Source organism: Bradyrhizobium neotropicale (assembly GCF_001641695.1).
In the GTDB taxonomy this organism is placed as follows: domain Bacteria; phylum Pseudomonadota; class Alphaproteobacteria; order Rhizobiales; family Xanthobacteraceae; genus Bradyrhizobium; species Bradyrhizobium neotropicale.
In genome coordinates, this window is the sequence record NZ_LSEF01000061.1 from 1 (window position 1) to 53,403 (window position 53,403).

The 53,403-nt window shown below is 64.2% G+C and carries 60 protein-coding genes and 1 riboswitch; of the genes, 29 read left to right on the plus strand and 31 right to left on the minus strand.

Annotation, left to right across the window (positions count from 1 at the left end; translation table 11 throughout):
• Window positions 1-8: 8 nt before the first annotated feature.
• The 3 genes from AXW67_RS20160 to AXW67_RS20170 form a co-directional block, all read right to left on the minus strand.
• The gene (locus AXW67_RS20160) at window positions 9-1,376 is read right to left on the minus strand and encodes an IS30 family transposase (protein WP_201723621.1); all 1,368 of its coding nucleotides are present in this window, start codon (window positions 1,374-1,376) and stop codon (window positions 9-11) included.
• A 224-nt stretch (window positions 1,377-1,600) separates the two neighbouring features.
• A complete protein-coding gene (locus AXW67_RS20165; RefSeq protein ID WP_063679259.1) occupies window positions 1,601-1,999 on the minus strand; it encodes a hypothetical protein in 399 nt (132 codons plus the stop codon).
• A gap of 31 nt (window positions 2,000-2,030) precedes the next feature.
• Complete coding sequence (locus tag AXW67_RS20170; protein WP_201723696.1) at window positions 2,031-2,261, minus strand: hypothetical protein; 231 nt, start codon at window positions 2,259-2,261, stop codon at window positions 2,031-2,033.
• Window positions 2,262-2,362: 101 nt separating this feature from the next.
• Between AXW67_RS20170 and AXW67_RS20175 the strand changes: the two genes are divergently transcribed.
• A complete protein-coding gene (locus AXW67_RS20175; protein WP_063679261.1) occupies window positions 2,363-3,184 on the plus strand; it encodes a helix-turn-helix domain-containing protein in 822 nt (273 codons plus the stop codon).
• 82 nt (window positions 3,185-3,266) lie between these two features.
• The gene (locus AXW67_RS20180) at window positions 3,267-3,932 is read left to right on the plus strand and encodes a DsbA family oxidoreductase (RefSeq protein WP_063679262.1); all 666 of its coding nucleotides are present in this window, start codon (window positions 3,267-3,269) and stop codon (window positions 3,930-3,932) included.
• 91 nt (window positions 3,933-4,023) lie between these two features.
• Here the strand turns inward: AXW67_RS20180 and AXW67_RS20185 are convergent, their stop codons facing one another.
• The 3 genes from AXW67_RS20185 to AXW67_RS20195 all read right to left on the minus strand — a co-directional run bounded on the left by AXW67_RS20185 (window position 4,024) and on the right by AXW67_RS20195 (window position 6,683).
• Window positions 4,024-4,407: a universal stress protein gene (locus AXW67_RS20185; protein WP_063679263.1), complete on the minus strand. Its 384-nt coding sequence runs from the start codon at window positions 4,405-4,407 to the stop codon at window positions 4,024-4,026.
• A gap of 428 nt (window positions 4,408-4,835) precedes the next feature.
• Entirely contained in the window at window positions 4,836-5,288 is a 453-nt protein-coding gene (locus AXW67_RS20190; protein ID WP_063679390.1) for a universal stress protein, read from the minus strand.
• Between the two features lie 207 nt (window positions 5,289-5,495).
• The gene (locus AXW67_RS20195) at window positions 5,496-6,683 is read right to left on the minus strand and encodes a GNAT family N-acetyltransferase (RefSeq protein ID WP_063679264.1); all 1,188 of its coding nucleotides are present in this window, start codon (window positions 6,681-6,683) and stop codon (window positions 5,496-5,498) included.
• Window positions 6,684-6,874: 191 nt separating this feature from the next.
• Here AXW67_RS20195 and AXW67_RS20200 point away from each other — a divergent pair, with 191 nt between their 5' ends.
• Entirely contained in the window at window positions 6,875-7,303 is a 429-nt protein-coding gene (locus AXW67_RS20200) for a YeeE/YedE family protein (RefSeq protein WP_063679391.1), read from the plus strand.
• Between the two features lie 5 nt (window positions 7,304-7,308).
• Entirely contained in the window at window positions 7,309-7,776 is a 468-nt protein-coding gene (locus tag AXW67_RS20205) for a DUF6691 family protein (protein ID WP_063679265.1), read from the plus strand.
• A 52-nt stretch (window positions 7,777-7,828) separates the two neighbouring features.
• Here AXW67_RS20205 and AXW67_RS20210 read toward each other — a convergent pair whose 3' ends face one another.
• The 4 genes from AXW67_RS20210 to AXW67_RS20225 all read right to left on the minus strand — a co-directional run bounded on the left by AXW67_RS20210 (window position 7,829) and on the right by AXW67_RS20225 (window position 9,834).
• Window positions 7,829-8,155, minus strand: coding sequence for a hypothetical protein (locus AXW67_RS20210; RefSeq protein WP_063679392.1), 327 nt, complete (start codon window positions 8,153-8,155; stop codon window positions 7,829-7,831).
• A 113-nt stretch (window positions 8,156-8,268) separates the two neighbouring features.
• Window positions 8,269-8,739: a PaaI family thioesterase gene (locus tag AXW67_RS20215; RefSeq protein ID WP_063679266.1), complete on the minus strand. Its 471-nt coding sequence runs from the start codon at window positions 8,737-8,739 to the stop codon at window positions 8,269-8,271.
• A gap of 10 nt (window positions 8,740-8,749) precedes the next feature.
• Window positions 8,750-9,331, minus strand: a complete 582-nt coding sequence (locus tag AXW67_RS20220; RefSeq protein WP_027552607.1) for a bifunctional transcriptional activator/DNA repair enzyme AdaA — start codon at window positions 9,329-9,331, stop codon at window positions 8,750-8,752.
• A 98-nt stretch (window positions 9,332-9,429) separates the two neighbouring features.
• The gene (locus AXW67_RS20225) at window positions 9,430-9,834 is read right to left on the minus strand and encodes a hypothetical protein (RefSeq protein WP_063679267.1); all 405 of its coding nucleotides are present in this window, start codon (window positions 9,832-9,834) and stop codon (window positions 9,430-9,432) included.
• A 151-nt stretch (window positions 9,835-9,985) separates the two neighbouring features.
• Between AXW67_RS20225 and AXW67_RS20230 the strand changes: the two genes are divergently transcribed.
• Window positions 9,986-10,219, plus strand: coding sequence for a hypothetical protein (locus AXW67_RS20230; protein ID WP_063679268.1), 234 nt, complete (start codon window positions 9,986-9,988; stop codon window positions 10,217-10,219).
• A gap of 383 nt (window positions 10,220-10,602) precedes the next feature.
• Here the strand turns inward: AXW67_RS20230 and AXW67_RS20235 are convergent, their stop codons facing one another.
• Window positions 10,603-10,845 (minus strand): PilZ domain-containing protein, encoded by a 243-nt coding sequence (locus tag AXW67_RS20235; protein WP_063679269.1) that lies wholly within the window; start codon window positions 10,843-10,845, stop codon window positions 10,603-10,605.
• A gap of 184 nt (window positions 10,846-11,029) precedes the next feature.
• Between AXW67_RS20235 and AXW67_RS20240 the strand changes: the two genes are divergently transcribed.
• The gene (locus AXW67_RS20240; protein ID WP_027552603.1) at window positions 11,030-11,323 is read left to right on the plus strand and encodes an HdeA/HdeB family chaperone; all 294 of its coding nucleotides are present in this window, start codon (window positions 11,030-11,032) and stop codon (window positions 11,321-11,323) included.
• Window positions 11,324-11,455: 132 nt separating this feature from the next.
• Here the strand turns inward: AXW67_RS20240 and AXW67_RS20245 are convergent, their stop codons facing one another.
• A complete protein-coding gene (locus tag AXW67_RS20245; protein ID WP_063679270.1) occupies window positions 11,456-11,920 on the minus strand; it encodes a PaaI family thioesterase in 465 nt (154 codons plus the stop codon).
• Window positions 11,921-12,307: 387 nt separating this feature from the next.
• Here AXW67_RS20245 and AXW67_RS20250 point away from each other — a divergent pair, with 387 nt between their 5' ends.
• Both AXW67_RS20250 and AXW67_RS20255 read left to right on the plus strand, forming a co-directional pair.
• Window positions 12,308-12,601, plus strand: a complete 294-nt coding sequence (locus tag AXW67_RS20250; RefSeq protein ID WP_027552601.1) for a hypothetical protein — start codon at window positions 12,308-12,310, stop codon at window positions 12,599-12,601.
• Between the two features lie 106 nt (window positions 12,602-12,707).
• Window positions 12,708-12,962, plus strand: a complete 255-nt coding sequence (locus tag AXW67_RS20255; RefSeq protein WP_063679271.1) for a hypothetical protein — start codon at window positions 12,708-12,710, stop codon at window positions 12,960-12,962.
• A 30-nt stretch (window positions 12,963-12,992) separates the two neighbouring features.
• On the opposite strand, the gene AXW67_RS20260 is transcribed toward AXW67_RS20255, so the two are convergent.
• Window positions 12,993-13,226, minus strand: a complete 234-nt coding sequence (locus AXW67_RS20260; RefSeq protein WP_063679272.1) for a DUF6894 family protein — start codon at window positions 13,224-13,226, stop codon at window positions 12,993-12,995.
• Between the two features lie 175 nt (window positions 13,227-13,401).
• On the minus strand, window positions 13,402-13,590 hold the full coding sequence (locus AXW67_RS20265) for a hypothetical protein (protein ID WP_063679273.1): 189 nt from the start codon (window positions 13,588-13,590) through the stop codon (window positions 13,402-13,404).
• Window positions 13,591-13,976: 386 nt separating this feature from the next.
• On the opposite strand from AXW67_RS20265, the gene AXW67_RS20270 reads away from it, so the two are divergent.
• The 3 genes from AXW67_RS20270 (at window position 13,977) to recA (ending at window position 17,103) form a co-directional block, all read left to right on the plus strand.
• Entirely contained in the window at window positions 13,977-14,204 is a 228-nt protein-coding gene (locus tag AXW67_RS20270; RefSeq protein WP_063679274.1) for a DUF2798 domain-containing protein, read from the plus strand.
• 1,016 nt (window positions 14,205-15,220) lie between these two features.
• Complete coding sequence (locus AXW67_RS20275; protein ID WP_063679275.1) at window positions 15,221-15,460, plus strand: hypothetical protein; 240 nt, start codon at window positions 15,221-15,223, stop codon at window positions 15,458-15,460.
• A gap of 554 nt (window positions 15,461-16,014) precedes the next feature.
• Entirely contained in the window at window positions 16,015-17,103 is a 1,089-nt protein-coding gene (gene recA, locus AXW67_RS20280; protein ID WP_027552595.1) for a recombinase RecA, read from the plus strand.
• Window positions 17,104-17,300: 197 nt separating this feature from the next.
• Here recA and gcvP read toward each other — a convergent pair whose 3' ends face one another.
• Genes gcvP through gcvT form a run of 3 tightly spaced genes read right to left on the minus strand, consistent with a single transcriptional unit; the run spans window position 17,301 to window position 21,698 of the window.
• On the minus strand, window positions 17,301-20,168 hold the full coding sequence (gene gcvP / locus AXW67_RS20285) for an aminomethyl-transferring glycine dehydrogenase (protein ID WP_063679393.1): 2,868 nt from the start codon (window positions 20,166-20,168) through the stop codon (window positions 17,301-17,303).
• Between the two features lie 18 nt (window positions 20,169-20,186).
• Window positions 20,187-20,555, minus strand: coding sequence for a glycine cleavage system protein GcvH (gene gcvH / locus AXW67_RS20290; RefSeq protein ID WP_027552593.1), 369 nt, complete (start codon window positions 20,553-20,555; stop codon window positions 20,187-20,189).
• 9 nt (window positions 20,556-20,564) lie between these two features.
• Complete coding sequence (gene gcvT, locus AXW67_RS20295) at window positions 20,565-21,698, minus strand: glycine cleavage system aminomethyltransferase GcvT (RefSeq protein WP_063679276.1); 1,134 nt, start codon at window positions 21,696-21,698, stop codon at window positions 20,565-20,567.
• A 143-nt stretch (window positions 21,699-21,841) separates the two neighbouring features.
• Window positions 21,842-21,932: riboswitch (glycine riboswitch) on the minus strand.
• A 223-nt stretch (window positions 21,933-22,155) separates the two neighbouring features.
• On the opposite strand from gcvT, the gene alaS reads away from it, so the two are divergent.
• On the plus strand, window positions 22,156-24,834 hold the full coding sequence (gene alaS, locus AXW67_RS20300; RefSeq protein WP_063679394.1) for an alanine--tRNA ligase: 2,679 nt from the start codon (window positions 22,156-22,158) through the stop codon (window positions 24,832-24,834).
• A gap of 5 nt (window positions 24,835-24,839) precedes the next feature.
• Complete coding sequence (locus tag AXW67_RS20305) at window positions 24,840-26,066, plus strand: cyclic nucleotide-gated ion channel (RefSeq protein WP_063679277.1); 1,227 nt, start codon at window positions 24,840-24,842, stop codon at window positions 26,064-26,066.
• Between the two features lie 4 nt (window positions 26,067-26,070).
• On the opposite strand, the gene AXW67_RS20310 is transcribed toward AXW67_RS20305, so the two are convergent.
• The gene (locus AXW67_RS20310) at window positions 26,071-26,571 is read right to left on the minus strand and encodes a DUF3455 domain-containing protein (protein ID WP_063679278.1); all 501 of its coding nucleotides are present in this window, start codon (window positions 26,569-26,571) and stop codon (window positions 26,071-26,073) included.
• 159 nt (window positions 26,572-26,730) lie between these two features.
• A complete protein-coding gene (locus AXW67_RS20315) occupies window positions 26,731-27,945 on the minus strand; it encodes an NADP-dependent isocitrate dehydrogenase (RefSeq protein ID WP_063679279.1) in 1,215 nt (404 codons plus the stop codon).
• Between the two features lie 336 nt (window positions 27,946-28,281).
• Here AXW67_RS20315 and AXW67_RS20320 point away from each other — a divergent pair, with 336 nt between their 5' ends.
• Window positions 28,282-29,490, plus strand: a complete 1,209-nt coding sequence (locus tag AXW67_RS20320; protein WP_063679280.1) for a TrmJ/YjtD family RNA methyltransferase — start codon at window positions 28,282-28,284, stop codon at window positions 29,488-29,490.
• A 200-nt stretch (window positions 29,491-29,690) separates the two neighbouring features.
• Here the strand turns inward: AXW67_RS20320 and AXW67_RS20325 are convergent, their stop codons facing one another.
• Window positions 29,691-30,902, minus strand: a complete 1,212-nt coding sequence (locus tag AXW67_RS20325; protein ID WP_063679281.1) for a GGDEF domain-containing protein — start codon at window positions 30,900-30,902, stop codon at window positions 29,691-29,693.
• A 283-nt stretch (window positions 30,903-31,185) separates the two neighbouring features.
• Between AXW67_RS20325 and cynS the strand changes: the two genes are divergently transcribed.
• Window positions 31,186-31,674 (plus strand): cyanase, encoded by a 489-nt coding sequence (gene cynS, locus AXW67_RS20330; RefSeq protein ID WP_063679282.1) that lies wholly within the window; start codon window positions 31,186-31,188, stop codon window positions 31,672-31,674.
• Window positions 31,675-31,735: 61 nt separating this feature from the next.
• Window positions 31,736-32,158: a hypothetical protein gene (locus AXW67_RS44190; RefSeq protein WP_245315647.1), complete on the plus strand. Its 423-nt coding sequence runs from the start codon at window positions 31,736-31,738 to the stop codon at window positions 32,156-32,158.
• Between the two features lie 17 nt (window positions 32,159-32,175).
• Here the strand turns inward: AXW67_RS44190 and AXW67_RS20340 are convergent, their stop codons facing one another.
• On the minus strand, window positions 32,176-32,499 hold the full coding sequence (locus tag AXW67_RS20340) for a DUF1476 domain-containing protein (RefSeq protein WP_027552584.1): 324 nt from the start codon (window positions 32,497-32,499) through the stop codon (window positions 32,176-32,178).
• Between the two features lie 311 nt (window positions 32,500-32,810).
• Between AXW67_RS20340 and purC the strand changes: the two genes are divergently transcribed.
• On the plus strand, window positions 32,811-33,578 hold the full coding sequence (purC, locus tag AXW67_RS20345; protein WP_008974302.1) for a phosphoribosylaminoimidazolesuccinocarboxamide synthase: 768 nt from the start codon (window positions 32,811-32,813) through the stop codon (window positions 33,576-33,578).
• A 14-nt stretch (window positions 33,579-33,592) separates the two neighbouring features.
• Window positions 33,593-33,832 (plus strand): phosphoribosylformylglycinamidine synthase subunit PurS, encoded by a 240-nt coding sequence (gene purS / locus AXW67_RS20350; protein ID WP_063679284.1) that lies wholly within the window; start codon window positions 33,593-33,595, stop codon window positions 33,830-33,832.
• A gap of 162 nt (window positions 33,833-33,994) precedes the next feature.
• Here the strand turns inward: purS and corA are convergent, their stop codons facing one another.
• Window positions 33,995-35,011, minus strand: a complete 1,017-nt coding sequence (gene corA / locus AXW67_RS20355; protein WP_063679395.1) for a magnesium/cobalt transporter CorA — start codon at window positions 35,009-35,011, stop codon at window positions 33,995-33,997.
• Window positions 35,012-35,175: 164 nt separating this feature from the next.
• Between corA and purQ the strand changes: the two genes are divergently transcribed.
• From purQ to AXW67_RS20370, 3 genes are all read left to right on the plus strand, one after another.
• Window positions 35,176-35,877: a phosphoribosylformylglycinamidine synthase subunit PurQ gene (purQ, locus tag AXW67_RS20360; RefSeq protein ID WP_063679285.1), complete on the plus strand. Its 702-nt coding sequence runs from the start codon at window positions 35,176-35,178 to the stop codon at window positions 35,875-35,877.
• Window positions 35,874-36,848: a tripartite tricarboxylate transporter substrate binding protein BugD gene (locus AXW67_RS20365; RefSeq protein WP_063679286.1), complete on the plus strand. Its 975-nt coding sequence runs from the start codon at window positions 35,874-35,876 to the stop codon at window positions 36,846-36,848. Before purQ ends, AXW67_RS20365 begins: the two co-directional genes overlap by 4 nt.
• A gap of 175 nt (window positions 36,849-37,023) precedes the next feature.
• Entirely contained in the window at window positions 37,024-37,761 is a 738-nt protein-coding gene (locus AXW67_RS20370) for a tetratricopeptide repeat protein (protein ID WP_027552580.1), read from the plus strand.
• Between the two features lie 223 nt (window positions 37,762-37,984).
• On the opposite strand, the gene AXW67_RS20375 is transcribed toward AXW67_RS20370, so the two are convergent.
• Together AXW67_RS20375 and AXW67_RS20380 are read right to left on the minus strand one after the other, a co-directional pair.
• Window positions 37,985-38,950 carry a DMT family transporter gene (locus AXW67_RS20375; RefSeq protein ID WP_063679287.1) on the minus strand — a complete coding sequence of 322 codons (966 nt, stop codon included), beginning with the start codon at window positions 38,948-38,950 and terminating at the stop codon, window positions 37,985-37,987.
• 73 nt (window positions 38,951-39,023) lie between these two features.
• Complete coding sequence (locus AXW67_RS20380; RefSeq protein WP_027552579.1) at window positions 39,024-39,503, minus strand: PaaI family thioesterase; 480 nt, start codon at window positions 39,501-39,503, stop codon at window positions 39,024-39,026.
• 182 nt (window positions 39,504-39,685) lie between these two features.
• Between AXW67_RS20380 and purL the strand changes: the two genes are divergently transcribed.
• The gene (gene purL / locus AXW67_RS20385) at window positions 39,686-41,899 is read left to right on the plus strand and encodes a phosphoribosylformylglycinamidine synthase subunit PurL (RefSeq protein ID WP_063679396.1); all 2,214 of its coding nucleotides are present in this window, start codon (window positions 39,686-39,688) and stop codon (window positions 41,897-41,899) included.
• 112 nt (window positions 41,900-42,011) lie between these two features.
• Here purL and AXW67_RS20390 read toward each other — a convergent pair whose 3' ends face one another.
• Window positions 42,012-43,202: an acyltransferase family protein gene (locus AXW67_RS20390; RefSeq protein WP_063679288.1), complete on the minus strand. Its 1,191-nt coding sequence runs from the start codon at window positions 43,200-43,202 to the stop codon at window positions 42,012-42,014.
• Between the two features lie 182 nt (window positions 43,203-43,384).
• On the opposite strand from AXW67_RS20390, the gene AXW67_RS20395 reads away from it, so the two are divergent.
• Window positions 43,385-43,558 (plus strand): DUF1328 domain-containing protein, encoded by a 174-nt coding sequence (locus AXW67_RS20395; RefSeq protein WP_027552576.1) that lies wholly within the window; start codon window positions 43,385-43,387, stop codon window positions 43,556-43,558.
• A 70-nt stretch (window positions 43,559-43,628) separates the two neighbouring features.
• Here AXW67_RS20395 and AXW67_RS20400 read toward each other — a convergent pair whose 3' ends face one another.
• Entirely contained in the window at window positions 43,629-43,988 is a 360-nt protein-coding gene (locus tag AXW67_RS20400) for a DUF427 domain-containing protein (protein WP_063679290.1), read from the minus strand.
• Between the two features lie 186 nt (window positions 43,989-44,174).
• Between AXW67_RS20400 and AXW67_RS20405 the strand changes: the two genes are divergently transcribed.
• Window positions 44,175-44,411, plus strand: a complete 237-nt coding sequence (locus AXW67_RS20405) for a BolA family protein (protein WP_027552574.1) — start codon at window positions 44,175-44,177, stop codon at window positions 44,409-44,411.
• 22 nt (window positions 44,412-44,433) lie between these two features.
• A complete protein-coding gene (locus tag AXW67_RS20410; protein WP_063679291.1) occupies window positions 44,434-45,627 on the plus strand; it encodes a low temperature requirement protein A in 1,194 nt (397 codons plus the stop codon).
• A gap of 69 nt (window positions 45,628-45,696) precedes the next feature.
• Here the strand turns inward: AXW67_RS20410 and egtD are convergent, their stop codons facing one another.
• Both egtD and egtB read right to left on the minus strand, forming a co-directional pair.
• Window positions 45,697-46,668, minus strand: coding sequence for an L-histidine N(alpha)-methyltransferase (gene egtD, locus AXW67_RS20415; RefSeq protein ID WP_063679292.1), 972 nt, complete (start codon window positions 46,666-46,668; stop codon window positions 45,697-45,699).
• A 51-nt stretch (window positions 46,669-46,719) separates the two neighbouring features.
• The gene (gene egtB, locus AXW67_RS20420; RefSeq protein WP_063679293.1) at window positions 46,720-48,018 is read right to left on the minus strand and encodes an ergothioneine biosynthesis protein EgtB; all 1,299 of its coding nucleotides are present in this window, start codon (window positions 48,016-48,018) and stop codon (window positions 46,720-46,722) included.
• A gap of 240 nt (window positions 48,019-48,258) precedes the next feature.
• Here egtB and grxD point away from each other — a divergent pair, with 240 nt between their 5' ends.
• The 4 genes from grxD to AXW67_RS20440 are packed head-to-tail and all read left to right on the plus strand — an operon-like array spanning window position 48,259 to window position 51,743.
• A complete protein-coding gene (gene grxD, locus AXW67_RS20425; RefSeq protein WP_063679294.1) occupies window positions 48,259-48,585 on the plus strand; it encodes a Grx4 family monothiol glutaredoxin in 327 nt (108 codons plus the stop codon).
• Window positions 48,586-48,588: 3 nt separating this feature from the next.
• Window positions 48,589-49,143: an O-acetyl-ADP-ribose deacetylase gene (locus tag AXW67_RS20430; RefSeq protein ID WP_063679295.1), complete on the plus strand. Its 555-nt coding sequence runs from the start codon at window positions 48,589-48,591 to the stop codon at window positions 49,141-49,143.
• A gap of 43 nt (window positions 49,144-49,186) precedes the next feature.
• Complete coding sequence (locus AXW67_RS20435; RefSeq protein WP_063679296.1) at window positions 49,187-50,479, plus strand: serine hydrolase domain-containing protein; 1,293 nt, start codon at window positions 49,187-49,189, stop codon at window positions 50,477-50,479.
• 1 nt (window position 50,480) lies between these two features.
• The gene (locus tag AXW67_RS20440) at window positions 50,481-51,743 is read left to right on the plus strand and encodes a serine hydrolase domain-containing protein (protein WP_063679297.1); all 1,263 of its coding nucleotides are present in this window, start codon (window positions 50,481-50,483) and stop codon (window positions 51,741-51,743) included.
• Here the strand turns inward: AXW67_RS20440 and AXW67_RS20445 are convergent, their stop codons facing one another.
• From AXW67_RS20445 to AXW67_RS20450, 3 genes are read right to left on the minus strand one after another with little or no spacing between them, the layout of a single operon-like run.
• Complete coding sequence (locus AXW67_RS20445; RefSeq protein ID WP_063679298.1) at window positions 51,744-52,811, minus strand: threonine aldolase family protein; 1,068 nt, start codon at window positions 52,809-52,811, stop codon at window positions 51,744-51,746. It abuts the gene before it with no gap.
• Window positions 52,812-52,847: 36 nt separating this feature from the next.
• A complete protein-coding gene (locus AXW67_RS40660) occupies window positions 52,848-53,162 on the minus strand; it encodes a type II toxin-antitoxin system RelE/ParE family toxin (RefSeq protein WP_347336755.1) in 315 nt (104 codons plus the stop codon).
• Window positions 53,080-53,355, minus strand: coding sequence for a hypothetical protein (locus tag AXW67_RS20450; RefSeq protein WP_063679299.1), 276 nt, complete (start codon window positions 53,353-53,355; stop codon window positions 53,080-53,082). Before AXW67_RS20450 ends, AXW67_RS40660 begins: the two co-directional genes overlap by 83 nt.
• Window positions 53,356-53,403 lie beyond the last annotated feature (48 nt).

Sequence of the window (53,403 nt, forward strand, 5' to 3'; positions counted from 1 at the left end):
GGGCGGATTCAACCGCTCGTCGCAACACTCCGTGTATCGCTCACTCGGAGCAATTCGTCGAGGGTTTCTGCCGGTGTTTTCCAGCCGAGGGTTTTGCGGGGCCTTGTGTTGAGTGCAAGAGCCACGGCCTCCAGATCATCGGCATCGTGCATGCTGAGATCCGTCCCCTTTGGAAAGTACTGGCGCAGCAACCCATTCGTGTTCTCGTTGGTGCCGCGCTGCCACGGGCTGTGAGGGTCGCAAAAGTAGACCTGCACGCCTGCATCGATCTTCAGACGCGCGTGCTGAGCCAGCTCAGCTCCTTGATCCCAGGTTAGAGACCGCCGCAGTCGCTCGGGCATGGTGAAGATTGCGCGGGTGATGGCGTCTCGCACCGCCTCAGCGCCATGTCCGGCGAGTGCAGGTCCATTCTTCACGCGAGCATCCTGTTCCTGACCGGTCATGCGCGGCAAATGCAGCAGAATGGTAAAACGGCTCGTGCGCTCCACCAAAGTGCCGATCGCGGAACTACCGAGGCCCATGATGAGGTCACCTTCCCAGTGACCCGGCACAGCTCGATCGGCAGCTTCCGCCGGACGTTGACTGATCATGATCTCGGAAGGAATGAAGCTTCTGCCTTTGCGGGCGCGCGCCCTCGGCATCCGCAAGGCCCGCCCAGTGCGCAAGCAGGCCGTCAGTTCACGGCGCAAAGCTCCTCGACCCTGCACATAAAGGGCCTGATAAATTGCCTCGTGACTGATGCGCATCGTCTCATCCTCGGGAAAGTCGAGCCGAAGTCGCCGAGAAATCTGTTCCGGGCTCCATGCCGTCGCCCAGCGTCGGTTTTGCCGATGCACCGCCCGGCGGCCCTTCCACACGACCTTCGGGCCAACGAGGAGCGCCCCGTCTGGCTTAGCGATCATACCGGCAAGCCTGTCCTGCACATAATCCCGCAGGGTCGGGTTGATTGCCAACTTCGCAAACTTGGGCCGTCGGGCGGACTGATCAGCATGCCATTGTGCCGTGGTCGCCCGGTACTCTGGAGCGCCATGGCGGCGCGCCACATTGCGACGGAGCTCACGGGAGATCGTGCATGGAGGCCGGCCGAGCTGACGAGCGATGGCTCGCACCCCATGCCCCTGCGCGCGCAAGATGGCAATCTCCTCACGTTCGGCGAACGACAGGTAGCGCTCCGACCGAGGTTTGGACGATCGCGACAAATGTGTTGGCGGCATACCGCCCGCCCTCCGGAACCAGCGTACTCCGACCGACGGCGACACCCCGGCCTCAACCGCAGCATCCCCGCTCGATCGCCCCAAGGCAATCGCAGTCCAGAACGGTCTATAATCTTCTCGTAGGACCTCTCGGGGACGATCTGTCCGCACACGCTTCTCCATCGCAACCTCTTTTGCTCGAGTGTTGCGACGAGCGGTTGAATCCGCCCAGTACGCCGCAGCTTCTCCGTATCCCTTCACTGTCTCTGGAATACTGGGTCGCCCGGGCCCCGGCTCCGCCGGGCCACGGGGGTGCTCGGCCGCCGAAGCTTTAGCGAAGGCGGCAAGCCGGGCGACGACTGGCAGTGGTGAGCGGCCGGGCCACGACTGCGACTTGTCGCGTGGGCTCATGCCGTCACCGCACTCCCGCTCTTGCGCAATCCCAGATATTGCAGCTCGGCGAACACGCCGGTTGCGATCGCCTGCGCAACGACCATGAACTCGCCGGCAAGGTTCGGCGACACTGCGCCGGAAAACAGCAGCGCGATGCTGGCGACCGTCCAGGCCGCATTGCCGATCACGACGAGGAGGACGAGCGCCTTCGGCAACGAGGCGCGCGAGGCGAGCCAGCCGACCAGCGCGGTGTAGACGATCAGGAACAGGCCGGTTTCGCGCAGCAGCACTTCGGGCAGGTTGAACAGCGCTGCGAACGCGCCGGCGCCGAAGGTGAAGCCGAGGGCGGCGATGCCGCTGAAGACAGCATCGGCCAGGAGCGCGCGGCGCAGGAATGTGGATGCGAAGATCATCGTGGTTCTCCTTTGTTGCTTCGGGAGTGGATCAGTGCAATCCGCGCCACCAGGCACGGAGCAGGCGGGCGAGACGGAACGGGCAGAGGCTCCTGCCGACGCTGTGCTCGAAGGCGACGACTTGCGCGACGACATAGTGGCCGGTCGAATGCACCAGCGGCTCCGGCATGTTGAGGCCGCGCGCCAGCATCCGGGTCGCGAACGTCACAGCCCAGGGGAGAAGGTGGTCTGCGAGGGTGCGGTAGAGCAGCAGCGCGATCATGGTCATCTCCTGTTGCGACGGAAGATGCGCCGGCCCGAGATCCAATTCGATTACCTGGCGGGTAATGGAAGGGGTGAAACCGGCGTGCTAGGTTTTCGACCATGAACGCACATGCATCCTCGGCACGCGCCGAACGAAGCCAGCCGATCCATATCGGCGATCACTTGCGCGACTGGCGGCAGCGTCGCCGCATGAGCCAGCTCGATCTCGCGGGTGAGGCCGAGATCTCGGCGCGGCATTTGAGCTTCGTCGAGACCGGCCGTGCCGCGCCCTCGCGCGAGATGGTGCTCAAGCTCGCCGAGCGTCTCGACGTGCCCTTGCGCGAACGCAACGTACTGCTGGTCTCGGCTGGCTACGCGCCGGCCTTTCCGCAGCGCCCGCTGGAGGATCCCGCCTTGAAATCAGCCCGCCAGGCGATCGACCTCGTGCTCAAAGCGCATGAACCCAATCCCGCACTCGCGGTGGACCGGCACTGGAACCTGGTCTCCGCCAACCGCATGGTGGCGCCGCTGCTCGACGGCATTCCGCAGCGGCTGCTCGGCCAGCCTTTCAACGTGCTGCGGCTCGCCTTTCACCCGGAGGCGCTGGCGCCGCGCACAGTCAATCTCGCCGAATGGTGCGGGCATCTTCTGGAGCGGCTGCACCGGCAATGCGAGGCCACCGCCGATCCCGAATTGATCAAGCTGTACAACGACCTCAAGAGCTATCCGATCCCGGCGCGCGCGGGGCCACTGTCGAGCGACAATGTCGCGATCCCCTTCAAGCTGCGGCACGAGGGCGAGATACTAAGTTTCTTCTCCACCACCATGGTGTTCGGCACGCCGGTCGACATCACCCTGTCGGAGCTGGCGCTGGAGACTTTCTTTCCGGCCGATGAGCGCACCGCCGAGAAGCTGAAGCAGATGGCGGCAGCCATGTCGTAGCGCCCTTGCCTCGGGGCAGGTTCGGCCTATCTTTGGGCGAACTCTTAAATGCCCGAAGGAGGCGCCCATGAGCACGTCTGATATGAGCACGCTGAAACCGCTCCAGATCGACGTCGTCTCCGACGTGGTGTGCCCCTGGTGCTATATCGGCAAGCACCGGATCGAGAGCGCGCTCGCGCTCGTTCCGGACGTGCCGGTCAAGCTCACCTTCCGTCCGTTCTTCCTCAATCCCTGGGTGCCGCGCGAGGGCATCAGCCGCGAGGACTATCTCACCACCAAGTTCGGCTCGGTCGAGGCCTACAAGGGCATTGCCGGCCGCGTCGTCGCGGCCGCGAGCGAAGAGGGGCTCGTTTACCGGCCCGAGATGGTGGCGCGCCAGCCCAACACGATCGACTGCCATCGCCTGATCCTGTGGGCGGAGGCGATAGGCAGGGCGCCTGAGATGAAGCAGCGCCTGATGGAACTGTATTTCCGCGACGGCGGCGATCTCACCGACGTGAACGTCTTGGTGCAGGCAGCGGCCGATGTCGGGCTCGACGCCGAAGACGTGCGGCGGCGCCTTGCCACCGACGAGGACGTGGCGCGCGTTTCTGCGGACGCGCAGGAAGCCGCCGACAAGGGCATCTCCGGCGTGCCGACCTACGTGTTCGCGCAGAAATACGCCGTCTCCGGCGCGCAGGATCCGAACCTGCTCGCACGCGCCATCCGCCAGGTGTCGGCGGAGATCAACGCGCAGGCGGTGGAGTAGTCGTCTGGAGATTGAGATTGTTGCACGAGGCGGAAGAGGGCGATCTCCATCTGCCGGCGCGTCGATTGGAGCCATCAGGCGGTCTGCGCATTTACCGACAAACCAGCACGGGCGTTTTCGCGTAGGTCATCACCTTGTTTGTCACGCTGCCGATGAGAAGCGTGGAAAGCCCGCTACGCCCGTGCCATGACATGACGATGAGATCGCAGGCCTTGTCCTCGGCCGCTGCGACGATGGCTTGATCGGGTGGCACGTTCTCCACTTGAATTGTCTCGCAGGAAACACCGGCCTTCCTGGCCGCAATTGCCGCGTGATCCAGCACGCTCGCATAGTCGCCTGTCACGGCAAGAAGCGGTTCCACGACGTAGATTAGAGATACCTTGGCTCCAACGGATTTCGCCAACGCCAACCCATGCGTCACCCCGCGTTCCGCCAGCTCCGACCCATCTGTCGGAATGAGGATATGCTGGTACATGCTTCACCTCCCGATTGTCTGGACGTAGCGCTGCCTTCCAAATGCAAGCTGGGCTGCGTTTCGGATACAGTCTTGAGACAGATCAATCTCTCGGTCAGTCGTGCCACAACCTGGATGCCGTTGGCACACGCGATGGAGAAAACGACCCGGAAGGTCGGGGAGACTTCCGGGCCGAGTGTTTCCTCCACTAAAGACCCCTCGTGCGGCGAGGAGGCCACGCTTCCGTGGAAACACCACGGTTCAGCAACCGCAGAATGCGCGCTGCTGCAAATATCTTTCTGGTAAGGCAGATTAACTCGCCGCAAGCTTCATCCGATTTAGGCTCGAAAGCCGTCACCCGCTACCGATGGCAGGCTGCGCTCCACGCCCCAAATCCGAAGAGCTCGTTGCGTTCAGGCGTCCCGCGCGAAGCCAGCGCACAGTGCCTGCTATCGCACGACCAACACCGGCACGCTTCCGTCCGCCAGGACCTCCGATGTTTGACTCCCCAACAATAGCTTCCTGAACCCGCGACGCCCATGAGAGGCCATGACGATCAAGTCGCAGCCTCTGGACTTTGCGGTTGCGATGATCGTGGTGGCTGGGTGCGCATTCGGAACATGCAAGAGTTCTGCAGTTATCCCGATCTGCTGCGCCATGGCTCGAGCTTCATCGAGCACTTTGCCCGCACGTTCCTTGCAGGCTGCGTCAAAGCGATCAAACTCTTCCGCCGAGGGAATCCACCCCGCGGCATGTCCGTTCCCATAGTAGACCGGCAGCGGTTCAGTTACGGTGATGACTGTCACTTTAGCGTTCAGGGCTTTCGCTAAAGCAATCCCATGCTCAACGCCTATCTTCGCGACATCCGATCCATCCGTGCTCAAGAGAATGTTGGCGTACATGCGGGGGCTCCCTTGCTCGTCGAACAAAAGTGGATCCTTGCCTATAGTGATCCGATAGTCGCCGTCCGTCTACGGGCCAATCTCGAAGCTCATTCGTGGACCAACGAGCGTCAGTGCAAGTCCACTGTTGCGCCGCTGTTGGCGGGCAAGCGGACATCAGGGAGCCTGAGCCAGGCGCCCCGATTTGTGAGTGCACGGCCTTGTCAGCTAGGTTGCCGGACGATTTGCCCGTCTTATTGAATGGACTACGCGCCGCGCCGCCTCGTAGGCGGCACCGTGCGCCAACAGCGCCGCGTGAATGAGCGCCACGACCGGATCGTTTCGCCGGAGCGGAATCAGCACGTCGCCGATCGCGAAGCGGCCGCGCCAGATCGGGTTGATCATGGGATGGTCGGCGTTCGCGGTGGAATCGGCGCTCGCAATGGCGGGATCAGTGCAGAGGTGGCGGGTGAGCTCGACGGCGAGTTGCACGCCCGGAGAATATTTCGCAAAGCGCTCGTCGATGCCGAGCTTGAAGAAGAAGGCGCGGTCCTGATGGCGCAGCACGATGCCGGCGGCGATCGGCGTCAAGCCGGCGCGCAGGCTGACGACCTCGCATTGCGCGGTCTCCGCGAGCGCCGGCACGGCGCGGCGGATGAATGTCGCATCGCCCTCATTCTGAACGAGTGCAGTGCCGCGCTTGCCCTTCCAGCCGCTGGCTTCGAGTTGCAGGAAGGTCTCGAGCGCCGGCCTGATCTCGTCCACCCCGCGCGCCACCTCGAACACGACGGGGCCGTGCCCTTCGAGACGATGGCGCTGGCGCCGCAGCTCCTTGAGCTTTTTCGTGCCGAGCGCCTCTTGCAGCAGCTTTTCGCCGTCCTGGGTCGCATTGAGGCTGGCACGGACGTAGGAGCTCAGCACGCGCGGCTTCAGATCGGTCCGGCCGAGAGCTTCCTTCAGCGATGTCATTGCCGCGCCGTCGAGTGCGACGTCGCGCAGGATCAGCGCGTGCGCGCCGGCCTCGCGCGCTTGCTGCAGCAAACGTGCGGCAGCCTCGTTTGCGCAGTCGCGGTCGATCAGCGGGCTGCACAGCGTGCCATAGGGATGGGCGCTCACCAGCGCGGGCAGGGGAATCTTCCACGCGCGCCAGAGCGAAGTGACCGGCATCAGCCCGATCAGCCGCGTCGACGACGCATCGAATGCGCGCAAGGCCAGCGCGCCGGTGCGGCCCTGCGCCGTCGCGCTGACGGCGAGTTCCCAGGCAGGCAAATAGTAGCCATTCGGTTCGATGGCGCATTGCGCGAGCGCGCGCCATTGGCCGGGTTCGATCGCGGTGAGCGGGACCGGCGCGCGGGCCGGCACGGCGTCATTTGCAGATGCCGGATTGATCGCAGCCTGGTGCGCGATGTCGACCACGTCCCGTCGTTCCCCGTTCACGCGGGCAAAGCCGCGTCACGCGGACATGCTTAGCGCAAAGATTGGAAAATACCGTTGGGACGCCGCGTCAATTCGAGTGGTATTGTTAACGTCTCATTGAGCATCGCGGCGGCGAGCCGCTGGATGCTGCGATGAATGCGCAAAGAGTGCTTTCGATCCGGAGGATCAAAATGATCGCCACGCCTTTTACACCGATTGCTTCGCTCCTGGGCGGGGCGTTGATCGGTCTGGCCGCCGTGCTCTTGATGTGGGCAAGGGGACGGATCGCAGGCGTCAGCGGCATCGCGGCGCGGCTGTTACCGCCTTACGAGGACCGCGAGTTCGCAGGGAGGCTCGCCTTCATAGCAGGCCTGATTGCCGTACCGGTGTTGGTGCGGCTTGCCACCGGCAGCCTGCCGGCGCAGACGATTGCAGCAGGAACGCCGGTCCTGATTGTCGCCGGATTGCTCACGGGCTTCGGCTCGGTGTGGGGCAGCGGCTGCACGTCCGGCCACGGCGTCTGCGGCCTGTCGCGGCTCTCGGTGCGCTCGCTGGTCGCGACCATCACCTTCATGGCGGCGGGCATGGCCACCGTTTTCGTGATGCGGCACTGGAGCTGACGACGATGGCTATTCTCATCCAATTTGCGATCGGTCTGATCTTCGGTCTCGGCCTCATCGTCTCCGGCATGTCGAACCCGGCAAAGGTGCTGAACTTCCTCGATGTCGGCGGCATTCCTGCTGGGACGTGGGACGCGAGCCTCGCTTTCGTGATGGCCGGCGCCGTGGCCGTGACCTTCATCGGCTTCAACCGCGTCTTGAAACTCGCGCGGCCTTTCTTCGCCGAACGCTTCTACGTTCCGACGCGAACGGATATCGATGCGAGAATTGTCGCCGGTCCCGCCATCTTCGGCATCGGCTGGGGGCTGGCTGGCTTCTGTCCAGGGCCGGCGCTGACTGCGCTCGGATTTGGCTCGGCCTCCGCCTTCATCTTCGTTGCCGCGATGTTTGCCGGCATGGTGCTGGCCCGCTTCATCGCTCAGTTGCCGTCGTCGGCACGCTTCGTCACGCCGGCCGATCCGCTCGAGACCTGACGTGGGCGGGACCGGGCCGCATTCTTGCCCGGTCCCTCAAGTCAAGGAGCGATCAATAGCGATCGGCGCCGACGCCCACGCTGACGCCGGGCGCGCGGATGCCGACGCCGGCGCGCGGGCCGTCATCCCAGTCGCGATAGGTGCGTCGCTCGTAATAGCGGTCGCGCGGCATTCTGGCATAGGAGTCGCCCACGATCACGCGCGCGCCACGATGGGTGCGATAGCAACGGCCGGCGTCGTCGCAGACGAGTCGAACTTGCTGAACGAGATCGGGACTGGCATATTCGCTGGTCGTGTAGAAGTCAGCGGCCTTTGCGCCGCCTGCTGCGGCCAGGGCTCCGACGCCCGCCAGCAGCGCGATCGTGAACGTCCTCATCATCTTCTCCTGCGGTACTGCCCTCGGCGGTAACAAGAAGAGGAGGCGGTGTTCGTTCCGGGCGGCATTCATGTTTTTCCCGGAACCGGACCGTGCGACGATTGGTTCCCGCGATTTCAGGCAGAGAAGATCAGGCACGTCGTCGTGCCGTGGGCCAGCAACCGGCCCTTGGCGTCCGTTACGCGCCCATCGGCCGTTCCGATGCGACGGCCGCAATTCAAGACCTTGCCCTCGGCCCGGATCAGGCCGGTCTCCGGCGTGATGGGCCGCACCAGCGAAATCTTGAATTCAAGCGTCGTCTGGCTGATTCCCTTGTCGAGAGTCGACTGAATGGCGAGCCCCATGCAACTGTCGAGCAGGGTGGCCGTGAGGCCGCCGTGGACGGTGCCGGCAGGGTTGAGGTGCGCGGGCGTCGGCACGAGCGCGACGACGACGCGACCGTTCTCGGCCTCCACCACGTCATAGCCAAGCGTCTGCGCGATGGTGTTGAGAGGCAAGGTTCTCCCCGCAAGGCCTTGCACGAACTCGAGGCCGCTCATCTGCTTCTGTTGTTCGGGACTGACCGTCCCGTAGATCCTGGTGGTCATGCGATCTCCCTCAACCATTTTCGAGCTTTGACGTTCTGACCGCTCTGCGGAATGCCGAAGGTGGACGACCGTAAAGGCGCGTAAAGGCCGTGCACATGCGTCGCGTGCTGGAAAAGCCGGATCGGTCGGCAACCGTGGCAATGGGAAGATCGGTTGCATCGATGAGGCGCTTGGCGCGCTGGATTCGGAGCGACAGCGCCACCTGCAGCGGAGATGCATCGAGATGGCGCGCGAACAGGCGCGCCAGATGGCGCGGACCAACGCCGAGCCGTTCGGCCAGCCGGTCCACGCTGCTCCGGTCAAGCTCACCGTTCTCGATCAGCCTCAACGCGCGTTCGACGGTTGTCCTGGTGCCGTTCCACGCAGGGCAGAACGGCGCCGTTTCGGGACGGCATCTGAGGCAGGGCCGGAAGCCGGCGTGCTCGGCGGCGGCCGCGCTACGATAGAAGGTCACATTGCGAGCGAGCGGCGTGCGCGCCGGACACACCGGGCGGCAATAGATCCCGGTCGTCTTGACCGCGACGAACATGACGCCGTCCAGCGCGGCGTCGCGGCGGCGAAGGGCTTCATATCGTCCATCGAAGTCGAGCATGGAGCCGCTATAGCGGCCGCATTTTCGCGATGCGAGTCCGGTCTGGTGACCATGTCCGAAAACGTCCGATGGGCGGCGAGCCGCTCCCTCGACAGTCGCTAGATCGGCTCGTAGGTTTCCGACCCACAGATATCGTCTGGCTCGGCGCGGCGCCGGTCGACGACCTTTCCGCCGGTGATCGTCACGATGTAGGTCTGGATGCCCAGCGCAGTACCGGTCGCCGAGGTGAGCTGCGCGCGGACGCAAGCCGTCCAGCCCGGTCCACGCACCTCATGATGGGGCGCGGCGACGTGAATCTCGCGCGGATAGGACGTCGTGAGGAAGACCACGTCGATCTGTTCGCGCACCACGCGCTTGACGTCCGGGGGCGGCTCGGGCGGTGGCTGCTCGGCCTCCTTGATGCGCATGAACTCGGGCACAGGCGCGCGGCTGTCGGCAAAGCCGCACGCACCGAGCGCCAGCGCGGCAGCAAGCAGCGCCACATGAGCAACAATCCGAAACATCCGCGAAGTCCCCCGCGGGCAAACAGATAGGCACGAATGCGACCCGGCGAAGTCCCCGCCGATCAACATTTGCTGAAGGGGGATGGGAAACAGGATTTGCTATTACGGGATTGCGGGCTAGTTTGTATCCCGGACGAGGGGGATTGCATCCATGAGAATCATGGTCATTGCGGCTGCGGTGCTGGTACTGACGGCCGCCTCGGCGCAGGCTCAGATGGGCGGCGGCCGGCACCAGCCCGGCAATGATGCCCCCAAGGCGGACAATAAACCGAAGGTCGACGAGAAGGCCTACAAGGCTGCCCTTGAGCGGATTCCCGAGCCCAAGGAAAAGTACGATCCGTGGGGCGGGGCGCGCCCGAGCGATCCCGCGAAGAAATCGAAGTGAAAAGAGGCGAGGGCTGAGACACGCCCGCCACCCGCCCCCTGGGTGGCTGCGAACGTGGTGAGGAGCGCCGCCTTGCAGCGTGTCTCCCGGACGTTGCTCGGCATCCCCTGGAGAACCTTGAGGCCGAGCAGCGGATCACGCCCGGCAACGTCCGCAATCTCGTCCGGGCCTTTGAACTCGCGCCGATGATGTTGTGGTGACGACGGTGGGATCCGATCGCGACATTGGCATGACATGGCGCCGAGAGCGTCGGATCAAATCGTCGCCGGCCGTTGGCCGCGACGTCGCGACCGGTCCTGCGTGAACGACGCCACACGGATGTGCCGGAGTTGCATGATCGCGTGTTGTGTATGTGATGCGAACAGGCGTTCACATTGCGTGCGCTATTGCACGAAGGCAATGCCGATGCGCGTGTCGTTGCGCCATACCGTGCGGCAATTTCGCACGAAATTGTCGCGCGTGATGGACAGCGTGAACGATGGCGGCAGCATGACAGAGCCATCCAGATCGATCGCCGCGCCGCCGTCCGACATATTTCGCACCGTGCACGCGACTCCGCTGCTTTCAAAGGTGATCGTACCGCCCTTGAAAACCCGGTGACGCTGCGCTGCACGCTTCTCGATCATCGTGTCGATCCATGGTGACGATTGTGAAGTAGTGCATAGAAATTACGTTGAAATGAATTCAATACTGGCGCTACTTGCACAGCGCTTCAGACTTCGTTTACGAAACTGAAGCGGGGACGTTCCTTCCGCTGACTTTTCCCTCAAAGCCGTTCCTTTATGGCGCCGCGCGCCGATGGAGATACTGATGAAGACCACGCTTTCGATCCTGTTCGTCGCAGCTCTCTCGCTGTCGTCCGTCCCCGCCCACGCCACCAAATTCGATCTCTCGACCATGAGCTGCAAGCAATTCCTCGAAAGCGGCGATGACACCATCAAGCTGGTGCTGACCTGGATGGACGGCTGGTACAAGGGCGACGAGGACAACGCGATCATCGACACCGACGTGTTCGTCGAGAACGCCAAGCAGTTCGGCTCCTACTGCGGAAAAAATCCGAACGTGAGCATCGTCACCGCGGCCGACGAAGTGCTCGGCAAGTAAGGTCCCAAGGTAACGCTCAAGCGCGATCGGAATCGCGCTTCATGTCCTGCGGCATGATCGACGTCTCTGCATGATCAACGACGGGAGCCGCGACGCGCCTTGCGCGCGCGGCTCCCACCTTGTCGATTATGCTCACTCCGGCAGCATCGCGAACGCGCTCGAGACCATCGCCACCGGCTTGTTGTCGGTGGCGGAGAGCAGCGTGACGCGGCCGAAACTCATGGTGCGCCCGAGCCGCACGACGCGCGCGTCCGCCAGCACGTCGGAGGAGGCGACCGGGCGCATGAAATGCGTGGTCTGGTCGACGGTGGTCATCGGCCGGTAGCCGCGATTGGCGGCGAGAATGGCGATCACCATCGCGGTATCGGCGAGCGCCATCAGGGCCTGGCCGCAGACCACGCCGCCATGCCGGCACAGGCGTTCCGAAAAAGCCATGCGCAGGGTTGCGCCCGGTTGCCAGTCCGGCAGATCCTGCGGCGCGACGTGGTCGATGCGCTCGACGGAAAGACCGAGATCCTGAACCCATGGTGCAAAGACCTCGCCGAGCACGCGTCTGGCCTCGTCGATGCCGAATGCCGGTTCTGACTGCGATTGCATTGCTGTCGTTTCCTCGTCCGTTGCCGGTTGTTTCGGTCATTCTGCCCGCATTGGCGCGGCAAAGTCACCCGGTCTGGCGGGCGTCCGTCGGCTTGAAAATGCCCGACTTCACCTTCTAAAATGCGGCCCTTGGCAGTGGGTGGACGATGTTGCGTCGATTTGTCTTGGTGTTTTGCCTGGCCGCGCTCGGCCTTGCTCTGAACGGGTGCACCAAATGCGGCCCGATCTGGGACGATTGGCTGCATTCGCCGAAATCGTGCAGGTCGGGCTGATGGGGCGTGTGGCCTGCGCGGCGCCCAGAACCGTGATAAGGGGCCGTAACGAGGCTGCGACAAGGATGACGAGCGCGCGGTGATCCGCCCTCTGTCGATGATCAAGGAGTGACTGATGAAGCTTTTCCGTATGGCGGCGGTTCTGGCCGTGCTCGCGGGGCCGGCCTATGCGCAAGCGCCCCATATCAACCTGCTGCAGGATGGCCCCGGCAAGACCGACGATGAGAAGGCCGCGGAAGCCGAGCGCGAGCGCGCCTACAAGGACACCCTGAAGAAGATTCCGGACGCCAAGACGTCGAGCGATCCCTGGGGCGGCATGCGCTCCGATCCGCCGAAGCAGGCTGCGCCGAAGGCCTCGGCCGCGACCACGACCAAGAAGCCCAAGGCCGGCACCGCCGCGGCCAACTGACCGGACCCGGCCGGGGCTGCCTCCATAAGGCGGCCCCAGGCGGGACTCCCCCTTCGCCAGCCTCTTCCTACATCTTTCGGAAAGTGCTGAGTTGAGGAGGTGAGACATGGCCGATCGTCCGCGGGATCTCGCCGAGCGGATGGCGCGCCGGCGCAGGGCGGGCGTCGGATCGGCGGCGCGGCCGGGCGACGGCTATCTGCGCGAGACCTTCACCCTGCCGCGCGCGGCGGCACGCGCGAAGGCACAGGCCTTCTTCGCCCGCTACCCCAAGGCCGGCTATATGAGCGAAGTCGAGACTTGGCGCGAGCTGCCCAGCGGCGACATCGAATTCACCATGCGGCGGCTGCCCAGCGCCGACTAGGGCATGGCGATTCGCGATTTGGCGTCGAGCCTAATCGAGGGATTCCGCGACGATGCGGATGCGGAACACCGGCTCCTTGGATTCATCCAGGAGCTCCATGTGCCACTCGGAATTTTCGCTGAGTTTGCGGGCGATGCCCGACGCCATGTCGGCGCAGACGCTGGTCATCTCCTTCCAGGCCGCATTGCGATCGGCAAATTCCGTCGCCTGGTCCGCACAGCCGGAATAACGACCGTTCCGGATTCGAAAGAAATATTGCGGCATGGCTGACACCGATCGCGTAAGGCCGCGCCCCCGGGCCATGGCGGTCAGTGCAATCCCAAACCGCCGGCAGATCAATTCCGGGCCTTTACGGAATACGTGCGCGCAGGGTGGCCCGAACCCGCCACCCCGGAGCGCCCGCAGGCGCCTGCATAACGCTGCTCTCGGTCCGTCCGGCTCAGGCCGTCTTGCGCGCGATCGCCTTCAACTCCCGGTCGATGCGCAGCTGCGCGCGCCTGATCGCCAGAAGATCGATCTTCGTCTCGGTCTTGCCGGTCTTGATCTGGTCGCCGATCCGGAATTGCCACTGCCAGACACCCGGATTAGCCGTCTTGGCGACAGTGAACTCGACGCCCCTGTGATTCATGGCCGACCTCCACGATTCACCGTCCATCACGGCTAAACATGTTGGCGGTCGGAGTATTCCGCGGACGCGTCAAAATTTGCCGTCAAGCCATGGACAATTCACGGCAATCTTGAAAGCGCGCGCTCCGTAAGACAGGATGACTGACACAGGAACTCTGTTCATGGCCGGAGAACCACGGGCTATTTGATTGAGATTCGGAGAAAATTAGCCATATCGGCGCAGGTTTCCGCGCCGGCCGCTCTTCCTCCTCCGGCTCTGTGAGCACGTTGCTGAAGTAGCCACTGCGGAGTCGCGGGGGCCTCGCGGGGCTGCACGGCGCACTTTCGAGCGACCCGCGGCACGTGCCTTGCTTCGCCTGATGGCGGCACTCAGCAAAGGCGCGCATCATGCTCGGCATTCCCCGACGCCACAGTCATTTCGTCTTCGGCGTCATCCAGTCCGGTCTCACCTCGCTGATCGCGGCGGGCATTGCCGGCTTTCCGGCCGCGGGGACGTTTCTGTTCGTCCAGCACTGGCTGGCCTCGTGGCTGATCGCCTGGCTCGCGATGCTGCCCATCGTGTTGCTGGCGGCGCCCGCGATCCGGTCGTTCTCGCTGCGGCTGACGCGGGAGTAAGGGGAGCCGGTGTTTTGGCCACAGTGGGACGAAAAAAGCCCCGCCAGGGGAGAGCCAGGCGGGGCAAAGGTTATTGGAGGCTGAGGTGCTGGGCTGCAACACCATAGCCACTTGACCCTAGCTGGCTCAGCTTACGGCAGCCTGACAGGCCGACGTGCGAATCAGGATGTGGCCGCTGCATCACCGCCAGCGGACCGCAAACAGAAAACCCCGCTCGGGTGGAGCGGGGTTGACTGGGTATGGAGTGCCCGGTGTTGGTCCACCGGGCGGGACCACGCTAGAAGACTCGGCTTACAGACGCCTTACAGCTAGCGCGAAGCATCGCGCGTGCCGCATACCGCCTCGCGCCCGTCCCAATTTGGACACCCGATTGCACAACTAGGGACACACAAGTCGGTGACATTCCGATCGTTCGGCAAAGCCATGGGGGAAACGTGGCGTGCCGACAACGGGGTGGCATCATGGATAACGTAGAGCGGTCTTTCGCCGCCGCGACGGCGGCTGGCTTTGTGGTGCTGGTTCTCGGCATCATTCTGTTGGCGCTGATGTAGGACCAGCAAGTGCGGCTTGGGGCGCGATGGCGACATCATCGGCAAGCGAGGCGTGGCGTGGCTCGCCGGATCGAAGACATTCCGGTGGCTGGACGGACGAATCAAAGAGGCGACCAACTGAGGCGCGCTTGGCTCGATAAACTTGCCGGCTAGTCGTCCCAGAAATGGCCGCACTTGCTGCATTCGAACAGACGCACCGTCTTGCCTGTCGCTACATCCATGAGTGAACTCTTGAGACGAGCGGCACTGGCGCAGGTCGGGCATCGTTGCCCTCGGTCCTGCGTAGCTTGGGCTGGCAATTGCTGCCGCTCCTTGTCGTCCACACTCATCGCCTCTGTTGAGGACTTAAGTGCATAAGCGCGCTTTCGTTCCGCGATGAAGGTGACAATAACCTTAAGTTGCTAAAATGTTAATCACGTTCTCTGGGCGAGTGTTTGAGGCATCGGCTTTCTGGATGGAGACCCCATGACCGGTCTCGATTCGCCGCAGCCAGAGCCACCTGCCAGGTCGTCCGGCTGCGGGCTGATTGTCGCGGTGGTGCTCTTCATCGCTTTTGGCCTGATCTGCCTTCTCGTGACCTATCTGGCGCACTCGATCGCAAAAAGTTCAGACGGCGATGTGCTCATGGCGATAGCGGTGGGCTGCTGGACGGCTTGGCTGGTCTTCCTGGGCCTGATCGTGCGCGCTCTGCGGAAGAGGGGCTAGGCCGTCACCCTACTCTGCATGGGGTTGTTTTCCGCATTTTGCGAGAGGGCGAGGAGGCCACTAACTGAAGCCGCCTCATTCGAGGCGGGTCCTGACACCCACTGAATTGAATCAGGACACCAATAAAAACGCCGCCTGCTTAAATGAACGCAGGCGGCGGCTTTCCAGCCCCGAGAGGGAATGCAAAATCCCGGTAAGAATGGGTCTGCATGGACCGTGCCAAGGTTCATTGGCCCGCCAAGGACGCGGCGCCGACCGTCGCGATGACCGGAATCATCGCTGTCACAGTCCGGAATCCGGCGATTGGCTCGGCCTAGTCGATCTACCTAAAGCTTAGTCCATTCGGGCGAGGAACGCCTTGCGGCACATCGCGAACAAATTGGGACACGGCCAAATTCACTTTGGGACACTGAGGGTTAAAGAGGGACAGTACCCAAGTGCGCAAAAGAACATATTGCGAACATGGAACAGATGGGGTACATTGCTCCCATCGCCGACCTGCTTCGCCAATCGTTTGTCCATCTCGCGAATCCCCGCCATAAGGAGCACGACCAATGTCCGCTACTGCCCTGCGTATCGTCGAAGGATCTTCCATGGACAAGAGTAAAGCCCTGGCCGCCGCGCTGTCCCAGATCGAGCGCCAGTTCGGCAAGGGCTCGGTGATGAGACTCGGCAAGAGCGACCGTTCGATGGACATCGAGGCGGTGTCCTCCGGCTCGCTCGGGCTCGATATCGCGCTCGGCATCGGCGGCCTGCCCAAGGGGCGGATCGTCGAGATCTACGGGCCGGAATCCTCGGGCAAGACGACGCTGGCGCTGCATACGGTCGCGGAAGCGCAGAAGAAGGGCGGCATCTGCGCCTTCATCGACGCCGAGCACGCGCTCGACCCGGTCTATGCCCGCAAGCTCGGCGTCAACATCGACGAGCTCCTGATCTCCCAGCCCGACACCGGCGAGCAGGCGCTGGAAATCTGCGACACGCTGGTGCGTTCGGGCGCGGTGGACGTGCTGGTGGTCGATTCGGTTGCGGCGCTGGTGCCGAAGGCCGAGCTCGAGGGCGAGATGGGGGACGCGCTGCCGGGTCTCCAGGCCCGTCTGATGAGCCAGGCGCTGCGCAAGCTGACGGCTTCCATCAACAAGTCCAACACCATGGTGATCTTCATCAACCAGATCCGCATGAAGATCGGCGTGATGTACGGTTCGCCGGAAACCACGACCGGCGGCAACGCGCTGAAATTCTACGCCTCCGTCCGCCTCGACATCCGCCGCATCGGCGCGATCAAGGAGCGTGACGAGGTCGTCGGCAACACCACGCGCGTGAAGGTGGTGAAGAACAAGCTGGCGCCGCCCTTCAAGCAGGTCGAATTCGACATCATGTACGGCGAGGGCGTCTCCAAGATGGGCGAGATCCTCGACCTCGGCGTCAAGGCCGGCATCGTCGAGAAGTCCGGCGCTTGGTTCTCCTATGACAGCCAGCGCCTCGGCCAGGGCCGCGAGAACGCGAAAGCGTTCCTGAAGGCCAATCCCGACATCACCGCGAAGATCGAGACCTCGATCCGCCAGAACTCGGGTCTGATCGCCGAGCAGATTTTGGCCGGCGCCCCGGAGCGTGACGCCGACGGCGAGGAGCCGACGGAGGAGTAAGCTTCAACAGGTAGAGTTTTCGCGAGGAGCAGGCGCTGAGGACGTTGAGTTGCCGACGTCTTCGGCGCCCGTTTCGTTTTGGACGGATCGCAAATGATCCGCAGGATGAGTTGAGTGAAAACGCAACCCATCGCCTTGTTCAGCGTCGAAGACTGTGGCGATGGGTTTTGCTTCGCTCAACCCATCCGACGAATCCCTCACTCCGCCGCCTGCGCGTAGTCGCTCACCGGCGGGCAGGAGCACACGAGGTTACGATCGCCATAGACGTTGTCGACGCGTCCGACCGGGGACCAGTATTTGTCGGTGCGCGAGGTGCTGGCCGGGAAGCAGCCTTCCGCGCGGGTGTAGGCGCGGGCCCAGTTGTCGTCGGCGATGTCGTGCACGGTGTGCGGCGCGTTGCGCAAGGGCGAGGCCTCGATCTTGAAGCGGCCGGCCTCGACCTCGGCGATCTCCTTGCGGATTGCGATCATCGCGTCGCAGAAGCGGTCCAGCTCCGCCTTCGATTCCGACTCGGTCGGTTCGATCATCAAGGTGCCCGGCACGGGGAAGCTCATGGTCGGGGCGTGGAAGCCATAGTCGATCAGGCGTTTTGCGATGTCGTCGACGGTGACGCCGCTCGTCGTCTTGAGCGGCCGCGGGTCGACGATGCATTCATGAGCGACGCGTCCCCTCGCGTTCTTGTAGAGCACCGGGAAGTGCGGCTCGAGCTTTGCTGCGACGTAGTTGGCGTTGAGGATCGCGATCTCGGTCGCGCGCATCAGACCTTCGCCGCCCATCATCAGGATGTAGATGTAGGAGATGGTCAGGATCGACGCCGAGCCGAACGGCGCGGCCGAGACCGGGCCGACCGGCGCGTCGGCATGGGTCGCGGGATGGTCCGGCAGGAACGGGGCGAGATGTGCTCTCACGCCGATCGGGCCCATGCCCGGGCCGCCGCCGCCATGCGGGATGCAGAAAGTCTTGTGCAAATTGAGATGGCTGACATCGGCGCCGTAGTCGCCGGGCCTGGACAGGCCGACCTGCGCGTTCAGGTTGGCGCCGTCGAGATAGACCTGGCCGCCATGGCCGTGGACGATGTCGCAGATCTCGCGGATGTGCTCCTCGAACACGCCATGCGTCGAGGGGTAGGTGATCATCACTGCGGCGAGGTCGTTCGAATGCACTTGCGCCTTGGCGCGGAGATCATTGACGTCGACGTCGCCGTTCTTCTCGCAGGCAACCACCACGACGTCCATGCCGACCATCGCGGCGGAGGCCGGGTTTGTGCCGTGGGCGGAGGAGGGGATCAGGCAGACCTTGCGGTGGCTTTCACCGCGCGAGGCATGATAGCCGCGGATCGCGAGCAGGCCGGCATATTCTCCTTGCGCGCCCGAATTCGGCTGCAGCGAGATCGCGTCATAGCCGGTGATGTCGCACAGCCATTTTTCCAGCCGCGCGAACAGCGCGTGATAGCCCTTGGCCTGCTCGCGCGGCGCGAAGGGATGCAAGGACCCGAACTCCGGCCAGGTCAGCGGCATCATCTCGGTGGTCGCATTCAGCTTCATGGTGCAGGATCCCAGCGGGATCATCGCGCGGTCGAGTGCGAGGTCGCGATCGCTGAGCTTGCGCATGTAGCGCAGCATCTCGGTTTCCGAGCGATGCGCGTGGAACACCGGATGGGTGAGGAAGCCGGTCGCGCGCTTCAAGGCATCCGGCAGCGCTTCTCGCGTCGCCGCGTCGATCTCGGCATAGGACAAGCTGCCGCCGAAAGCGCGCCAGACTGCTTCGACCGTCGCAGGCGTCGTGGTCTCGTCCAACGCGATGCGCAGGCCTGCACCGCCGAGGCCGAGATTGATCTTCTCGCCGACGGCGCGCGCGACGATCGCCTCGCGCTGCGCGCCGGCATCCACTGTCACCGTGTCAAAAAAGCTTTCCGACTGCGGCGCGAAGCCGAGCTTGCGCAGGCCGGCGGCCAGCACGGCGGTGCGGCGATGCACGGTGCGCGCGATCTGCGTCAAGCCTTCGGGGCCGTGATAAACCGCATACATCGACGCGATCACGGCGAGCAGCACCTGCGCGGTGCAGATGTTGGAGGTCGCCTTCTCGCGGCGGATATGCTGCTCGCGGGTCTGCAGCGCGAGGCGATAGGCGGGCGCGCCGCGGGAGTCGACGGAGAGGCCGACGATGCGGCCGGGCAGCGAGCGCTTCAGCGCATCGCGCACCGCCATGTAAGCGGCGTGCGGTCCACCATAGCCCATCGGCACGCCAAAGCGCTGCGCCGAGCCGATCGCGATGTCGGCCCCCAACTCGCCGGGCGAGGCGAGAAGCGTCAGCGCCAGCAGATCGGCGGCAACGATCGCGAGTGCGCCTTTGGCGCGCAGTGTCGCAATCGCGGGCCGCAGATCGCGCACCGCACCCGAAGAGCCCGGATATTGCAGCAGCGCGCCGAGCACGTCTGCCTTGTCGAGATCAGCGAGGGGATCGCCGACGATCAGATTCCAGCCCAGGGGCTCTGCGCGGGTGCGCATCACTGCGAGGGTCTGCGGATGCACGTCCCTGTCGACGAAGAAGGCTTTCGCCTTCACCTGCGAGTGCCGCTCGGCGAGCGCCATCGCCTCGGCCGCGGCGGTTGCTTCGTCCAGCAGCGAGGCATTGGCGACATCGAGCCCGGTGAGGTCGCAGATCATGGTCTGGAAATTGAACAGCGCCTCCAGCCGGCCCTGGCTGATCTCGGGCTGATACGGCGTGTAGGCGGTGTACCAGGCCGGGTTCTCCAAAATGTTGCGCTGGATCACCGCGGGCAGGATCGTGCCGGAATAGCCTTGGCCGATCAGCGAGGTGAACACCTTGTTCTGAGCCGCGAGTTCGCCCATATGCGCGATCGCTTCGGTCTCGCTCAAGGGCTTGCCGAGATCGAGCGGGCTGGCCTGTCGGATCGAGGCGGGCAGCGTCTCCGCCATCAGCGCGTCGACGCTTTTTGCGCCGACGGCGTCCAGCATCGCGGCGACATCGCGCGCCGAGGGGCCGATATGGCGACGGACGAAGGTGGCGGCGGTCTCGCCGCTGGATTTGCGGTGCGCGGTCATCGCTTGCTCCATCGCTCTCTAAGCCGTGTGCGCCTTGTAGGCGGCTTCATCCATGAGTCCGCCGAGCTCGCTCTTGTCGGCGATCTTGATCTTGAAGAACCAGGCCTTGCCTTGCGCATCCGAATTGACCAGCGCCGGTTCGCTCGCGAGACCTTCGTTCACCTCGAGCACCTCGCCGGAGATCGGCGCGTAGACGTCGGAGGCGGCCTTCACCGACTCGACCACCGCGGCAGCTTCCGTCTTCTTGAGCGCGCGGCCGACCTTGGGCAGTTCGACGAACACGACATCGCCGAGTTGCTGCTGCGCGTAGTCGGTGATGCCGACGGTGGCGACATCGCCGTCGATGGCCAGCCACTCATGGTCGGAGGTGTACAGCGTCGTGGTCATTCTCGATCCTCAGCGTTTGTAGGTATTTTTCACGAAAGGCATGGCGGCGACTTGCAGGGCCAAGCGCTGGCCGCGCACCTCGGCAAACAGTTGTGTGCCGAGCGCGCTCTGCGCGGTGGGCACGCAGCCCATCGCAACCGGCGCATTCAGGCTCGGGCCAAAACCGCCCGATGTGACCTTTCCGATCGGCTCGCTCGACGTCGCATCGGCAAACAGCGGCGCGCCCTCGCGCACCGGCGCGCGCCCCTCGGCGCGCAGGCCGACGCGGCGGCGGCTCGCGCCCTGGTCGAAATCGGCGAGGATCTTCGCCGCGCCGGGAAAGCCGCCGGTGCGGCGGCTCTTCTGCACCGACCATTCCAGCGCCGCCTCGACCGGCGTGGTGGTGGTGTCGATGTCGTGGCCGTAGAGGCAGAGACCTGCCTCGAGCCGCAGGCTGTCGCGCGCTCCGAGCCCGATCGGCAGCACGTCGGAATTGTCGAGCAGCGCCTTGGCCAGCCGCTCGGCATCGCCTGCGGGAACCGAGATCTCGAACCCGTCCTCGCCGGTATAGCCCGAGCGCGACACGAAGCAGTCGATGCCGTCGACCTTGCGCGGGCCCGCATCCATGAATTTCATCGCGGACGCCTCTGCACAGAATTTCGCCAGCACGGCTTCGGCCTTCGGGCCCTGCAGCGCGATCAGCGCGCGGTCGGCAAGCGAATCGATGATGCAGTCATCCGAGAGACGCGCGCGCAGATGCGCTTCGTCCTCGGCCTTGCAGGCGGCGTTGACGACCAGAAACAGGTGATCGCCGAAATTGGCGACCATCAAATCGTCCAGGATGCCGCCGTCCGCATTGGTGAACTGGGCATAGCGCTGCCGTCCCGGTGCGAGCGCCACGATGTCCTGCGGCACCAGGCGTTCCAGCGCCTTCGCCGCATCCTCGAGCCTGCCGGATTTCGGCAGCAAGCGGATCTGGCCCATATGGGACACGTCGAACAGGCCCGCCGATGACCGGGTGTGAACGTGTTCCTTCAGCACGCCCGCGGGGTACTGCACGGGCATTTCATAGCCCGCGAACGGCACCATCTTGCCGCCGAGGGACACGTGCAGGGCGTAGAGGGGGGTGCGTCTGAGGGAGTTTTGGTCGTCGCGTGCAAGCATCACAGGGGCCCTCGCGGTTCCCGGGGAGGATTCCCCGTCGAAACCAGTCGAAGCCCCATCTGTCGCTGTGCCTGAGAGTATTATCCCGTCGGCGGGTGCCACCCGGGCCTCAAGCCCGTCGGCGCCTCTTTCCAGATGCTGTCAAAGCCACGCGGTCCTTTTGCCTGAGAGTTTCCGGGGCGGTTGCTCCTTCGGCGCCGGCTACCAAAAGCCGGTCTCTCCCGACGTGGCCGTACGATACAGGTAGGTACAGAACACAGCCGGGCCAAGCCTGTCAACGCGGCCAAAATGGCTATCAACGGTCGATTGCGCGCCTGCGGCAACCCTCTGATCTGTCTGCACAGTTTCTGGACAGCGAAGCTGGCCTTGTCTAAAAGCGCATTGGCCCGCAGATATCAGCCTAAATCACAGGTTTGGATGGCGTGAAGCGGGTCCAAGCACACCCGATTGGATGAACATGAGCGGCGTCAACGAGATCAGGTCGACCTTTCTGAACTTCTTTGCCAAGAACGGCCACGAGATCGTGCCGTCCTCGCCATTGGTGCCGCGCAACGACCCGACGTTGATGTTCACCAATGCGGGCATGGTGCAGTTCAAGAACGTCTTCACCGGCATGGAGAAGCGGCCCTACCAGCGCGCCACCACCTCGCAGAAATGCGTGCGCGCGGGCGGCAAGCACAACGACCTCGACAATGTTGGCTACACCGCGCGCCATCTCACCTTCTTCGAGATGCTCGGCAATTTCTCTTTCGGCGACTACTTCAAGGAGCGCGCGATCGAGCTCGCCTGGAATCTGATCACCAAGGATTTCGGGCTGAAGAAGGACAAGCTGCTCGTCACCGTCTATCACACCGACGACGAGGCCGCCGGCTTGTGGAAGAAGATCGCGGGCTTCTCCGACGACCGCATCATCCGCATCCCGACCTCGGACAATTTCTGGGCGATGGGCGATACCGGCCCGTGCGGTCCGTGCTCGGAGATCTTCATCGATCGCGGCGAGCACATCTGGGGCGGACCTCCGGGCAGCCCGGAAGAGGACGGCGACCGCTTCCTCGAATTCTGGAATCTCGTGTTCATGCAGTACGAGCAGGTGACGAAGGAGGAGCGCGTGCCGCTGCCGCGTCCCTCGATCGACACCGGCATGGGCCTGGAGCGCATGGCCTGCATCCTGCAGGGCGTCGACAGCGTGTTCGAGACCGATTTGTTCCGTCAGTTGATCGATGCGACCGCATCCGCGCTGGGCAGCGGGCCGAATGAGCAGACCGTCGCCTCGTTCCGGGTCATCGCCGATCATCTGCGCTCCTCGGCCTTCCTCGTCTCCGACGGCGTGCTGCCCTCGAACGAGGGCCGCGGCTATGTGCTGCGCCGGATCATGCGCCGCGCGATGCGCCATGCGCAGCTTCTGGGCGCGAAAGAACCGCTGATGCATCGCCTCGTCTGGGCGCTGGTGCGTGAGATGGGCCAGGCCTATCCGGAGCTGGTGCGCGCGGAGAAGCTGATCGAGGAAACGCTGCGGCTGGAAGAGACCCGTTTCCGCAAGACGCTGGTGCGCGGCCTTGCGATCCTCGACGAGAAGAGCTCGGGCTTGAAGAAGGGCGACATGTTCGACGGCGACGTCGCCTTCACGCTCTATGATACCTACGGCTTCCCGCTCGACCTGACGCAGGACGCGCTGAAGTCGCGCGGCATCAGTGTCGACCAGTCCGCCTTCACCGATGCGATGGAGCGCCAGCGCGAGAAGGCGCGCGCGTCATGGGCGGGCTCGGGCGAGGCCGCCAGCGAAGCGATCTGGTTCCCGCTGCGCGAGCGGCTAGGGGCCACCGAATTCCTCGGTTACGAGACCGAGAGCGCCGAAGGCGTCGTTGCGGCGCTGGTGAAGGACGGCAAGGAAACCGACAGCCTCAAGGCTGGCGAGACCGGCTCGATCGTTCTGAACCAGACGCCGTTCTATGCGGAATCTGGCGGTCAGGTCGGTGATACCGGCGTAATGGTCGGCGAGGGCGGGATCAAATTCCGCGTCACCGAGACGCAGAAGAAGGTCGGCGATCTCTTCGTTCATACCGGCACGGTGGAGCAGGGCACGCTGAAGGCCGGCACGGCGCTGCAGCTCGACGTCGATCATACGCGCCGGTCATCGATCCGCGCCAATCACTCGGCGACGCATCTGCTCCACGAGGCGCTGCGCCAGGTGCTCGGCGACCACATCGCCCAGCGCGGCTCGCTGGTCGCGCCCGACCGGCTGCGCTTCGACTTCGTGCATCCGAAGCCGATCACGGCCGAGGAGCTCGCCCGTGTCGAGGACATCGCCAACGATGTGGTGCTGGAGAATGACGAGGTCACGACCCGCATCATGGGCGTTGACGAGGCCCGCGAGGCCGGCGCCCGCGCGCTGTTCGGCGAGAAATATGGCGATGAGGTCCGCGTCGTCTCGATGGGCAAGACCGCGCGCGAGCACGGTGCCAATGCGCTCGGCTGGTCGGTCGAGCTCTGCGGCGGCACCCATGTCAAGCGCACCGGCGATATCGGCCTGATCACGCTGACGGGCGAGAGCGCGGTTGCTTCCGGCGTCCGCCGCATCGAGGCGCTGACCGGACGTTTCGCACGCAAGCATGCCAATGACACCATGGCGCTGGCGAAGACCGCGGCGGCCGAGCTGCGTACCTCGATCGAGGATGTCCCGGCGCGCATCACCGCGCTGATGGACGAGCGCAAGAAGCTGGAGCGCGAGCTGTCTGACGCGCGCAAGAAGCTCGCGATGGGCGGCGGCGCGTCCGCCGCCAACGGCGCGGCGGCAGGCGTGCGCGAGGTCGGCGACGTCAAGCTGATGGCGCGTGCGGTCGAGGGCATCGAGATGAAGGATCTCAAGAGCCTCGCCGACGACGGCAAGAAGCAGATCGGCTCCGGCGTGGTCGCCATCGTCGGCGTCACCGAGGATGGCAAGGCCGGGGTCGTGGTCGGCGTCACGCCGGATCTCACCTCGCGCTTCAACGCCGTGAACCTCGTTCGTGTCGCCTCCGAAGCGCTCGGCGGCAAGGGCGGCGGCGGCCGGCCCGACATGGCGCAGGCCGGCGGGCCCGATGGCGCCAACGCAGCGGCGGCGCTGTCGGCGATCGAAAAAGCCATGATCGGCGCTTAAATCCCATGCGCCTCGTTCCGCGAGGACGTGGGCTTCGCGATCCCAATCTGAGGGATCGCCTCTACGAATTGCTCGAGCACGATCCGCTGGCTTATTCCGTCGGCTCGCGCTTCATCCAGCTCATCATCGGCGTGATCGTGCTCGACGTGGTGGCGATGACGCTCGCCTCGGTGCCGGAGCTGGACGCGCAGTTCGGCGCGCTGTTCTCGGCGATCAAGATCCTGGCCGTGATCGTGTTCGCGCTGGAATATGTCGCGCGGCTGTGGACGGTGGCGGGCCACACGCAGCGCGGGGCCTCGCCGCTCGCGGACCGACTCGGCTATGTCTTCTCCGCGCTCGGCATCATCGACCTCATGGCGTTCCTCCCCGCCGGGATCGTGCTGGCGACAGGCCGGCACGCGACGCTCGCCGCGCTCGGCGTGCTGCCGTTCTTCAAGCTGGTGCGCTATTCGCCGGCGATGCGCTCGCTGCTTGCTGCCATTCACGCCGAGCGGCGGGCGCTGATCGGTTGCGTCGTCATCCTGGTCGGCGTGGTGCTCACCTTCGCCTCGCTGCTCTACGCCATCGAGCGTGAGGTACAGCCGGATAAGCTCGGCACCATTCCGCAGGCGATGTGGTGGGCGATCGTGACGCTCGGCACCGTCGGCTATGGCGACGTCGTGCCGGTGACGGCGCTCGGAAAATTCGTTTCCGTCTTCGCCATCATCAGCGGCTTCGCCATGATCGCGCTGCCAGTCGCGATCATCTCCACCGCCTTTGCCGAGGAGGTGAAGCGGCGCGATTTCGTCGTCACCTGGGGCATGCTGGCGCGGGTGCCGCTGTTCTCGAACCTCTCGGCATCGGAGATCGCCGACATCATGCGGCTCCTGCGGGCACGCACCATCGAGCAGGGCGAGATCCTGGTTCGCCGTGGCGATGCTGCCTCGTCGATGTATTTCATCACGGCCGGCGAGGTCGAGATTTCACTGCCGAGCCAGCGTGTGCGGCTTGCCGACGGCACTTTCTTCGGCGAGATCGCACTGCTGCACAAAACCAAACGCAGCGGCACGGTGACCGCCACGCGCAAGACCCGCCTCCTGGTGCTCGACGCCCAGCATTTTCATGCCCTGATCGAACGCATGCCGACGCTCGCCGCGCATGTGCACAAGACGGCCAAGGCGCGGCTCGAAGAGACGGGCGACCTCGCGGCGACAGAACTGGCGCAGGCGGAGAACGAGGACACCGACCGCTGAGCGATCAGCCCTTGCGCAGGAAGACGTACTCGGCCGAGTAGGGCGCGCTTTTGAACTCGCCGGCCTTGTCGCAAGCGCCGTCGAGCTTGCCGCCATGGGTGTTGATGCGCTGGACGGTGGTGACAGGCGTCAGGACGCCGCTGCCGCGGTGGGCGGTGACCTCCAGCTTCAGCCAGGGAATATCGCCAGCCGTCGCGCCAGGCGCGTTGCCGATGGCCTTGCCGACCACCGCGCTGCCGTCGGCGTGCTCCCAATTGGGGCCGGCATAGTGCCGGCCGATGGTCTTGCCCTCGGCAAGCAGAGTGGCGATCGGTTCGCGGAAGGCCCAGGCGAGCTTGCCGTCGGTGCCGGCCTTGCACTCATAGACCTGCGCACCCTCGGCATGAACGCTGAGCACGACGGTCTCGCCGGGCGCGGCAATCGCGTCGGGGAGCGGCTCGGCGGCGAATGCGGAGGTACTGGTCAGTGCGAAGAGCGCGAACGCGAGACTCTTGAATGTCGGCATGGTGCTCCCTCGGGCACAAATCTCGTCATTGCGAGGCGCTCGCGACAAAATTGCGTAGCAATTTTGCGCTGAAGCGACGAAGCAATCCAGGGTCCCTCCGTGGAGACAGTCTGGATTGCTTCGCTTCGCTCGCAATGACGGTTGAGGCGAGACGCCGGCTTAGGCCGCCAGCGCCTTCGTCAGGTTCTCGGCGACCTTGTCGAGGAAGCCGGTGGTCGAGAGCCAGCGCTGGTCGGCGCCGACCAGGAGCGCGAGGTCCTTGGTCATGTAGCCTTCTTCGACGGTGTCGACGCAGACCTTCTCCAGGGTGCTCGCGAACTTCGCCAACTGCTGGTTGTTGTCGAGCTTGGCACGGTGGGCGAGACCACGGGTCCAGGCGAAGATCGACGCGATCGAGTTGGTCGAGGTCTCCTTGCCCTTCTGGTGCTCGCGGTAGTGGCGGGTCACCGTGCCGTGGGCGGCCTCGGCTTCCACGGTCTTGCCGTCGGGCGTGAGCAGCACCGAGGTCATCAGGCCGAGCGAGCCGTAGCCCTGCGCGACCGTGTCCGACTGCACGTCGCCGTCGTAGTTCTTACAGGCCCAGACATAGCCGCCGGACCACTTCAGCGCCGAGGCGACCATGTCATCGATCAGGCGGTGCTCGTAGGTCAGGCCCTTGGCGTCGAATTCCTTCTTGAACTCGCGGTCGAAGATGTCCTGGAAGATGTCCTTGAAGCGGCCGTCATAGACCTTGAGGATGGTATTCTTGGTCGAGAGATAGACCGGGTAGTTGCGCATCAGGCCGTAGTTGAAGGACGCGCGGGCGAAGTCGATGATGGAGTCGTCGAGATTGTACATCTCCATGGCGACGCCGGCGCCGGGGGCCTTGAACACTTCCTTCTCGATCACGGTGCCGTCCTCGCCGACGAACTTGAGCGAGAGGGTGCCCTTGCCCGGGAACTTGATGTCGGTGGCGCGGTACTGGTCGCCATAGGCGTGGCGGCCGATGATGATCGGCTTGGTCCAGCCGGGAACGAGGCGCGGCACGTTCTTGCAGATGATCGGCTCGCGGAAGATCACGCCGCCGAGGATGTTGCGGATGGTGCCGTTCGGCGACTTCCACATCTGCTTGAGGTTGAACTCCTTCACCCGAGCCTCGTCCGGGGTGATGGTGGCGCACTTGACGCCGACGCCGACCTTCTTGATCGCCTCGGCCGCGTCGATGGTCACCTGATCATTGGTCTGGTCGCGGTACTCCATCCCCAGGTCGAAATAGAGCAGCTCGACATCGAGGAACGGGTTGATCAGCTTGTCCTTGATGTACTGCCAGATGATCCGGGTCATCTCGTCGCCATCGAGTTCGACGACGGGGTTGGTCACCTTGATTTTTGCCATGATCGGGAAAGCCTCTCGGGAACGGCGCCTTGGGCGCCAACGTGAATGTCCGGGGCCTCATAGCACCGGGACGCGGCGGGCGAAAGCCAAGTGATTATGCACTTTTAGCTCATCCAGCTTCCGCAGATGGGCAGCCGCGGCCAGCCCTCCGGCCGCCCCGGCGGTAAAGTTTCAGGCGAGATTCAAAAGCCGATTCTAACCCCGTTATTTCCCTTGAGAATTTTGTCAGGACAGGCAAACGACAGGCGGACGGAGCCGGCCCGAGGGGCCCGGTTTGAATCAATTCCAGGGAATGCCTGCGTAAGGCCTTCAGAACCAGCGTGAAAGCAAAACGAGATGTCGGGGACTGACAAGAGCAAGGCGGGCCTCGCCCTCGACGGTCCCATCGTGATCCTGGTCGAGCCTCAGCTGGGTGAGAACATCGGCATGGCGGCGCGCGCCATGGGCAATTTCGCCCTCGGCCGCTTGCGCATCGTCAACCCCCGCGACGGCTGGCCCAACGTTGCCGCCCAGCGCGCGGCGGCCGGCGCCGACCACATCCTGGAACGGGTCGAGCTGTTCGACACGGTCGAACAGGCCGTCGCCGATCTCGACCTCCTGTTCGCCACCACCGCTCGCCCTCATGACCAGGCCAAGCCGGTGGTCGGGCCGGAGGCGGCAGTGGCGGAGATTTCGGGGCACATCGCGGCAGGTGGCGGTGCGGGCATCCTGTTCGGCCGCGAGCGCTGGGGGCTGACCAACGAGGAGGTCGGGCTCGCCAACCGGATCATCACCTTCCCGGTCAATCCGGGCTTTGCCTCGCTGAACCTTGCCCAGGCCGTGCTGCTGATCGGCTATGAATGGTTCAAGCGGGTCACATCCGGCGCTCTGCCTCACGCCATGCCCGAACGTTCCGAGCGCGCCTCGCAGCACCAGATGCAGGCCTTCTTCGACAACCTCGTGCGCGAGCTCGACCGGGTCGAATTCCTGCGTCCGCCCGAGAAGCGCGACACCATGCTGGTGAATCTGCGCAACATCTTCACCCGGATGGAGCCGACCAAGCAGGACATGCACACCCTGCACGGTGTGGTCATGGCGATCGCGGAGGGGCGCAAGGGGCCGGCCAAGGGCGGTGTGCTCGATGGCGAGCAGGCGACACGGCTGCGCGCGCTTCTGGCCGAGCACGGTCAGGGCGGCGGGGTGCCCGACAGCGGCTCTACGGTGCGCGGGCTCGCGCGTCTGCTCCGCCGCAACCCGACCGACGCCGAGCGCCTGCTTTGGCAGGCGCTGACTCGCGACCGCCGCTTCGCCGGCCAGTTCAAGCGGCAGACCCCGGTCGGGCGGCACATTCCGGATTTCGTCTCGTTTGCGCACCGGATCGCGATCGAGCTGGTCAATCCGGGAGAGGGGGAGACGATTGCCGCCGACCGCGCGTCGCGGCGTGCGTGGCTGGAGGCGCGCGACTATCGCGTGATGGAGATTCGGGCGGCGGATGTGGAGCGCGATCTGGAAGTGGAGCTGGTGCGGCTGCAGGGGATGATCGCCGAAGGATCGAAGGCCTCGTAGGGTGGGTTAGTCGAAGGCGTAACCCACCTCTTCTTGCGATCCTTGCTGGAGAAGCGGTGGGTTACGCTTCGCTAACTAACCCCCCTACGAACTATCAGATGATCGAGATGCGGGCGGCGAGTCGAGCGGGATCTCGCCAGCGAGCTGGATCGGCTGATTGCAGGCATGACGGCCGCGCGCTGAAACGACGTCCGGAGCGGCTAGGCAGCGGCCTCGATTCCAGTGCCGCCGCTGCGCTGAAGCCGGCGCAAGGCAGCCAGGTTGGTCTTCACGGACGCGAGGCAGCAACGTGACTTGCCGCCGGATTTCGCCTCGTAGAGCGCGGTGTCCGCAACCGCAAGCAGCTTTTCGACCTCGCTGCCGTGATCCGGCGACATGGCGATACCGACGCTCGCGCCGACATTCGCGCAAATCCCATCAGCAAGCTCGTAGGACATCGTCACCTCGGCGATGATGCGATGGCCTGTGTCGAACGCCTGCTCGGCCGTGGGACTGTCGGACAGGACCACGAATTCGTCGCCGCCCATGCGCGCGATGACCGAGCCGAGCGGCAGCGCGCGGTGCAACCGTTCGGCGACCCCTTTGAGCACCTTGTCGCCCGCGGCATGTCCAAAGGTGTCGTTGATCGGCTTGAAATTGTCGAGATCGAAGAACAGCACCGCAAACTGCGTTCCCTCGCGGTGCGATGCCTTCAACTTCGTGGTGAGGGCCTCGACGAACCCGGCGCGGTTCAATAGCCCCGTCAGTGCATCATGATGCGCGCGATGACTATTCTCGCGTTCGGCGCGCATGGTGGTGATCAGCATTCGGTTGAGCCGGAACGCGGCGGCGGTCATGGCTGCGAGATACATCGGTACCTGAAGATATACGATGTAGAGCAGCGGCTCTCCGGCCAGCGCGGCGCCGGGGATGATCGGGCCGAGGCTGAGCAGGATCATGGCTCCGGCAAGCCGCGGCGCACTGAAGTTGCGGAAGCAGATGCCGCCGACCATCGCCGCCGCGGACAGGGACGCGAGCATTGCGACCACCAGGTCGCCGCTCGCGATGCTGACGAACACGCCGAATCCGACGCTGGCGCTCCAGGCAACGGCAAGGAGCAGGTGCAGGTCGGTGGGCGTCGACCGGTGAGCGCGCGCTGCGCGAAGGGCCATGATCAGCACTGTGAGGCGGGACAGGCAGACGGCAATCTCGAGGACCAGCCAGGAGACGAAAAGGGGGGTCGGCTGTCGGATCGCGATCACGGCGGCCACCGCAACGGTGTTGACGGCGCCGGTCGCAAAGACCGGCAGCGATCCATGGAGCTGGGCAATGAGTGCCGTGCGGATGTCCTCAGGCGCGCCGGGTCCGGCGTCGGCCAACCAGCGTGTCACGCGCCATTGCGGCAGGCTGTAGAGCAGCTTCTCGGATTGCATTGCAGAGCGTCCCAGTATTTCGCCGGCCAACAACGACGGCCGCTCCTAACGACCATTTAAGACCGCCTCCGATCGTTGGCCGTGCTTGACGCGGGGTAAATCAGGGCGCTTGGGCCGTGGCGGCGGTGCAGGCCGATGCGGATCGGTGCAGGCGAGGACTACGGCCTGATCCGCTGGCACATTTCGTGCAAATCCAAAACGACACGAAGCGAAGTTGCGGATATCGTGCTCCTCTGCCGGGAAACGATGATGCGACACAATGGCCTGCAAGGGAGACTTTCAAATGAAGCGTTCCGACCTCACCGAAAAGCTGCTCGACATCAAGCGCGAGAAGGGCTGGAGCTGGAAGTACATATGCGAGAAGATCGGCGGCTATTCCGAGGTGCTGATCGTCGGCGCCATTCTCGGCCAGATGAAGCTGACCAAGCCGCAGGCCGCCAACGCCGGTGAGCTGTTCGCCCTGTCGAAGGCCGAGACCGCCATGCTCAACGAGGTGCCGATGCGCGGCACCGGCACGCCGATGCCACCCACCGATCCGCTGATCTACCGCTTCTACGAAATGGTGATGGTCAATGGCCCGGCCTGGAAGGCGCTGATCGAGGAAGAGTTCGGCGACGGCATCATGTCGGCGATCGACTTCGACATGGCGATCGAGCGCGTTGCCAATCCCAAGGGCGACCGCGTCAAGATCACCATGAGTGGCAAATTCCTGCCGTACAAATATTACGGCGCCAGCGGCAACGTGCCCGAATACGGCTTCAAGGAGGGCTGACCGAAACGAAGGAGATCGCGGGCGCAGAAGGGCGGTTAACCCTTAGTGAAGCGGCAGGTCGGTGTTTGCGATCCGCAGTTTGCCCGATCGCAACCTGCGGTGGCTATGTACCGACATGTCACTTCAATCACAGGTGCCCCTCATGATGTTGCGCTCGCGTCTTGCCTTGGCAGGCATTGCCCTGCTGTTCGTCGTCACTCCGGCCGCCGCCCAGTCGCCCGGCCAGGTGCGTGTGCAGAGCACGATCAACTTTTTCGTCGCGGGTCCGAGCGGAGACAGCGAGGAGGGGCAGAAGTTGCGCGATCGCGCACGCCGCACGGTCTACGAGATGGCGGCGCGCGAATGCGAACTCCTGCGCGAGACGCTCGCCCGTGATTGCCGGATGGAATCGGTGAATACCAACATCAACCGGCAATTCGGATCGCAGCAACCCGAAGGATTCAGCGTCAGCGGCTCGATGGGTTTTCAGATCACGCTGAAATAGTCGCCGACCGGCGGGGCCTATTTCCCCGCCTTCACCTCTGTAACCGCCACCGCGATCAGCTCGTTCATCTTGGCGCGAATCGCCTGTTCGGTGATGGCGACGCTTTTGGCGGCGAAATCGGCCATGACCTTGCGCAGCACGTCGCCGTCGCCGGCTTCCTCGAAATCGGCCGCGACCACTTCCTTGGCATAGGCCGTCGCCGCGTCCCCGGTCTTGCCGAGCTTTTCCGCGGCCCACAGGCCGAGCAGCCGGTTGCGGCGGGCTTCGGCCTTGAATTTCTGTTCCTCATCAAGGGCGAATTTCTTCTCGAAACCTTCCTCGCGCTTGTCGAACGTGGTCATGCCTCTATTCCAATTCCCTGCTGAATCGACGTCCGGGGCCTCGTTGCGGCGGCCCCCTCGCATGCCTAGATAGAGGGCACGAATCGGCAAAACAACGAGCCGTTAAGCCGCAGGCAAGACGGTATAAGTTGATGCCGGACGGCCGGATCGATTGTGCTGGGACAGCCAATCGGATAGGTTGCCTAAAGGCTCGGTTCCTGTTCTGTTTCCATGGGTTCCGGGCCGTTCACGGCAGCTCCGCTGTGGGTCGTAATCCTAGTCAACCGGAGCACACCAAATTCATGGATTTCAACAAAACACGGTACATCCCAATGAGCCGTCGGCGTCGCATTTATGAAGGCAAGGCAAAGGTCCTGTACGAAGGTCCGGAGCCGGGCACCCTGATCCAGCACTTCAAGGATGACGCCACCGCGTTCAATGCCAAAAAGCATCAGGTGATCGAGGGCAAGGGCGTCCTCAACAACCGGATCTCGGAGTACCTGTTTCAGCACCTCAACGACATCGGGGTGCCGACCCACTTCATCCGCCGCCTCAACATGCGCGAGCAGTTGATTCGCGAGGTCGAGATCGTGCCGCTGGAAGTGGTGGTGCGGAACGTCGCCGCCGGCTCGCTGTCGCAGCGGCTCGGCATCGAGGAGGGCACGCAGCTGCCGCGCTCGATCATCGAATTCTACTACAAGAACGACCAGCTCAACGACCCCATGGTGTCGGAAGAGCACATCACCGCCTTCGGCTGGGCGACGCCGCAGGAGATCGACGACATCATGGCGCTCGCCATCCGCGTCAACGACTTCCTCACCGGCCTGTTCCTCGGCATCGGCATCCGCCTCGTCGACTTCAAGATGGAGTGCGGGCGGCTGTTCGAGAACGAGATGATGCGGATCATCGTCGCCGACGAGATCTCGCCGGATTCCTGCCGGCTCTGGGACATCAAGTCGAACGAGAAGCTCGACAAGGATCGCTTCCGCAGGGATCTCGGCGGGCTGCTCGAGGCCTACACGGAAGTCGCCAAGCGCCTTGGCATCCTGATGGAGAACGAGCGGCCTGCGGGTTCCGGGCCGGTGCTGGTGAAGAGCTGAGAGAGGATTTCGACGTGAAGGCACGTGTTACCGTTACCTTGAAAACGGGCATCCTCGATCCGCAGGGCAAGGCCATCGAAGGCGCGCTGAAGTCGCTCGGCGTCGACGGCGTCGCCAGCGTCCGTCAGGGCAAGGTGTTCGACATCGAGCTCGCCGGCGCCGACGAGGCCAAGGCGGAGGCCGTTCTGAAGGAGGCCGCCGACAAGCTGCTCGCCAATACCGTGATCGAGAACTATCGCGTCGAGATCGTTTGAGTCTGCCGTCCCCTCACGGTGAGGAGCGCGAAGCGCGTCTCGAACCATGAAGGCCCGCTGCCGCCCGCGGCCCATCCTTCGAGACGCGCGTGAAGGGCGCGCTCCTCAGGATGAGGAGCTAGGCTCGTTGTGGCGACGCAGTCAGGTGGCTGCTTACTATGCTCACAGCCACCCGGCGCGGCGGAAGCGCCAATAGAGCGCGATGCATGAGATCGCCATCACGCTCAGCAGCACGGGATAGCCGTACTCCCACTGCAGCTCCGGCATGTTCTTGAAGTTCATGCCGTAGATGCCGGCAAGCGCCGTCGGGATGGCGAGGATCGCAAGCCACGAGGCGAGCTTCTTCGAGACCGCAGTCTCCTGCGCCTGGCCGACCAAGAGGCTCGCCTCGAATGCAAAGGCCAGCACCTCGCGCATGGAATCGATCCGCTCCTGGATGTTGCGGACGTGGTCGGTGACGTCGCGGAACAGCGGCTGCATGGTCGGGCGCACCATCGAGAGCTCATCGTGCTCCAGCCGGCGGCATACCTCCACCAGCGGCCCGATCGCGTTGCGCAGCCGCAGGAGGTCGCGGCGCAGCATGTAGAGCCGCTCGATCTGCGCCCTGGTGATCGCGTGCGACAGCACGTAATCCTCGATCTCCTCGACCTCCTCGTGAATGCTCTCGAGCACCGGCGAGTAGTTGTCGACGATGAAATCCAGGATCGCGTAGAGGATGTAGTCCTCGCCGCGCGCCAGCGCCCGCGGGCAGCTCTCGCAGCGTTCGCGCACCGACGTGTAGGAAGTCGAGGCGCCGTGACGGACCGTCACGAGATAGCCGTCGCCGACGAAGATGTGGGTCTCGCCGAACGCGATCCGGCCGTCGACCAGTTGCGCGGTCCGTGCCACGATGAAGAGGGCCTCGCCATATTGCTCGATCTTGGGCCGCTGGTGGGCGTGGTTGGCGTCCTCGATCGCGAGCTCGTGCAGGTCGAACTGCTTCTGCACGGCGCTGAGGAGCGCCAAGTCGGGCTCATGCAGGCCGATCCAGACGACATGGCCGGGCTTTGCCCGCCAGCTCGAGGCCTCGCTGATGGCGATATTGGCGACGCGGCGCCCGTCGACATAGGCACCGGCGGCAACGACGCCATCAGCGGAAACCGGCTCGGCGGGAGATATCGGGCGTGACGGGACATTCATGGCCTTCATCCCGGCAAATCGTTCGGCCAAATGGTGGGCTATGGCCTGTGCACAACGCTCGCAGGCGAGGCTAGCACTGGTAAAATCCCCGTCAAATGGTTATGTCTGCTGGCAAATTGGCCCTCGCGCCAGCCCGATTCCAATCCTCGCCCGGAACTTTAATCATGAAAGCCGCCATCCTCGTCTTTCCCGGAATCAACCGCGAGCGCGACATGGCGCGGGCGCTGAAGCTGATCTCGGGACACGAGCCCGCGATGGTCTGGCACGCCGAGACCTCGCTGCCGGCCGGCACCGATCTCGTGGTGGTGCCCGGCGGCTTCTCCTATGGCGACTATTTGCGTTGTGGCGCCATCGCGGCGCGTGCGCCGGTGATGGACGCGGTACGCGACTATGCGGCCAAGGGCGGCCTCGTGCTCGGCGTCTGCAACGGTTTCCAGATCCTCTGCGAGTCCGGCCTGCTGCCGGGCGTGCTGATGCGCAATGCGCGGCTGAAGTTCATCTGCCACGACGTGCATCTGCGCGTCGAACGCTCCGACACGCCGTTCACCCGCGGATACAATGCCGGGCAGGTGATCCGCGTGCCGGTCGCCCATGGCGAGGGCAATTACGAGGCGGATGAAGAGACCATCAAGCGCCTCGAAGGCGAGGGCCGCGTGCTCTATCGCTATTGCTCGGCGGACGGCGTGGTCGATGAGGCCCACAACATCAACGGCGCCGCGCACTCCATCGCCGGCATTGTCAACGACAAGGGCAACGTGCTCGGCATGATGCCGCACCCGGAAAACCACGTCGAAGACATCATGGGCTGTACCGATGGTCGCGGCCTGTTCGCAGGGCTCGCCCAGCATCTGGAAAAGGCCGCGTGATTTCATTCGTGGTGAAGCGGCTGTCGGCCGTGATTGCGGTCGCTCTGCTTTCGAGCGCGGCGCTTGCGCAGGATTTCCCAAAACGTCCGATCACCATGATCGTGCCGTTCGCGGCCGGTGGCACCTCGGACGTGATCGCGCGCACGGTTGCCGAGCAGATGGGCATCGCGCTCGGCCAGACCATCGTGATCGAGAACGTCGCCGGGGCCGGCGGATCGACTGCGCTGGCGCGCGCCTCGCGCGCCGAGCCGGACGGCTATACGATCGCGATCGGCAATGCCGGCACCAACGCTGCGACGTACACGATCTATCCGAAGCTGCCGTTCACGCCGGATTCTTTCGTGCCGATTGCCATGGTGGCGAAGACCTTCGGCATCATCGCCCTGCGCAAGGATTTTCCGGCGAAGGACCTCAAGGCGTTCATCGCCTACGCCAAGGCCAATCCCGGCAAGATCAATCTCGGCCATGCCGGCGTCGGTTCGTCGAACTATTTGATCTGCAAGAGTTTCGTGACGGCGGCCGGGATTGATGCGACGCTGGTCGGCTATCGCGGCGCTGCGCCCGCGCTCACGGATGCGATCGGCGCCCAGATCGACGGCGTTTGCGATGCCGCGGCCTCCGTCTCGCAGTCGATCAACGAGAAGCTGGTGAGGGGCCTTGTGGTCGGCTCGACCGTGCGCCTCGCCACGCTGCCCGATCTGCCGACCTCGGCCGAAGCAGGCCTGCCGGAATTCGAGGCGCAGGGCTGGAACGGCCTGTTCGCGCCCAAGGGGACGCCGCAGGCAGTCATCGCCAAGCTGAACGCGGCCGCGCGCACGGCGGTGGAGACCGACGCGGTGAAGAAGCGCTTTGCCGATCTGTCGACCGTCGCCCCTGACGCCGACGAGCACACGCCGGAGGTGCTCCAGCAGCTTGTGACGCGCGACGTCGAGAAGTACCACAAAATGCTGGCGGGCGACGCCAAGCAGTGAGAGCGGCTGCTGCAGCGTTGTGCCAGCACTGCCTGGTCATCATGCCTTCGTGAACCTCCCCGACGATTGAGGCGACTGATGCTTCGTCGCCATCAAGGCGCATGCGCCCGCAGTCAGCGATTCCTAACCGCCGGAATCAGGGTGCCTGCGCCGTCGTTGTGCTCCCGGAAGTCACATGCCCATCGCTTTGGTCGTTCTGCTGCTCGATATCACGCTGATCTATCACGCATCGCGAACCGGCCGGCTGCAACCCTGGGCGTTCATCATCCTGATGGTGCCGCTGATCGGCTCGCTCGCCTATATCGCCGTCGAGCTCATTCCCGAATGGTTCTCCAGCCCCGGGGCGCGGCAGGCGCGCCAGCGCGTCGCCAACCGGCTCGACCCCGAGAAGCGCTATCGCGAACTGTCCGACCGGCTCGCCGCCACCGACACCATCGCCAACCGCGCGGCGCTGGCCGAGGAATGCGCCAGGATCGGACGGTTCGGCGAGGCGGAAGCGCACTACGACCACATCCTGAAGCTGCCCATGGGCCACGATCCCGCCTACGCGCTCGGCAAGGCGCAGGCGGAATTCGCCGCCAAGCGGCCCGCCGATGCGCTCGCGACCCTGGACGATCTGCAGAAGCAATGGCCCGAATTCGACTCGGCCGACGCGCATCTGTTGTACGCCCGCGCGCTCGCCGAAGTCGGCCGCCTCGACGAGGCGCTCGAGGAATATCACGCCGTCTCCGGCTACTTTCCCGGCGCGGAGGCGCGGGTGCGCTACGGCATGCTGCTGCAACTGGTCGGCCGCACAGCCGAGGCGCGGATGGTCTTCAACGAGCTCCTGATCCAGATGCGGCGCGCGCCGAAATATCTGCGCGAGGCGCAGGCCGAGTGGCTGTCGATCGCCGAGAAGCAGCTCTCGACCTGAACTGCCTGCGCTAAAGCGTGATGGGATTAGCCTTCTCGTAGACACGCACGCGGTGCGCTCCCTCTCCCGCTTGCGGGGGAGGGCTGGGGTGGGGGTATCGCGGCAATCGGTGATCCCAAAGCGGAGAGAGCCCCCACCCGGCGCTTCGCGCCGACCTCCCCCGCAAGCGGGAGAGGTTGACCGAGCCAGCGGTCCAATCGGTTCAACCAAAAACCATTCCGCTTTAGCGCAGCTTCAGCCGCTCCGCCGGCACCGTCATGGCCGCGACGCCGGCCATGACCAGCAGCAGACCCAGCGCCAGGTTGGACGGCACGCTTTCGCCGAGCAGCAGCACCGACAGGCCGACGCCGATCGGGATGCGCAAATAGCCCTGTGCATTCGTCGTCAGCGTGCCGAGCCGGCTGAGGCACATGTAGAACAGCATCAGCCCAACGGCGCTGGAGACGATCCCCATGACGATGGTGGCGGCGATCGCCTGCGGTGTCGGATGCAGCGTCCAGGGCTGGTCGATGATCAGCGAGGGCGGCAGCAGCAACAGGCCGCCGAACAGGAGTGAGCCGGCCGCCACCACCATCGGGTCGTAATCGGACAGCCTTAAGCCGAAGATCGTCGCACAGGCGAAGGATATGGTGGCGAGCAGGATCGCGATCTCCGCGACGATCTCGCTGCCGAAGCCGCGCAGCGTGTCGAGACCGACGATGGCGACCGTGCCGGCAAGGCCCAGGATCGCGCCCGCGAGCTTCAGCAGCGTTGCCGGCTCGTGCCGTGTGATCAGCGAGGTGATCAGGAAGGCGAAGATCGGCGTCGTGGAGGCCAGCACGACCGTGTTGGACGCCGGCACATATTGCTGCGACCAGGTGATGACCAGGAACGGGAAGGTCGAGTTGATCAATTGCTGGGTCGCGAACAGCTTCCAGGCCTTGGCGTCCGTCGGGATCCTGACGCCGCGCATCGACAGGATGGCGAACAGGAAGGCGGCGGCGATCAGCGAGCGGGCCGAGATGAAGGTGATCGGCGGAATCGTATCCAGCGCGAGCTTGGCCAGCGGATAGGTCGAGCTCCAGCAGCAGGCGAGCGCGAACAGCAGCGCGTAGTCGCGCCAGCCGCGCGCGGCACCTGCTGCTATCGTCGGTAAAGGCGTTGGTTCGGGTGCCGCGGTGCGACCCGTCCTCGATGTGCTCTGCGGCACCTTGTCTGGCTCCCCGGCGCGACAGCGCCCCGCCAACACTGGGCGAGGGCGCGCCAAAAGGAAAGGCGCCGAGCTATGCGTTTGGCTGAGGTTGCGGCTTCCGCTTCACCCGCTTGATCGTGCCGGAGAAGGTAAACAGCGGCCGCCCGCCGGACGTCAGCTTGCCGCGCAGGAAGATCAGCGAGCCGCCGGCGCGGGACACTTCCCCCGTGCATTCGATCAGCTCGCCCTCGCGGGCCGCGTCGAGGAAGTCGCAGGCGAAATTGGTGGTCACGGCCGGCCCGTCCAGCTCGTGGGTGGCGATCGCAAACAAGCAATAATCCGCGAACGCCATGAAGCATCCCCCATGGACGTTCCGGGCGCCATTGAGGTGCTTTTTCTCGACCCGGAAGGCGCAGCGGACGCTGCCGTCGTCCTCGATCCTGTGCCAGAACGGGCCGATATGGCTCTCAAAACTGTCGCGAATCCAGGTCCGCCAGCCCGTGAATTCCCCTTCGGTGGCGACGTGCAGGTCGGGGCGGCGGGATGCGGGGGCTTTGGTCAGCTCGTGCAAGGAAATGGGCCTTCAATTACGGGTCTTTTGACCTTAAATCCGATCCGTCAGCGCCTTGCAATTCCTGTTCCCGCGGACCCCGGCTGCAAAATGTGGGACAGCGGGAAAATGCGTCATAAAGGGCTTTTCGTAGGCCCCTGATGTTCCTAAGAACGGCCAACCTCGCCGAAAGCCCCGAATCCATGTCGAAAAACGAACCGAAGATCACCCCCGAACTGATCGCCGCCCACGGGCTCAAGCCCGACGAGTACGAGCGCATCCTGAAGCTGATCGGGCGGGAGCCGACCTTCACCGAGCTCGGCATCTTCTCGGCGATGTGGAACGAGCACTGCTCGTACAAATCCTCGCGCATCCATCTGCGCGGATTACCGACGAAAGCCCCCTGGGTGATCCAGGGCCCCGGCGAGAACGCCGGCGTGATCGACATCGGCGATGGCCAGGCCGTGGTCTTCAAGATGGAGAGCCACAACCACCCGAGCTACATCGAGCCGTACCAGGGCGCGACCACCGGCGTAGGCGGCATCCTGCGCGACGTCTTCACCATGGGCGCGCGGCCGATCGCCTGCCTCAATGCGCTCAGCTTCGGCGCGCCCGAGCATGCCAAGACCCGGCATCTCGTCTCCGGCGTCGTGGCCGGCGTCGGCGGCTACGGCAATTCCTTCGGCGTACCGACGGTGGGCGGCCAGGTGCGCTTCCACACCCGCTATGACGGCAACATTCTCGTCAACGCGATGGCGGTGGGCCTCGCCGATACCGACAAGATCTTCTATGCGGCGGCTTCCGGCGTGAACATGCCGATCGTCTATCTCGGCTCCAAGACGGGCCGCGATGGCATCCACGGCGCCTCGATGGCCTCGGCCGAGTTCGACGACAAGTCCGAGGAGAAGCGCCCCACCGTGCAGGTCGGCGATCCCTTTGCCGAGAAGCTGCTGCTCGAGGCCTGCCTCGAGATCATGGAGAAGGGCTGCGTCATCGCGATCCAGGACATGGGCGCGGCGGGCCTGACCTGCTCGGCGGTCGAGATGGGCGCCAAGGGCGACCTCGGCGTCGACCTCGATCTCGACGCGGTGCCGACCCGCGAGACCGGCATGAGCGCCTACGAGATGATGCTCTCGGAGAGCCAGGAGCGCATGCTCATGGTGCTCAAGCCCGAGAAGGAAAAGGAAGCCGAGGCGATCTTCCAGAAGTGGGGGCTCGATTTTGCCGTGGTCGGCTACACCACGCCGACCAAGCGCTTCGTAGTCAAGCATGGCGGCGACGTCATGGCCGATCTGCCGATCAAGGAGCTCGGCGACGAGGCGCCGGTCTATGACCGGCCGCATGTCGCCTCCGCGGCGCTGCCGGTCGTGCATGCCCGCGAGGTATCAGCCCCGATGGGCATCGGTGCGGCGCTGGAGAAGCTGATCGGCACGCCCGATTTGTGCAGCAAGCGCTGGGTCTGGGAGCAGTACGACCACGTCATCCTCGGCAACACGCTGCAGCGTCCCGGCGGCGATGCCGCTGTCGTCCGCGTGCAGGACGGGCCGAAGGGGCTCGCCCTGACCGTCGACGTCACGCCGCGCTACTGCGAGGCCGATCCGTTCGAGGGCGGCAAGCAGGCGGTGGCGGAAGCCTGGCGCAACATCACCGCCGTCGGCGGCAAGCCGCTCGCGATCACCGACAATCTCAATTTCGGCAATCCGGAGCGGCCCGAGATCATGGGCCAGTTCGTCGGCTGCCTGAAGGGCATCTCGGAAGCCTGCCGCACGCTCGACTTCCCAGTCGTGTCCGGCAACGTCTCGCTCTACAACGAGACCAATGGCCGCGCGATCCTGCCGACGCCCTCGATCGGCGGCGTCGGCCTGCTCGACGATTTCACCAAGTCTGCTTCGCTCGCCTTCAAGGCCGAGGGTGAGGCGATCCTCCTGATCGGCGAAACGCACGGCTGGCTCGGCCAGTCCGTTTACCTGCGTGACATCTGCGGTCGCGAGGAGGGCGCGCCGCCGCCGGTCGATCTCGCCGCCGAGAAGCGCAATGGCGATGTGGTGCGCGGCATGATCCATGCGGGCACCGCGACAGCGGCGCACGATCTGTCCGACGGCGGCCTCCTGGTCGCGCTGGCGGAGATGGCGATGGCGAGCGGCATCGGCGCGAAGCTGCTTGCGGCCCCGACGGCGCTCATCCCGCACGCCTATTGGTTCGGCGAAGACCAGGCGCGCTATCTCGTCACCGTGCCCGAAGCGGAGGCCGGTCGCGTGCTTGCCAAGATGCGCGGCTGCGAGGTGCCCTGCGTGCGGATCGGCACCACCGGCGGCGACGCAATTGCGATCGTCGGCGAAGCCCCGGTTTCGATCGACACGCTTCGCGCCTCGTTCGAGCGCTGGCTGCCGGAGTATATGAGCGGCAAGGCGGCGTAAGCGGCCGCTGCTACCACAGTCTCCGGTCATTGCGAGCGTAGCGAAGCAATCCAGTCAGCCTCCGCGGAGAGACTCTGGATTGCTTCGCTACGCTCGCAATGACGTACATGGGTCACAGCACCTTGGTTGCCCCTGGGATCTGGCGCAAGGCGTGCGTCAGCGCCCAACTGAACGCGACCGTCAGCACGAACCCGATCGTCGCCTTGATGATCGCCGGCAGGTTATAGTCGAACAGCCAGTATTGCAGCCAAAGCGCGATCGGGTAGTGCACCAAAAACATGCCGTAGGCATCCGCCTGCATCGGATCGAGTAGCCTGGCCGAGCCTGTTTGTTTGAACCTCTGGAAAAAGGCCAGGATCAGAAACATGATGGCCACGCTGAAGACAGCGAAGCAGGCGGCATAGAGCCCCTCATACCAGTTCGGCAGCGGCGACGGATTTCCCAGTATTTCGCGCTTGATGAAGATCAGCACCCAGAGCAGGCAATACGGAACGATCGTCAAGATCATCCAGTCCCAGGTGACCTTTGCCATCCGGCCGTCTGCCGCGAGCAGGCCGCGATCCATATTCGCGACACCGATGCCGGCACCGAAAAAGAAGTAGCTCGCATAGAGCATCACGCGCCCGTGCTGCACCGAGAACGGCCCGAACTCGAACCAGCTGCTTGGTCCATAATACATCAGCCCGGGAACATAGAACGCTGCGGTGACGGCAAGCATGACCGCGAAGAACACGGCGGGCCGGCGGCGGCCGTGCAGCGAGAGGCGGTTGATCGGATCGAGCAGGTTGGGCGACAGCCGATGCAGGATGCAGGCAATCACGTCGAAGCCGAGCAGGACCCAAAGGAACCAGATCGGCCCGCTCGGCCACGGGCCCTTCGTGACCATATTCCACCAGTATTCCGAAAAGCCGATCTCGGGATGGTGCCGGAGCGAGATGGCGTAATAGGCAAGCGGAATGATCGTGAATGCACAGACCACGAACGGCAGCCCAAGCCGAACCAGGCGATCCGTCAAATAGTTCAGCGCTCCCTTGCGGGCGATGCCCGACCACGCAAACAAGCCCGACAGGAAGAAGAACATCGCCATGAAGAAGCTGTCGGTGGCCAGCACGATCATGTCGAAGCCGAAGAAGAATTTCGGGTCGGTATGACCAAAATAGGTATAGGGGATGACGGCATGGTGCAGCAGCACCACCAGCGTCAGGAAGGTGCGGGCGCGATCGAGCGACAGGTTGCGCGCCTTGCGCTTGGGCGCAGCATGCGCTTCCGCGCCGATCGTCGCTGAATGTGAGATCGTGCTCATGGTCGCCCCGCTTGTGCTGCCTCTCCCGATCGGACTCTGCCGCCGGGAACCAGATTCAGCAAGGGCAGTTTCGGTCATTCATCGCCCCAACCGGCACCCCCAGGAACCAGTCCCGCGTCGCGAAGTTAGCGATCACGAAATGGTCGAGCCGCCTGAGGCGGCACGAGGTGTCGGAGCTCGCGATGACAATCCTGAAATGGGCGCTGATCTTTCTGCTGGTCTCGATCGTGGCCGGCGTGCTCGGATTCACCGGCATCTCGGCCGCCTCCGCCGACATCGCCCGCTTCCTGTTCTATATTTTCGTCGTGATCTTCCTGGTGCTTCTGGTGCTGGGGCTCACGATATTCAGGGCATAACGGGGGCCGCAGCAGCATTGTCAGTCGTTGCCCGGGACAAGCCCGGGCATGACGAAGCCTTGCGCAGTGGCTACCCCACTTCCTCGATCTTCACCTTGTCCGGGTAGAAGGCGAGATGGCCGGAAATCTCCGCCATCGCGGGGTAGGGCGTCTCGTAGGTCCAGATCGCGTTGTCGAGGACCTTGCCGTCGGCCTTGACGCTGTAATAGCTGGCGTCGCCCTTGTAAGGGCAGTGGGTGACGCGGTCGGTGCGCTCGAGCAGCGCCATGTTGGTGTCCTCTCGCGGCACGTATTGCACCGCCGGATATTTGGCTTCCTTCAGCGTCAGCGCCCTGGCGGTTTCCGCGATCACGACGTCGCCGGCCGTCACGCGGACGCGCCGGGGATTTTGGGTGATGGTGATGGGGTGGTCGGGCCCTGGAAGCTTCATGATTTCACGCCTTTTCGATCAATCTGCCGCGCGCGGCACTTTGTCGTGCCTTTATCCTGGTCGGATCCGGAATATAGTGACCGGGTGCGTGACCTAGAAGTCCGTTCACGCTAAGTTTGGCCCTGCCGGCGAGGGGACCCCGGCAGTGATTCGAAGCCGAACGAGACCAGAAGGAGCGCGACCCGAATGCCAATGGACGCCCGCGATATCGAGGCGATGATCAAGGCGGCGATCCCCGATGCCGAGGTAACCATCCGTGATCTCGCCGGCGACGGCGACCACTACGCCGCGACTGTCATTTCGGAATCCTTCCGCGGCAAGTCGCGTGTGCAGCAGCACCAGATCGTCTATCAGTCGCTGCGTGGCCAGATGGGCGGTGTGCTGCATGCGCTTGCGCTGCAGACCGGGGTGCCTGGCACCTGATCTGACGCGCGAGGGTACGAAGATGGCTGCGGACAATCCTCGCGGCGCGATGTTTCGTGTCATCGTGCCGAACCAGCATAGCCGCGTGACCTATGCCGAGCTGTTCTTCGATCTCGTCTTCGTCTTCGCGGTCACGCAAGTCTCGCACACGCTGCTGCATCACTTCAGCCCGCTCGGCGCGGTGCACGTCACGCTGCTGTTTCTCGCGGTCTGGTGGGTCTGGGTCTACACCGCCTGGGTCACCAACTGGCTTAATCCCGAGCTGACGCCGGTCCGGATCCTGCTTTTCCTGATGATGCTCGGCGGCCTCGTGCTGTCGACGACGATCCCCGGTGCGTTCGAGGGACGCGGCCTGTGGTTTGCGATTGCGTACGCGACCATGCAGGTCGGACGCACGGCGTTCTGGCTGTTCGCGACCCCGCTGCACCGGGTCCCGGTCCGGCACAACGCCATCCGCATTCTGGTCTGGCTCTCCATCTCCGCGATCTTCTGGATCCTCGGCGGCTTCGCGGAAGGGGAGACCCGGTTGTGGCTTTGGATCGCCGCGCTGACGATCGAATACGTGTCGCCCGCGGCCCGCTTCTGGGTCCCGAAGCTGGGCTTCTCGTCGGTCGAGGCCTGGGCCGTCGAAGGCGGCCACATGGCCGAACGCTGCGCCGGCTTCATCATCATCGCGCTCGGTGAGGCCATCGTCGTCAACGGCGCGACCTTTGCCGAGCTGGACTGGACCGCGGACAACATTCTCGCCTTCGTCGCCGCGCTCGTCGGCAGCATCGCGATGTGGTGGGTCTATTTCCACAAGGGTGCCGAGGCCGGTTCCGAGCTGATCTCGAAGACCGCCGAATCCGGCCGGCTGGCGCGGCTCGCCTACACGTATCTCCATATGCCGATCGTCGCCGGCATCATTCTGACCGCGGTCTCGGACGAATTGGTGCTGAAGCACCCGACCGGCCATTCCGACATCCGCACCGTCGTGAGCACGATCGGCGGGCCGCTGGTGTTCCTGATCGGCACCATCCTGTTCAAGCATTCGATCCGCGGCTTCCTCCAGCTCTCGCATGGCATCGGCATCATCCTGCTGCTCGCGCTGAGCTGGATCGCCGCCGATCTCTCTCCGCTATGGCTGTCGATCGCGACCAGCGTGATCATGATCGTGGTCGCGGTGTGGGAGTCGGTCTCGCTGGGCTCGACGCCGGCCGAGGCCAAGGAGCATTGAACCGCCGCGAGGACGGCCGCCGGCGCTCTGGCTAAGGCGACCTGAACCGGCGTGTTCGGCTGCAGGATGTTACTCCGCGGCCTCCAATGCGTGCACCGAGAACATCTTCGCCGCATCCGTCCAGGTCTCGCGCACCCGCCAGCCGGCGCCCCGCGCCAGCGCCGCGAAACGCGCGAGGCTGTATTTGTAGCTGTTCTCGGTGTGGATGCTCTCGCCCGGCCGGAACGAGAAGCTCGTGCCCAGCATGCGCACGGTCTGGTTCTTCTTGCTGATCAGATGCATCTCGATGCGGTGCCGCTCGCGATTGTAGATCGCGCGGTGGGTGAATGCGGAGAGATCGAAATTGCCGCCGAGCTCGCGGTTGATCCGCACCAGCACATTGAGATTGAAGCGCGCGGTGACGCCGGCGGCATCGTTATAGGCATCGAAGAGCACGCGCTCGTCCTTCTCGAGGTCGGCGCCAATGATCATCAGCGCGCCTTGGCCGAGGATTTCGCGCGCGCTCCTGAGGAAGGCCTGGGCTTCCTGCGGCTCGAAATTGCCGATGGTCGAGCCCGGGAAGAAGCCAACCTTGGGCAATGACGCGACCGCCTTGGGCAGCTCGAACGGCGTGGTGAAGTCGGCCGCCACCGGATAGATGCCGAGCGACGGGAAGTCCCGCTTGAGGCCGCTGGCCTGTGCCTGAAGGAAGTCGCCTGAGATATCGACCGGCACATAGGCGGCGAACTTGCAGTGATTGAGCAGCAGGCGGACTTTTGTGGTCGCGCCAGCGCCGAACTCGACGAGTGCCGCATGTTCCGGAATGATTTCCGCAATCTCGCTGCCGCGCTCCCTCAGGATCGCAAGCTCGGTGCGGGTCGGATAGTACTCCGGCAGGCGTGTGATCGCCTCGAACAATTCCGATCCCGCCGCGTCGTAGAAATATTTCGGCGACAGCCGTTTCGGCTGCTGTGACAGGTCCTCGATGGCCTCGCGGGCGAACGCGGTGGTCTGCTCGTCGGGAAGATGGGCCTCGGCCAAAGCGCTGGCGTGCACATTCATGATACTCTCCTGAACGCGCTGTCCGGCGCGCGGTTGTCGTCGGATGAGAACTCAGTCGTAGTCGGCGAGCCGCAATCCCGTGAATTGCCAACGGTGATGGGGATAGAAGAAATTGCGATAAGTAATGCGGCTGTGCCCGCTCGGGGTTGCAAGCGAGGAGCCGCGCAGCACGAGCTGATTGACCATGAACTTGCCGTTGTACTCGCCGAGCGCGCCTTCGATCGCGCGATAACCGGGGTAGGGCGAATATGAGCTGCGCGTCCATTGCCAGACGATGCCGAAGACGTCGTTGAGCTGCCCGGCGCGGGCGGCGACCTCCCATTCCATCTCGGTCGGCAGGTGTTTTCCGGCCCAGCGCGCGAACGCATCCGCCTCGTAGTAGCTGATGTGGCAGACGGGCGCGTTGGGATCGACTGGCTTGAGGCCGGCCAGCGTCACCATGTGCCACCTGCCGTCGACCTCGCGCCAATGGCCGGGAGCGTCCCAGCCCTCGTTGTTGACGGCAGCAAAGCCGTCCATCAGCCACAGCGTTGCAGTCCGATAGCCGCCGTCGCGCATGAAGGCGAGCCATTCGCCATTGGTGACGAGATGGCGCGCGATCCTGACCGGACCGACCAGCGCGCGATGCGCGGGCTTCTCATTGTCGAAATGGAAGCTGTCGCTGCCGTGCCCGATGGTGTGGATGCCCTCGTTGAGCGTCAGCCAATCCTCGCCCGCTCGTATCGACGCCGGGAAGTGCCAATCCGGATCGTAGGCTGGCGAGACCGGATTTTGCGCAAAGGCATGCAGGATGTCGGTGAACATCAATTCCTGGTGCTGCTGCTCATGATTGAGCCCGACCTCGACCAGCGGCGCGATCGCGCGAAGCTTGTCCGCATCGGCTTCGCGGAAGAATTTTACGACGGCCGCATCGACATATTTGCGATAGCAGCCGACCTGATCGGAGCTCGGCCGCGTGATGTCGCCGCGGCGATGCCGGGCGTGACGGGGGCCGGCGCTGACATAATAGGAATTGAACAGGAACGCGAAGTCGGGGTGGAAGGGCCGGTAGCCCGGACAGTGCTCGCCAAGCAGAAACTGTTCGAAAAACCACGTTGTGTGCGCACGGTGCCATTTCACGGGGCTCGCATCGGGCATGGACTGGATCTGCTGGTCCTCGGGCGAGAGCGGCGCGGCCCGGCGTTCGGTCTCGTTGCGGACGGCGAGAAACGCCTCCTCCAGTGCCTGGGCGAGGCCACCCGGGCCGGACAATGGTGACGAAAGCGGTGGCGTGGCCGTGGCGGAGGCTTGTTTCGTCACGTTTTTCTCCAGACAAGACGAGAGAACGTTGTTGGCGTAGTCCGGTTCCAAAATTCAGGTTCGTCCTAGATAGGGCCTCCGTTACGGGAAAAAAGTCCTCCCCGGCGATGATATTAGCGTCATCAGCCCATAGCCCATGGCCGGGCTCCGGAGCGGCGCCGGGAGCCTCGTCGCCGCCATTTTACTTTGGATGCACAATAGTTTGGGCTACATATATGGTCAGGTATCGGGTTAAATCGGCTGAGCCGCCCGAAGCGATTATTGAGGGCTCCGCCCCAGAAGGACACGGATATGAGCATCGAGGAATTCATCGACAACGAAGTGAAGTCGAACGACGTGGTTCTGTTCATGAAGGGCACGCCGCAGTTTCCGCAGTGCGGTTTTTCCGGCCAGGTCGTCCAGATCCTCGATCACATCGGGGTCGGCTATAAGGGCCTCAACGTTCTCGAATCCGCCGAGCTGCGTAACGGCATCAAGGTCTATTCGAACTGGCCGACCATTCCGCAGCTCTATGTGAAGGGCGAGTTCGTCGGCGGCTGCGACATCATCCGCGAGATGTTCCAGGCCGGCGAATTGCAGCAGCTCTTCTCCGACAAGGGCGTTGTGGTCGCGGCCTGACGCTTGACCACGCTGACGCGCCGCGTCGGTGACGTCCAACTTGATGTCATCGTTGCCGACATCACCACACTGAGCGTTGACGCTATCGTCAACGCGGCTAACACGTCGCTGCTCGGTGGGGGCGGCGTGGATGGGGCCATCCATCGGGCGGCCGGGCCTGAGCTCGTCGCCGAATGCCGGATGCTCCACGGCTGCAAGACCGGCGATGCCAAGATCACCAAGGGGTATCGGCTCAAGGCGGCCAACGTGATCCACACGGTGGGGCCGGTGTGGAATGGCGGCGCCCTCGGCGAGGACGATCTGCTCGCCTCCTGTTATCGCCGATCTCTGGAGCTGTGCCGGAAGCATCAGCTGACGTCGGTGGCCTTCCCCGCAATTTCGACCGGGATCTACCGTTTCCCCGCCGACCGCGCCGCCGATATTGCCGTCCGAACCACGATCGAAATGCTGCCCGGGACGCCATCTGTCACCCGTGTCGTGTTTTGCTGCTTTTCGGAGCCGAGCGCCGGCCTCCATGCCGAGGCGCTCGGGCGCCAAGCCGGCCCTTGTGCCGACTGAGCCGGTCAGTACACTCCGCCCGGCCATGTTCCGGGGAGGGGATATGATTTCACATATTGGTATTGGGCTGCGCTCGCTGGTCTGCGGCGCTTTGGTGTCTTTTGGCGCAATCTCTTTGGCGCAGGCGGAGGGGACCTACGAAATTCCCGCCGGCGCGCATTTCAATCAGGACAAGCTCGCCAAGGTCAGCGAGTTCTTCAGGAACGAGGTCGCAACCGGCAAGATCGCCGGCGCGACGGTGCTGATCCAGCAGCATGGCAAGCCGGTCTATCACGAGGCCTTCGGCGTGCAGGACGTGGTCAGCAAGGCGCCGATCACCGACAAGACGATCTTCCGCCTGTCATCGCTAACCAAGGTGATCACCTCCGTTGTGGCGATGCAATTGATCCAGGACGGAAAGATCAAGCTCGACGATCCCGTCTCGAAATACATTCCCTCCTTTGCAAATGTGAAGGTCGGTGAGGAGAAGAAGGCCGAGGACGGCACCAAGACGCTCGAGCTGGTACCGCTGGTCCGGCCCATCACCATTCTCGACCTGATGCGTCATACCTCCGGCATCACCTACGGCTTCTACGGCGACAGCCTCGTTCGCAAGGCCTATCGCGACGCCAATATCTACGCAGGCGAGTTCGACCTCGCCGAGTTCGCCGAGCGGATCGCCAAGCTGCCGCTGCACAATCAACCCGGCGCGCTCTGGCAGTACGGCCATTCCACCGACATTCTGGCGCGGATCATGGAGATCGTGTCCGGAAAGTCATTGCTCGAGCTCGAGAAGGAAAAGCTGCTCGATCCGCTCGGTATGACCGATACGGGCTTCTTCGTCACCGAACCGGAGCGGCTGAAACGGCTCGCCCAGCCGCTGCCGAACGACAGCAATTTCCGGGTCGGCCGCGAGTATAGGACTGAGGTTCGCCAGAAGTGGGAATCCGCCAGCGGCGGCATGGTTTCGACCATGGCGGACTTTTCGCGCTATGCGCAGATGCTGGTCAATGGAGGAACGTTCGAGGGCAAGACCTATCTCAGCCCGAAGACGTTCGAACTGATGGCATCGGACCATGCCGGCAAGGATTCCGGCGTTGAGCGGGACTACTTCTATTTTCCCGGTGACGGTTTTGGCATGGGACTTGGGTTTGCTGTGCGCACCGATCCCGGTAATGCCAAGCCGCCGCCGCCCGGCGATCTCGGTGAATTGAAATGGGACGGTGCCTCCGGTTGCTATTTGGTGGTCGACCGCAAGCAGGACATGTTCTTCGTCCTATTGGAACAGACCCCGAGCGAGCGCCAGCGCGTGCAGCGGACACTGAAGCAGTTGGTCTATGAATCCATGGAGAAGTGACATGTGCGGGCGCCGCGCGCTGATCGCGGCGCTCGTCCTTCTGCTTGGTGCAATCGGTGCGCAGGCGGGCTCCGAGGGACGCGCCGCGCACAATTTCTCGCCCGAAGGGCTGGCGAAGGTCTCCGACTACATCAGGAACGAGGTCGTGACCGGCAAGATTCCCGGCGGCATTCTGCTGCTGCAGCAGCATGGCAAGCCGGTCTATTACGAGAATTTCGGCGTCCGCGACGTCGCGACCGAGATCTCGATGAGCGCAGACACGATTTTCCGCCTCTATTCGATGTCGAAGCCGATCACCTCCGTCATGGCGATGATGCTGGTTGAGGAGGGCAAGCTCGCGCTGGATGATCCCGTCTCGAAATACATTCCTGCCTTTGCCGGCCTGAAGGTCGGCGTCGAGACCAAGCCTGAGGACGGCAAGGTCGCGCTGGCGCTCCAGCCGCTCGAGCGTCCGGTCACGATCAAGGATCTGCTGCGTCACACCTCCGGGCTGCCTTACGGCTATTATGGCGGTGGCGTGGTGCATCAGCTCTATGCCGAGGCCAACCTCTTCGACGGCGATCTCAGCAATGCCGACTTCGTCGCGAAGATCGCGACGCTGCCGCTGGTCGAGCAGCCGGGGAAAGTGTGGGACTACGGCTACTCCACCGACGTGCTCGGCCGCGTCGTCGAGGTGATCTCGGGGAAGACGCTGCTGCAGTTCGAGAAGGAGCGGCTGCTCGATCCGCTCGGTATGACCGAGACCGCGTTCTACGTCGCCGATCCCGCCAAATTCCCGCGCATTGCCGAGCCGATGCCGGATGACCGCAACATCAATCCGACGACGCAGGTGCGCGATCCCAGGCTGCCGCTGAAATGGCAATCCGGCGGCGGCGGCTTGGTCGGCACGGTCAGTGATTACGCCCGTTTCGCGCAGATGCTGCTGAATGGCGGCACCTATGACGGTCGGCGCTATCTCAAGCCTGAGACAATCGCGCTGATGGCGTCCGATCATATCGGGCCGGAGACCAAGATCGCGCGCGACCAGCACTATTATCCGGGCGCGAGCAGCGGCTTCGGCCTCGGCTTCGCCGTGCGCACCTCGGTGCCGCCGAACACCTCGTGGCCGCTCGGCGAGTACCGCTGGGACGGCGTGGGCGGCACCTTCTTCTTCATCGATCCCGAGGACGATCTGTTCGGGATCTTCATGGTGCAGACCCCGTCGCAGCGCGGCAGGATCCAACTGGCGCTGAAGACGCTGATCTATCAGGCGATGGGGCGTTAGCTACGCGCCGCGCACGATCTCGCGGACGTGGCCGAGCGTCTCCTCGATCTGGCTCGCGGTGACGTCGAGATGCGTGCAGGCGCGGATGCGGCCGTCCATCATCGCCAGCATCACGCCGCGCTGGCGCAAGGCCGCGACCATCTTGTCGCCGGGGACGCCGGCGCCGTCGGGCCTGAAGAACACGAGGTTGGTCTCGGGCTCCTGCACCTCGATCCCAGCGATTTGCGCCAGCCCGCGCGCCAGCGCGCGCGCATTGGCGTGGTCGTCGGCGAGGCGATCGACGTGATGGTCGAGCGCATAGATACAGGCGGCTGCGCAGATGCCGGCCTGCCGCATCGAGCCGCCCAGACGCTGCTTCCACTGCCAGACCGCGTCGATGAATTCGCGGGAGCCGGCGAGCGCGCCGCCAATCGGGGCACCGAGGCCCTTGGAGAAGTCGATCCAGGCCGAATCCCAGCCGGCGGTCATGTCGCGCGCGGAGACGCCGGTCGCGACGGTGGCGTTCAGAAGGCGCGCGCCGTCCATGTGAGTAGCAAGGCCGTTGGCTTTCGCGATGGCGACGATCTCGTCGAGTGCCGCCTTCTTCCAGACCGTGCCGCCGCCGATATTGGCGGTCTGCTCGACGCTGACCACCGTCTGCGGAGGCTGGTAGCGGGTGCGCGGGTGGAGCGCCTTGCGGAATGTCTCCGGCGTGAACTGACCGTCGGGGCCTTTCAGTTGCGTGATCTGGAAGCCGCCGATCGCGGCATGCGCGCCGCCTTCGCGCGCGATGATGTGCGCGGTCTCGTGCGCGAGGATCTCGTCGCCGGGACGGCAATGCACCAGCGTCGCGGTGACGTTGCACATCGTGCCTGACGGCATGAACACGGCGGCTTCCTTGCCGAGAAGATCGGCGACGCGTTCGCACAACGCGTTCACGCTCGGATCATCACCGACCTGCTCGTCGCCGACTTCGGCGCGCGCCATCGCCTCGCGCATCGCAGCCGTCGGCCGCGTCTGCGTATCCGAGAGCAGGTTGACGCGCACCGGCGGTGCCTTGGGATCGACGGGGGGAGGGGTGTAGAGCATCAACTTGCTCCCTGAGGGAATGGCATTCACTCGCGTTCAGCGAGTTCTGGGTGGACGTCGGGCGGCGTGACGAAACCGCATAATAACGATTTCTGTCGCGGTCACACGATAATCGATCAGATAGGGATAAGGGTTGACCGGCAAGCGACGGACGTATGCACGAGTAGTCTGCCGCCCTGCATAAGGATGATCCTGGAGTAACGCGATGAGAGCGACAATACGGTCGCGTACGTGCACTGCTCCCTGGGGCGATCGCGCTCGATGTAGGTCAGGACTTCGTCGATCTGGGCGAGCGCCCGCTTCGTGTAACGGACATCCACAGCCCGTGCTTGGCCCACATGCCGCGAACATCGTCGGCCGTGGCAAGCTCGCCACGGGCGATTTCAGCCTCGGCCTCGTCGAGATCCGCCTCTTCCGCGGCCGTTAGCCGGATCGGAGGCTGGTCGACACCAGCGAGCTCAAGCAGCGTCCGCGCCAACTCGTCCTGCTCTGAATCAGGCAGGGTTGAAACCTTGCTAAAGGCCTCTTCCAGAAGACGCGTCATGGTGTACTCCGCGAAGCGCAGTCATAGCACAGATAGCTTGAGACGTGG

Bases quoted from the DNA above. Each gene is read 5' to 3' on its own strand.
- AXW67_RS20160 (WP_201723621.1), bottom strand. From the start codon at position 1,376: ATGGAGAAGCGTGTGCGGACAGATCGTCCCCGAGAGGTCCTACGAGAA.
- AXW67_RS20165 (WP_063679259.1), bottom strand. From the start codon at position 1,999: ATGATCTTCGCATCCACATTCCTGCGCCGCGCGCTCCTGGCCGATGCT.
- AXW67_RS20170 (WP_201723696.1), bottom strand. From the start codon at position 2,261: ATGATCGCGCTGCTGCTCTACCGCACCCTCGCAGACCACCTTCTCCCC.
- AXW67_RS20175 (WP_063679261.1), top strand. From the start codon at position 2,363: ATGAACGCACATGCATCCTCGGCACGCGCCGAACGAAGCCAGCCGATC.
- AXW67_RS20180 (WP_063679262.1), top strand. From the start codon at position 3,267: ATGAGCACGCTGAAACCGCTCCAGATCGACGTCGTCTCCGACGTGGTG.
- AXW67_RS20185 (WP_063679263.1), bottom strand. From the start codon at position 4,407: ATGTACCAGCATATCCTCATTCCGACAGATGGGTCGGAGCTGGCGGAA.
- AXW67_RS20190 (WP_063679390.1), bottom strand. From the start codon at position 5,288: ATGTACGCCAACATTCTCTTGAGCACGGATGGATCGGATGTCGCGAAG.
- AXW67_RS20200 (WP_063679391.1), top strand. From the start codon at position 6,875: ATGATCGCCACGCCTTTTACACCGATTGCTTCGCTCCTGGGCGGGGCG.
- AXW67_RS20205 (WP_063679265.1), top strand. From the start codon at position 7,309: ATGGCTATTCTCATCCAATTTGCGATCGGTCTGATCTTCGGTCTCGGC.
- AXW67_RS20210 (WP_063679392.1), bottom strand. From the start codon at position 8,155: ATGATGAGGACGTTCACGATCGCGCTGCTGGCGGGCGTCGGAGCCCTG.
- AXW67_RS20215 (WP_063679266.1), bottom strand. From the start codon at position 8,739: ATGACCACCAGGATCTACGGGACGGTCAGTCCCGAACAACAGAAGCAG.
- AXW67_RS20220 (WP_027552607.1), bottom strand. From the start codon at position 9,331: ATGCTCGACTTCGATGGACGATATGAAGCCCTTCGCCGCCGCGACGCC.
- AXW67_RS20225 (WP_063679267.1), bottom strand. From the start codon at position 9,834: ATGTTTCGGATTGTTGCTCATGTGGCGCTGCTTGCTGCCGCGCTGGCG.
- AXW67_RS20230 (WP_063679268.1), top strand. From the start codon at position 9,986: ATGAGAATCATGGTCATTGCGGCTGCGGTGCTGGTACTGACGGCCGCC.
- AXW67_RS20235 (WP_063679269.1), bottom strand. From the start codon at position 10,845: ATGATCGAGAAGCGTGCAGCGCAGCGTCACCGGGTTTTCAAGGGCGGT.
- AXW67_RS20240 (WP_027552603.1), top strand. From the start codon at position 11,030: ATGAAGACCACGCTTTCGATCCTGTTCGTCGCAGCTCTCTCGCTGTCG.
- AXW67_RS20245 (WP_063679270.1), bottom strand. From the start codon at position 11,920: ATGCAATCGCAGTCAGAACCGGCATTCGGCATCGACGAGGCCAGACGC.
- AXW67_RS20250 (WP_027552601.1), top strand. From the start codon at position 12,308: ATGAAGCTTTTCCGTATGGCGGCGGTTCTGGCCGTGCTCGCGGGGCCG.
- AXW67_RS20255 (WP_063679271.1), top strand. From the start codon at position 12,708: ATGGCCGATCGTCCGCGGGATCTCGCCGAGCGGATGGCGCGCCGGCGC.
- AXW67_RS20260 (WP_063679272.1), bottom strand. From the start codon at position 13,226: ATGCCGCAATATTTCTTTCGAATCCGGAACGGTCGTTATTCCGGCTGT.
- AXW67_RS20265 (WP_063679273.1), bottom strand. From the start codon at position 13,590: ATGAATCACAGGGGCGTCGAGTTCACTGTCGCCAAGACGGCTAATCCG.
- AXW67_RS20270 (WP_063679274.1), top strand. From the start codon at position 13,977: ATGCTCGGCATTCCCCGACGCCACAGTCATTTCGTCTTCGGCGTCATC.
- AXW67_RS20275 (WP_063679275.1), top strand. From the start codon at position 15,221: ATGACCGGTCTCGATTCGCCGCAGCCAGAGCCACCTGCCAGGTCGTCC.
- recA (WP_027552595.1), top strand. From the start codon at position 16,015: ATGTCCGCTACTGCCCTGCGTATCGTCGAAGGATCTTCCATGGACAAG.
- gcvP (WP_063679393.1), bottom strand. From the start codon at position 20,168: ATGACCGCGCACCGCAAATCCAGCGGCGAGACCGCCGCCACCTTCGTC.
- gcvH (WP_027552593.1), bottom strand. From the start codon at position 20,555: ATGACCACGACGCTGTACACCTCCGACCATGAGTGGCTGGCCATCGAC.
- gcvT (WP_063679276.1), bottom strand. From the start codon at position 21,698: ATGCTTGCACGCGACGACCAAAACTCCCTCAGACGCACCCCCCTCTAC.
- alaS (WP_063679394.1), top strand. From the start codon at position 22,156: ATGAGCGGCGTCAACGAGATCAGGTCGACCTTTCTGAACTTCTTTGCC.
- AXW67_RS20305 (WP_063679277.1), top strand. From the start codon at position 24,840: ATGCGCCTCGTTCCGCGAGGACGTGGGCTTCGCGATCCCAATCTGAGG.
- AXW67_RS20310 (WP_063679278.1), bottom strand. From the start codon at position 26,571: ATGCCGACATTCAAGAGTCTCGCGTTCGCGCTCTTCGCACTGACCAGT.
- AXW67_RS20315 (WP_063679279.1), bottom strand. From the start codon at position 27,945: ATGGCAAAAATCAAGGTGACCAACCCCGTCGTCGAACTCGATGGCGAC.
- AXW67_RS20320 (WP_063679280.1), top strand. From the start codon at position 28,282: ATGTCGGGGACTGACAAGAGCAAGGCGGGCCTCGCCCTCGACGGTCCC.
- AXW67_RS20325 (WP_063679281.1), bottom strand. From the start codon at position 30,902: ATGCAATCCGAGAAGCTGCTCTACAGCCTGCCGCAATGGCGCGTGACA.
- cynS (WP_063679282.1), top strand. From the start codon at position 31,186: ATGAAGCGTTCCGACCTCACCGAAAAGCTGCTCGACATCAAGCGCGAG.
- AXW67_RS20340 (WP_027552584.1), bottom strand. From the start codon at position 32,499: ATGACCACGTTCGACAAGCGCGAGGAAGGTTTCGAGAAGAAATTCGCC.
- purC (WP_008974302.1), top strand. From the start codon at position 32,811: ATGAGCCGTCGGCGTCGCATTTATGAAGGCAAGGCAAAGGTCCTGTAC.
- corA (WP_063679395.1), bottom strand. From the start codon at position 35,011: ATGAATGTCCCGTCACGCCCGATATCTCCCGCCGAGCCGGTTTCCGCT.
- purQ (WP_063679285.1), top strand. From the start codon at position 35,176: ATGAAAGCCGCCATCCTCGTCTTTCCCGGAATCAACCGCGAGCGCGAC.
- AXW67_RS20370 (WP_027552580.1), top strand. From the start codon at position 37,024: ATGCCCATCGCTTTGGTCGTTCTGCTGCTCGATATCACGCTGATCTAT.
- purL (WP_063679396.1), top strand. From the start codon at position 39,686: ATGTCGAAAAACGAACCGAAGATCACCCCCGAACTGATCGCCGCCCAC.
- AXW67_RS20390 (WP_063679288.1), bottom strand. From the start codon at position 43,202: ATGAGCACGATCTCACATTCAGCGACGATCGGCGCGGAAGCGCATGCT.
- AXW67_RS20395 (WP_027552576.1), top strand. From the start codon at position 43,385: ATGACAATCCTGAAATGGGCGCTGATCTTTCTGCTGGTCTCGATCGTG.
- AXW67_RS20400 (WP_063679290.1), bottom strand. From the start codon at position 43,988: ATGAAGCTTCCAGGGCCCGACCACCCCATCACCATCACCCAAAATCCC.
- AXW67_RS20405 (WP_027552574.1), top strand. From the start codon at position 44,175: ATGCCAATGGACGCCCGCGATATCGAGGCGATGATCAAGGCGGCGATC.
- AXW67_RS20410 (WP_063679291.1), top strand. From the start codon at position 44,434: ATGGCTGCGGACAATCCTCGCGGCGCGATGTTTCGTGTCATCGTGCCG.
- egtD (WP_063679292.1), bottom strand. From the start codon at position 46,668: ATGAATGTGCACGCCAGCGCTTTGGCCGAGGCCCATCTTCCCGACGAG.
- grxD (WP_063679294.1), top strand. From the start codon at position 48,259: ATGAGCATCGAGGAATTCATCGACAACGAAGTGAAGTCGAACGACGTG.
- AXW67_RS20435 (WP_063679296.1), top strand. From the start codon at position 49,187: ATGATTTCACATATTGGTATTGGGCTGCGCTCGCTGGTCTGCGGCGCT.
- AXW67_RS20440 (WP_063679297.1), top strand. From the start codon at position 50,481: ATGTGCGGGCGCCGCGCGCTGATCGCGGCGCTCGTCCTTCTGCTTGGT.
- AXW67_RS20445 (WP_063679298.1), bottom strand. From the start codon at position 52,811: ATGCTCTACACCCCTCCCCCCGTCGATCCCAAGGCACCGCCGGTGCGC.
- AXW67_RS40660 (WP_347336755.1), bottom strand. From the start codon at position 53,162: ATGTTCGCGGCATGTGGGCCAAGCACGGGCTGTGGATGTCCGTTACAC.
- AXW67_RS20450 (WP_063679299.1), bottom strand. From the start codon at position 53,355: ATGACGCGTCTTCTGGAAGAGGCCTTTAGCAAGGTTTCAACCCTGCCT.